Annotated in this window: 45 protein-coding genes (1 of these 45 only partly in view); 7 read left to right on the top strand and 38 right to left on the bottom strand. The window is 72.9% G+C overall.

Annotation, left to right across the window (positions count from 1 at the left end):
- The 25 genes from ACZDYF_RS18135 to ACZDYF_RS18015 form a co-directional block, all read right to left on the bottom strand.
- Positions 1 to 1,032: the 5' portion of a serine/threonine-protein kinase gene (locus tag ACZDYF_RS18135; protein WP_475060807.1), read on the bottom strand. It extends 741 nt beyond the left edge of the window; the window shows 1,032 of its 1,773 coding nt (coding positions 1-1,032); its start codon is at positions 1,030 to 1,032; its stop codon lies off the left edge, out of view.
- Positions 1,029 to 2,987, bottom strand: a complete 1,959-nt coding sequence (locus ACZDYF_RS18130; RefSeq protein WP_475060804.1) for an FHA domain-containing protein — start codon at positions 2,985 to 2,987, stop codon at positions 1,029 to 1,031. The genes ACZDYF_RS18135 and ACZDYF_RS18130 overlap by 4 nt, the downstream gene beginning before the upstream one ends.
- Positions 2,984 to 3,826: a PP2C family protein-serine/threonine phosphatase gene (locus ACZDYF_RS18125; protein WP_191791749.1), complete on the bottom strand. Its 843-nt coding sequence runs from the start codon at positions 3,824 to 3,826 to the stop codon at positions 2,984 to 2,986. Before ACZDYF_RS18125 ends, ACZDYF_RS18130 begins: the two co-directional genes overlap by 4 nt.
- Positions 3,823 to 5,313 (bottom strand): RDD family protein, encoded by a 1,491-nt coding sequence (locus tag ACZDYF_RS18120; RefSeq protein WP_475060799.1) that lies wholly within the window; start codon positions 5,311 to 5,313, stop codon positions 3,823 to 3,825. Before ACZDYF_RS18120 ends, ACZDYF_RS18125 begins: the two co-directional genes overlap by 4 nt.
- Positions 5,313 to 7,817 carry a transglutaminase-like domain-containing protein gene (locus ACZDYF_RS18115; RefSeq protein WP_191791747.1) on the bottom strand — a complete coding sequence of 835 codons (2,505 nt, stop codon included), beginning with the start codon at positions 7,815 to 7,817 and terminating at the stop codon, positions 5,313 to 5,315. The genes ACZDYF_RS18120 and ACZDYF_RS18115 overlap by 1 nt, the downstream gene beginning before the upstream one ends.
- Positions 7,817 to 9,313, bottom strand: a complete 1,497-nt coding sequence (locus tag ACZDYF_RS18110) for a DUF58 domain-containing protein (protein WP_475060795.1) — start codon at positions 9,311 to 9,313, stop codon at positions 7,817 to 7,819. The genes ACZDYF_RS18115 and ACZDYF_RS18110 overlap by 1 nt, the downstream gene beginning before the upstream one ends.
- 4 nt (positions 9,314 to 9,317) lie before the next feature.
- A complete protein-coding gene (locus ACZDYF_RS18105; protein WP_475060792.1) occupies positions 9,318 to 10,292 on the bottom strand; it encodes an AAA family ATPase in 975 nt (324 codons plus the stop codon).
- 58 nt (positions 10,293 to 10,350) lie between these two features.
- Positions 10,351 to 16,413 carry an Ig-like domain-containing protein gene (locus ACZDYF_RS18100; RefSeq protein ID WP_475060789.1) on the bottom strand — a complete coding sequence of 2,021 codons (6,063 nt, stop codon included), beginning with the start codon at positions 16,411 to 16,413 and terminating at the stop codon, positions 10,351 to 10,353.
- A gap of 395 nt (positions 16,414 to 16,808) precedes the next feature.
- A complete protein-coding gene (locus tag ACZDYF_RS18095; protein ID WP_307823980.1) occupies positions 16,809 to 17,831 on the bottom strand; it encodes a polyprenyl synthetase family protein in 1,023 nt (340 codons plus the stop codon).
- A complete protein-coding gene (gene nuoN / locus ACZDYF_RS18090) occupies positions 17,828 to 19,657 on the bottom strand; it encodes an NADH-quinone oxidoreductase subunit NuoN (RefSeq protein ID WP_475060784.1) in 1,830 nt (609 codons plus the stop codon). Before nuoN ends, ACZDYF_RS18095 begins: the two co-directional genes overlap by 4 nt.
- Entirely contained in the window at positions 19,654 to 21,219 is a 1,566-nt protein-coding gene (locus ACZDYF_RS18085; protein WP_475060780.1) for an NADH-quinone oxidoreductase subunit M, read from the bottom strand. Before ACZDYF_RS18085 ends, nuoN begins: the two co-directional genes overlap by 4 nt.
- A gap of 7 nt (positions 21,220 to 21,226) precedes the next feature.
- Positions 21,227 to 23,266, bottom strand: a complete 2,040-nt coding sequence (gene nuoL / locus ACZDYF_RS18080; RefSeq protein ID WP_400274474.1) for an NADH-quinone oxidoreductase subunit L — start codon at positions 23,264 to 23,266, stop codon at positions 21,227 to 21,229.
- A gap of 10 nt (positions 23,267 to 23,276) precedes the next feature.
- Positions 23,277 to 23,576: an NADH-quinone oxidoreductase subunit NuoK gene (gene nuoK, locus ACZDYF_RS18075; RefSeq protein ID WP_138825647.1), complete on the bottom strand. Its 300-nt coding sequence runs from the start codon at positions 23,574 to 23,576 to the stop codon at positions 23,277 to 23,279.
- A gap of 1 nt (position 23,577) precedes the next feature.
- A complete protein-coding gene (locus tag ACZDYF_RS18070; RefSeq protein ID WP_475060876.1) occupies positions 23,578 to 24,450 on the bottom strand; it encodes an NADH-quinone oxidoreductase subunit J in 873 nt (290 codons plus the stop codon).
- A 47-nt stretch (positions 24,451 to 24,497) separates the two neighbouring features.
- Positions 24,498 to 25,166 (bottom strand): NADH-quinone oxidoreductase subunit NuoI, encoded by a 669-nt coding sequence (nuoI, locus tag ACZDYF_RS18065; protein ID WP_051703076.1) that lies wholly within the window; start codon positions 25,164 to 25,166, stop codon positions 24,498 to 24,500.
- On the bottom strand, positions 25,159 to 26,613 hold the full coding sequence (gene nuoH / locus ACZDYF_RS18060) for an NADH-quinone oxidoreductase subunit NuoH (protein ID WP_475060772.1): 1,455 nt from the start codon (positions 26,611 to 26,613) through the stop codon (positions 25,159 to 25,161). Before nuoH ends, nuoI begins: the two co-directional genes overlap by 8 nt.
- Positions 26,610 to 29,345, bottom strand: a complete 2,736-nt coding sequence (locus ACZDYF_RS18055; RefSeq protein ID WP_475060769.1) for an NADH-quinone oxidoreductase subunit G — start codon at positions 29,343 to 29,345, stop codon at positions 26,610 to 26,612. Before ACZDYF_RS18055 ends, nuoH begins: the two co-directional genes overlap by 4 nt.
- Positions 29,345 to 30,679, bottom strand: a complete 1,335-nt coding sequence (gene nuoF, locus ACZDYF_RS18050; RefSeq protein ID WP_191791772.1) for an NADH-quinone oxidoreductase subunit NuoF — start codon at positions 30,677 to 30,679, stop codon at positions 29,345 to 29,347. Before nuoF ends, ACZDYF_RS18055 begins: the two co-directional genes overlap by 1 nt.
- A gap of 11 nt (positions 30,680 to 30,690) precedes the next feature.
- On the bottom strand, positions 30,691 to 31,530 hold the full coding sequence (gene nuoE / locus ACZDYF_RS18045) for an NADH-quinone oxidoreductase subunit NuoE (protein ID WP_475060766.1): 840 nt from the start codon (positions 31,528 to 31,530) through the stop codon (positions 30,691 to 30,693).
- Positions 31,527 to 32,885: an NADH-quinone oxidoreductase subunit D gene (locus ACZDYF_RS18040; RefSeq protein WP_475060762.1), complete on the bottom strand. Its 1,359-nt coding sequence runs from the start codon at positions 32,883 to 32,885 to the stop codon at positions 31,527 to 31,529. The genes nuoE and ACZDYF_RS18040 overlap by 4 nt, the downstream gene beginning before the upstream one ends.
- Positions 32,882 to 33,586, bottom strand: a complete 705-nt coding sequence (locus ACZDYF_RS18035; protein WP_318243805.1) for an NADH-quinone oxidoreductase subunit C — start codon at positions 33,584 to 33,586, stop codon at positions 32,882 to 32,884. The genes ACZDYF_RS18040 and ACZDYF_RS18035 overlap by 4 nt, the downstream gene beginning before the upstream one ends.
- A gap of 89 nt (positions 33,587 to 33,675) precedes the next feature.
- Positions 33,676 to 34,227 (bottom strand): NuoB/complex I 20 kDa subunit family protein, encoded by a 552-nt coding sequence (locus ACZDYF_RS18030; RefSeq protein WP_191791733.1) that lies wholly within the window; start codon positions 34,225 to 34,227, stop codon positions 33,676 to 33,678.
- A 25-nt stretch (positions 34,228 to 34,252) separates the two neighbouring features.
- A complete protein-coding gene (locus ACZDYF_RS18025) occupies positions 34,253 to 34,615 on the bottom strand; it encodes an NADH-quinone oxidoreductase subunit A (RefSeq protein ID WP_030152013.1) in 363 nt (120 codons plus the stop codon).
- 148 nt (positions 34,616 to 34,763) lie between these two features.
- A complete protein-coding gene (locus tag ACZDYF_RS18020) occupies positions 34,764 to 36,065 on the bottom strand; it encodes a geranylgeranyl reductase family protein (RefSeq protein ID WP_475060757.1) in 1,302 nt (433 codons plus the stop codon).
- A gap of 211 nt (positions 36,066 to 36,276) precedes the next feature.
- Positions 36,277 to 36,972: a demethylmenaquinone methyltransferase gene (locus tag ACZDYF_RS18015; RefSeq protein ID WP_191791731.1), complete on the bottom strand. Its 696-nt coding sequence runs from the start codon at positions 36,970 to 36,972 to the stop codon at positions 36,277 to 36,279.
- A 33-nt stretch (positions 36,973 to 37,005) separates the two neighbouring features.
- Here ACZDYF_RS18015 and ACZDYF_RS18010 point away from each other — a divergent pair, with 33 nt between their 5' ends.
- Positions 37,006 to 38,418, top strand: coding sequence for an isochorismate synthase (locus ACZDYF_RS18010; RefSeq protein WP_204807875.1), 1,413 nt, complete (start codon positions 37,006 to 37,008; stop codon positions 38,416 to 38,418).
- Between the two features lie 149 nt (positions 38,419 to 38,567).
- A complete protein-coding gene (locus ACZDYF_RS18005) occupies positions 38,568 to 39,128 on the top strand; it encodes a GNAT family N-acetyltransferase (RefSeq protein ID WP_191791729.1) in 561 nt (186 codons plus the stop codon).
- A gap of 240 nt (positions 39,129 to 39,368) precedes the next feature.
- Here the strand turns inward: ACZDYF_RS18005 and ACZDYF_RS18000 are convergent, their stop codons facing one another.
- From ACZDYF_RS18000 to ACZDYF_RS17985, 4 genes are all read right to left on the bottom strand, one after another.
- Positions 39,369 to 40,988, bottom strand: coding sequence for a S1C family serine protease (locus tag ACZDYF_RS18000; protein ID WP_475060752.1), 1,620 nt, complete (start codon positions 40,986 to 40,988; stop codon positions 39,369 to 39,371).
- A 113-nt stretch (positions 40,989 to 41,101) separates the two neighbouring features.
- Positions 41,102 to 42,940, bottom strand: a complete 1,839-nt coding sequence (menD, locus tag ACZDYF_RS17995; protein WP_475060748.1) for a 2-succinyl-5-enolpyruvyl-6-hydroxy-3-cyclohexene-1-carboxylic-acid synthase — start codon at positions 42,938 to 42,940, stop codon at positions 41,102 to 41,104.
- Positions 42,937 to 43,947 (bottom strand): o-succinylbenzoate synthase, encoded by a 1,011-nt coding sequence (locus ACZDYF_RS17990; protein WP_475060745.1) that lies wholly within the window; start codon positions 43,945 to 43,947, stop codon positions 42,937 to 42,939. Before ACZDYF_RS17990 ends, menD begins: the two co-directional genes overlap by 4 nt.
- Positions 43,948 to 43,989: 42 nt before the next feature.
- Positions 43,990 to 44,598, bottom strand: a complete 609-nt coding sequence (locus tag ACZDYF_RS17985) for a TetR/AcrR family transcriptional regulator (protein WP_191791725.1) — start codon at positions 44,596 to 44,598, stop codon at positions 43,990 to 43,992.
- 266 nt (positions 44,599 to 44,864) lie between these two features.
- On the opposite strand from ACZDYF_RS17985, the gene ACZDYF_RS17980 reads away from it, so the two are divergent.
- Positions 44,865 to 45,830: a 1,4-dihydroxy-2-naphthoyl-CoA synthase gene (locus ACZDYF_RS17980; RefSeq protein WP_475060742.1), complete on the top strand. Its 966-nt coding sequence runs from the start codon at positions 44,865 to 44,867 to the stop codon at positions 45,828 to 45,830.
- A 36-nt stretch (positions 45,831 to 45,866) separates the two neighbouring features.
- Here the strand turns inward: ACZDYF_RS17980 and ACZDYF_RS17975 are convergent, their stop codons facing one another.
- Entirely contained in the window at positions 45,867 to 46,121 is a 255-nt protein-coding gene (locus tag ACZDYF_RS17975; protein WP_475060739.1) for a hypothetical protein, read from the bottom strand.
- A gap of 196 nt (positions 46,122 to 46,317) precedes the next feature.
- Here ACZDYF_RS17975 and ACZDYF_RS17970 point away from each other — a divergent pair, with 196 nt between their 5' ends.
- On the top strand, positions 46,318 to 46,980 hold the full coding sequence (locus ACZDYF_RS17970; protein WP_475060736.1) for an RBBP9/YdeN family alpha/beta hydrolase: 663 nt from the start codon (positions 46,318 to 46,320) through the stop codon (positions 46,978 to 46,980).
- Here the strand turns inward: ACZDYF_RS17970 and ACZDYF_RS17965 are convergent.
- The gene (locus ACZDYF_RS17965) at positions 46,973 to 48,022 is read right to left on the bottom strand and encodes a DUF3048 domain-containing protein (protein WP_475060733.1); all 1,050 of its coding nucleotides are present in this window, start codon (positions 48,020 to 48,022) and stop codon (positions 46,973 to 46,975) included. The genes ACZDYF_RS17970 and ACZDYF_RS17965 overlap by 8 nt on opposite strands.
- Before the next feature lie 82 nt (positions 48,023 to 48,104).
- Here ACZDYF_RS17965 and ACZDYF_RS17960 point away from each other — a divergent pair, with 82 nt between their 5' ends.
- Positions 48,105 to 49,322: an AMP-binding protein gene (locus ACZDYF_RS17960; protein WP_475060730.1), complete on the top strand. Its 1,218-nt coding sequence runs from the start codon at positions 48,105 to 48,107 to the stop codon at positions 49,320 to 49,322.
- A 10-nt stretch (positions 49,323 to 49,332) separates the two neighbouring features.
- Positions 49,333 to 50,202: a 1,4-dihydroxy-2-naphthoate polyprenyltransferase gene (locus ACZDYF_RS17955; RefSeq protein ID WP_475060727.1), complete on the top strand. Its 870-nt coding sequence runs from the start codon at positions 49,333 to 49,335 to the stop codon at positions 50,200 to 50,202.
- Here ACZDYF_RS17955 and ACZDYF_RS17950 read toward each other — a convergent pair.
- A complete protein-coding gene (locus ACZDYF_RS17950) occupies positions 50,199 to 50,549 on the bottom strand; it encodes a DUF4229 domain-containing protein (RefSeq protein ID WP_475060868.1) in 351 nt (116 codons plus the stop codon). The genes ACZDYF_RS17955 and ACZDYF_RS17950 overlap by 4 nt on opposite strands.
- A gap of 90 nt (positions 50,550 to 50,639) precedes the next feature.
- Between ACZDYF_RS17950 and ACZDYF_RS17945 the strand changes: the two genes are divergently transcribed.
- Entirely contained in the window at positions 50,640 to 51,125 is a 486-nt protein-coding gene (locus ACZDYF_RS17945; RefSeq protein ID WP_475060725.1) for a PLD nuclease N-terminal domain-containing protein, read from the top strand.
- A gap of 67 nt (positions 51,126 to 51,192) precedes the next feature.
- On the opposite strand, the gene ACZDYF_RS17940 is transcribed toward ACZDYF_RS17945, so the two are convergent.
- From ACZDYF_RS17940 to ACZDYF_RS17915, 6 genes are all read right to left on the bottom strand, one after another.
- A complete protein-coding gene (locus tag ACZDYF_RS17940) occupies positions 51,193 to 52,506 on the bottom strand; it encodes an LCP family protein (RefSeq protein WP_475060721.1) in 1,314 nt (437 codons plus the stop codon).
- A 106-nt stretch (positions 52,507 to 52,612) separates the two neighbouring features.
- Positions 52,613 to 53,572, bottom strand: coding sequence for a c-type cytochrome biogenesis protein CcsB (gene ccsB, locus ACZDYF_RS17935; RefSeq protein WP_475060716.1), 960 nt, complete (start codon positions 53,570 to 53,572; stop codon positions 52,613 to 52,615).
- On the bottom strand, positions 53,569 to 55,446 hold the full coding sequence (resB, locus tag ACZDYF_RS17930; RefSeq protein WP_475060713.1) for a cytochrome c biogenesis protein ResB: 1,878 nt from the start codon (positions 55,444 to 55,446) through the stop codon (positions 53,569 to 53,571). Before resB ends, ccsB begins: the two co-directional genes overlap by 4 nt.
- On the bottom strand, positions 55,446 to 56,270 hold the full coding sequence (locus ACZDYF_RS17925) for a cytochrome c biogenesis CcdA family protein (protein ID WP_475060708.1): 825 nt from the start codon (positions 56,268 to 56,270) through the stop codon (positions 55,446 to 55,448). The genes resB and ACZDYF_RS17925 overlap by 1 nt, the downstream gene beginning before the upstream one ends.
- 3 nt (positions 56,271 to 56,273) lie before the next feature.
- The gene (locus ACZDYF_RS17920) at positions 56,274 to 56,891 is read right to left on the bottom strand and encodes a TlpA family protein disulfide reductase (protein WP_475060703.1); all 618 of its coding nucleotides are present in this window, start codon (positions 56,889 to 56,891) and stop codon (positions 56,274 to 56,276) included.
- Positions 56,892 to 56,943: 52 nt separating this feature from the next.
- Positions 56,944 to 57,633, bottom strand: coding sequence for a histidine phosphatase family protein (locus tag ACZDYF_RS17915; protein ID WP_138825696.1), 690 nt, complete (start codon positions 57,631 to 57,633; stop codon positions 56,944 to 56,946).
- Positions 57,634 to 57,671: the final 38 nt, after the last annotated feature.

The raw sequence follows: 57,671 nt of genomic DNA, 5'->3' as shown, positions 1-57,671 counted from the left end.
GACGGGCACGTGCCGCTGGACCGGCGCGGTACCGCTCGTCGTCGACGCCGCGCCGGTCGGGTAGGTGCCGCCGGCACCTCCTCCGCGGGGGTCGATCGAGACGACCGCGCGCAGCCGCGTACCGCCGTCGTCGTCGGCTTCCTCCTCCTGCGTGATCCCCGTGTCGGCGAGCACGTCGATGGGGGTGACGGCGAGCGAGAGCTCGTTCTGGACCTGCTGGAGGGCTCGCGCGAAAGCGAGCATCGTCGGGTACCGCGAGGCCGGGTTCTTGGCCATGGCGGTCCCGAGCACGCGCTCGAGCGACGGCGGCACGTCGGTGCGTCCGGTCGGGGCCAGCGGCGTCGACTCGATGCGCGTGATGAGGCTCGCGCTCGAGTTGGACCCTCCTGGCAGCTCGAACGGCGCCCGCCCGGCCAGCAGGGTGTACGTCGTGGCGGCGAGCGCCCAGACGTCCGTCTCCTTGCCTGCCCACGGGTCCTCGGCGAAGGACTCCGGGGGCGACCACGGGATCGACATGCCCTCGGCCCGGGAGGCGTCGTCCATGGTCGAGGAGATGCCGAAGTCCGTGAGCGCGGGGTGGCCGTACTCGGTCACGAGGATGTTCGCCGGCTTGATGTCCCGGTGCAGGATCCCCGCCCGGTGCGCGGTCTCGACCGCTCCCGCGATCTGCACGGCGATGCGCAGCGCCTCGGCGACGCTCAGCCGCTCGGACCGGTAGCGGGCCCCCAGGTTGGGCCGCGAGCAGTACTCCATGGCGAGGTAGGGGCGCCCGTCGGACGTCACGTTCGCCTCGTACATGGTCACGATCGACGGGTGGGTCGAGAGCGTCGCCATGAGGTCGGCCTCGACGTCGAACGCGGCGCGCTGCGACTCGCTCGACCACTCGTGCAGCAGGACCTTGATCGCCACCCGGCGACGGGGGCGCTGCTGCTGGTAGAGGAAGACGTCGGAGAACCCGCCCGAACCGACGACCGACACGTACTCGTACCCGTCGATCAGCGGGGGCGGCGACGGGGCACGCTTGCTGCTCATAGCAACCCTTCGAAGGTGAACGTCACGCCGTCACCCACGTCGACGACGTCGTGCGACCCGACCATCGCGGGCTCCCCCGGGTGCAGGCGCCGAGGCGGCTGACCAGGGCGCAGGAGCGTGGTGCCGTTGGTCGTGTTGAGGTCGCACACCAGCACGTGCCACCCCTCGAGCTGGATCTCGACGTGAGAGCGCGAGATGTCCTGCTCCGGGCTCGGCACCGCGACCAGGCGCGGCAGGTCGTTGCTCTGCGCTCGCGTCGTGCGGGGGCGGCGTCCGAGCACCACCGGGCGGTCGAGCTCCACGACCTGCCCGTTGGAGAGCGTGAACCGGCCCAGCGAGGGCCGGGTCACGAGGTGGGCGTCCCCCACCAGGACGTGTGCGCAGCTCCCGCAGGTGTCCCGCGACGGAGGGTTCGCGTGACCGTCCACGCACACGCGGGCCAGGATCTGCTGGGAGCCCGGAGGCGCGGGCGGCGCGAAGGTCGGGCCTGCGGCCGAGGCCCGGCCGTCGACCGGTGCGGGACCTGGCGCCGGGACGCCGGTCGGGAGCGGCACACCGCCGAGCGGCACGGCCGCTCCGGGCTGCACGGGAGGTGCGGGCGGCACGGGAGGTGCGGGCGGCGCAGGGACGGCGATGCCCGCACCGGCTCCGGACACCTGGGCGCGGAGGTCGGCGATGACCGAGGAGAAGACGGTGTGCCCGTCGTGGTCGTCCCCCGCCAGGTCTTCTCCGACCGCCACCTCGTGCCCGGTCGTCGAGTGGCCGCCGGCGGGCGCGAGGTCCACCGGGGGGCCCGGTCGCCGGGCCTGGTCGCCCGTGACCGTGGCGGCGCGCACCGACGCGGCGGGCGTCGACCCGGTCCACTCCCGAGGGATGCCGTCGATCATGCTCGCAACGGGCTCGGGCGTCGCAGCGGGCGGCACGGGGGTCGCGTTCTCGACCGACGCCACGGAGACGGGGGTGGGGACGGGAAGCACGTCGTCCTGCTCGTCCTCCTCGTCGATGCGGATCGCGGCGTCCTCGACGGTCCGCAGGACGGTGGACTCCCACAGGTGCCCGTAGCCGTCGTCGACGGCCGCCACCGCGTCGTCGAGGTCGTCGAGGTCGTCGACCGGAGGGACGACCGTGAGCTCGGGCGCGATCGTCTCCATCGAGACGATCGTCTCGGCCGACCGTTCGTCGACCGGCGAGCGGGTCGGCACGACCTCGTCGTCCGGCGCGGCGTCGAGGCCCGGTACTGCTGCGACCAGGGCGACCGGGGCGGCGTCGTCGTCGGGCCCGACGGCGACGGCGGCCAGGCTCGGTACCGAGACGAGGGGTGGTTCCAGGTCGTCGTCCTCGGCCAGCGCCGCGCTCCCCACCAGGACCGGCTCGAACGCGGACGCCGGGCGCGCAGCAGGGGCGACGGGCGGCTCGGCGGGCGCCTGCCCGGTGTGCTCCGCACGAGGGGTGGCCGCGGGCACGGCGGACGTCCCGACGAGGTGCCGGACGATCCGCGACGCCAGCACCACGCCCTCGTGGAGCGGCAGGCCCACGAGCGCCACCTGTCCAGGACCCGCCTCCAGGGCCGGGGCGTCCTCGACCCCGAGCTGGACGGAGACCTCCTCGACGTCGTCCACGAGACGCTCGGACCAGGTGGTCACGTCGTCGCCGTCCACGTGGACCCGGGACGAGGACGTGCTGAGCGTGACGGAGACCGCGCCACGGACGGCGACCTGGGCGCGTCGCCCCGACACGACCGCGACGGCGAACGGCGGCATGGTCCGCAAGGTCGCCCCGAGGACCACGGTCAGGAGCTGGATGACCTCGATGACCTCGACGTCGGCGTCTCCTGCCGCGTCGAGGCCGTCCCACAGGCGTCCGACCAGCTCGCTCGTCGCTCCCTCCGGGAGGACGACGATCGCACCACCCCGGACGAACCCGAACGCGCTCCCGGTGTCGTAGCGCAGTCTCACGACCTCTCCCCCATCTGCAGGCGAATCTCTCGCGGCAAGGTGTCCTCGTCGGCATACCCGAGGTTCTCGCGGGGGGCCGTGGAGCCGTCGTCGGTGTCCCCCCACGCCCCGGTCGCGTCGACGACGACGACAGTGATGTTATCCCGCCCTCCGGCGACGATGGCCTCGTTGACCAGACGGTCGGCTGCGGCCTGGGGGTCCGGCTGCGCGAGCAGGATCTCCGTGATCCGTTCGTCCGAGAGCTCGCCCGTCAGGCCGTCGGAGCACACGAGCATCCGGTCCCGCGCGGCGATGGGCACCCAGCAGAAGTCCGGCTCGGGCGGGAGCGAGGCCCCGACGGCGCGCGTGACGACGTGGCGTCGCGGGTGGGTCAGCGCCTCGGTCGCCGTGAGCATCCCCGCGTCCACCATCTCCTGGACCTCCGAGTGGTCCACGCTCAGCTGCTCGAGCACCCCGTGCGACATCTGGTAGGTCCGCGAGTCGCCGATGTTGACCACGAGCCAGTAGGGCATGCCCTCCATCTGGGCCACGACGACGCCGGTCACGGTCGTCCCGGCGCCGCGGCCGGGCTCGGTGCTGATGGCGCGGACGTCGTCCTGCGCCACGACGAGCCGGTCACGCACGTCCTCGGGTGAGACCGTGGCCAGCGCGCCGAGCGGGCGGAGAGCGTCGATGGTCGCGGAGCTCGCGACCTCGCCGGCGTCGTGCCCGCCCATGCCGTCGGCGACGAAGAAGACCGAACGGTCGGCGAGGAACCTGTCCTCGTTGAGGAGCCGTCGCGCCCCCCGGTGCGAGCTCGCGCCCCAGACGAGGCTCACCCCGGCGGGCCATCCGCTCATGCGACAGGTCCCGGGTGGACGACGATGCGCCGGTCCCCGACGGTGATCACCGAGCCGACGGGCACGGGCACGCGCACGCCCGGGTCGAGCGCCACCGGCGCCCCGCCGGGCGGCAGGAGGACGGTCCCGTTCGTCGACCCACGGTCCTGCACCCACAGGCCGCCGGCGTCGAAGCCCAGCTCGGCGTGCGTCTTGGAGACGGACCGCGTCGGGTCCTCGACCCGGACGAGAGTCGTGGCCTCGGCCCCCGTCGCCTGGGGGTTGCGTCCGACGAGCGCGGGTCCGGAGAGGGGGACCCGCTGTCCGGACTCGAGCTCGAGCACCGCCCCGGGCGTGGGGGCCGCCTCGTGCGCCTCGCGCCGGATCTCCCGGGCGCTCAGACGCGTCGAGTCCCAGTCGGGTTCCTCGTAGGCAGGTGCCGGTGTCGCCGTGGTCGCAAGGCCCCCGAGGGGAACGGGGCCCGGCTGCGGCGCGACCGGTGCGGGGCCCGGCTGCGGGACGGCGCCTGGCACCCCCGTGATCAGCCCGTCCGCGGGCACGAGCGAGGGCTGCTGCGGCTGCTGCGGGAAGGCCCACGGGTCGCCGACGGGAGCGAGCCCGGCCCCCGGGGCCGGGCTCGCTGGCTGCGCGGCGAACGCCCCGGTGACGGGCACGTGTCCCGACGCCGAGGAGCCGCCGTACCCGCTCGGGTTCGCCGCGACCGGCTGGGTGCTCGGCTTCCCGACGACGCCGACCGTGGCGCTCCCGTCCTGGAGTCCGCGGACGTCGAGCACGAGCGCCTTGGCGACCTTGTCCTGCCATCCCTGGTTCCGTCCCGAGCTGTCGAAGGCCGGGGAGAGGACGACGAGCAGCTCGCCGATCCCCAGGGCGAGGGCCCCGAGGAAGGTGATGATCCAGCGCAGCGCCGCCCGTCCGAAGCCCAGGGGCGACCGGTCCTCGGCCCGGACCGACCGGACACCGGTCGCGAGGTTGCCGAGCGTCCGGCCCGTGCTCCCCTCCCAGACCCAGATGCCGACCCAGGACGCGAGGGACACCGCTCCGGCTACCGCGTACACGAACAGCAGTCGGCCGAGCAGCTCCTGGGCGTCGGCCTGGGTCGTGACCGAGGCCAGCGCGGTCGCAGACACCCCGGCCACCGCGCCGCCGCCGAGCAGGACGGCCGCGAAGACCACGGAGACCGCGGCGGCGTCGACCAGGAACGCGAGGAACCTGCGTCCTGTGCCGGCCACCGGCGCCCCGTCGAGCCCTGCCCGGGGCGCGGCGGCGTCCGTCCGTCGCAGGAACGGCACCGCGCGCTGGGTCGCCGCAGCGACGTCGCGCTCGGTCGTGACCGCGATCGACGGCTCGCGGCCCGACGACGGCGCGTCGCCGACGGGTGCGCCGTACGGCACCGCGGTGCTGGGCATCTTCGTCCCGCAGACCGCGCAGAACGACGAACCCGCCGGCTGCGCCGTCCCGCAGGCGCTGCAGCTCAGCTGTTCGGACATCAGGACTCCCCTGGCTTCGGGCCGGAACCGGTCGGTGGTCTCTTCACGGTCCGGACGGACGGTCGGGCCGACCGGCGCAGCGCCGGGACCCAGGAGGGGACCCATGCCGGTCGAGCACCCCGCAGGGATCGTAGCGACACCGCTGCACGCAGGCGTTGTCCGCGCGGCCTCGTGGAGCGCATGCCCACCAGGACCGAGTCCACCTCGCTCCAGAAGGCGTCGACCTCCTGGGGGCTCGGGTCCCCGGTGCCGAACACCGTCGCGTCGGCCGAGCGTGCGAGGGTCACGGTGGGCGCCGCCGCCACGGGGAACGCCTCGGCGAGCGTGCCTGCGCCCTCGCGGCGGGTCGCGCCCGCGGGGACGGGAGCACCCAGGTCCGTGGCGGCGTCGAGCACCTCGCGCCAGCCACCGCTGATGCGGTCGACGGGCCTGTCGGCCGACCTGCGCCTCTTGCGGCGCTGCGACTTGAGCAGCAGGACCAGGAGCAGGGGCAGCGCGAGGACGAGCAGCGGGACGGCCACCGTGACGGCGACCAGGGCTGCCCGTCCCCAGTCGAAGGCGTCCGACTCGGCGTCGTCCTTCTTCTCCTCGTCGTCGATCGTGCCTGCCTCCGCGTCCGCAGGCTCCTCGGGCGGCTCCGGGTCCTCGAGGACCGGCGGCTTGGGCACCTGGTCGCTCTTGGGCTCGGGCTCGATCTTGTTGTCCTCCTCGGGGATGGCGTCGATCGGCACCCAGCCGTAGCCCGCGAACGGGACCTCGACCCACGCGTGCACGTCTGCCCCCGTCGCGACGAACGGCGTGCCCTCCTCCCAGACCTCCTGGTCCGGGTAGAAGCCCATGACGACGCGCGCGGGGATGCCCGCCGACTGCGCCATGAGGGCGAGGGCCACCGCGAACTGCTCGTCGTCGCCGACCATCTCGTCGGCCGCGAGCAGCGTGTCGATGCGCTCGGCCGAGTGGCCGGGACGCGAGGGGAGCTGGGTCTCGAGACCGCTCGAGAAGATCCCGCTCGCCTCGAGCCCCGTCTCGAGGTTCTTGAGCTGGACGACCGGGTCGGTCTCCTCGGCCATGAACTGCGCGGCCTTGCCCCCGACCGAGTCCGGGACGTTGAGGGACCTCGGGAGCTTCGCGTCCAGGATGTGCGACGACTCCAGGTCCTCGGGAGAGGGCGTCGGCGCGACGATCGCGTCGAGCCGGAACGTGTCGCCGGGGCGCAGGCCCGCGGTCACGACCCCGGTGCCCGTCTCCGAGTTGTAGAAGGTGGTCCCCCGCAGCGCCTCGCTGCGGTCTCCCGTGTACTCGATGCCCGCGAGGGCGCCGACGTCGGGCAGCCAGACGCCCCGGTAGTCGCCGACGGTGATCGTCAGATCGGTGGGCGTGCCCTTCGCGACGGTCGCGATCTGGTCGCCGGCGCGCGTGAAGACTCCCGAGCCCGCACCGCTCGAGACGTCGTAGACCACCCCGTTGTACGTGTCGAGGGTCGCGAGTCGTACACGGGCCCCGGCAGGGAGCCCGTCGACCGTGAACAGCTCGTCGTCCGTCATCTCCTTGGCGTACTTGCGGAAGGACGCGAGCGGGCTCACGTACTCGTGCAGGTCGAGCGGCGGGACGATCTGCTCTCGCAGGACCATCCGCTCGGTGTCCGGGGTCACGAGCGGGACGAGCAGGACCGCGGCCACCGCCCCGAGCGCGAGCATCGCCGCGCCGCCGCGCGCACGGTGCCAGCGCAGGCGCCGGGTCGCGACGACGCTCGCAGCCGTCAGGACCTGCCGCTCGCCGAGGCGCGCCTCGGTCGCGCGCCACGCGCCCCACAGGAGCCCGACGACGACCAGCACGAGTCCCTGGACCACGGGGAGCGCCGGGACGACGGTCCCCAGCAGGATCACGGCGACGAAGACGACCACGACCGGGACGAGCGCCCACTGCCCGGCACGGACGCGCCAGGCGATCGTGCCGGCGACCAGCGACGCCAGGAAGAGCAGCAGGAAGGGCACGACGCCCAGCTCCGGGAAGGACTGGAGCGGCGGGACCGAGGTCACGCTCTCCTTCCAGCCGGTGACCGAGCCCAGCAGCAGGCCCCGGACGGTCTCGAGAGTCGGCAGGACCCCGGCGACCGTCGTGCCCGGCAGCGCGAACGGCCCACCGAGGACCACGTACGCGACCATGGCCACGGCGGTGACCGTGACGGTGCCCCAGCGTCGCCAGGCACCGAGCCACGCGACGCCCAGCCCCAGGCCCAGGCCACCGAGCGCGGGCAGGAGGTAGCCCGCCGAACCCCACGCCGGGCCGAAGCCGACCACGGCGGCCCCCAGCATCACGACGAGGGCGAGCGCGTCGACGGCCCCCGTCGCCCGCACCGCACGCGGCGCGTCGGCCCCGCGCAGGCGGGTCGAGGAGCGTGCGGTCGTCACGTTCGACCGCGTGCCGGTGCCGCCCGTGTGCCCGGGTTCCGTACCGGGACCGGTCGGCGGGGCCTGTCGGCCCCGCGTGTCGTTCTCGGTCATCAGTCGTTCAGCCTCCGCAGCGCGAGGGGGAGGTCGCCGAGCTCCCCGATGGTGAGCACGACGAGCTCGGCGATCCGGTGACGGCTGACCTTCGCCCCCGGGACGCACTGGATCGCCATGACCCGCACGTCCTGGGGAAGCCGGGCCGAGGCGGCGCGCAGCTCGGTGGGCGAGACCGAGCTCCCCACGACGAGCGCGACGACCGACGCGTCCGTGACGGCCGCGCCCGCCACGCGCGCCAGGTCCACGAGGCTCGTGCGCAAGGACCTCGTCTCGACCCGAGCCAGGTCGTCGAGGAGCCGCACGCGGTTGTCCCCGCGCAGGCTGCCGTCGTTGACGAGGACGGTCAGACCGCGGTCCTCCTTGATGGCCTGGAGGCCGAGCGAGCCGCACGAGCTCACCGCGAGCTCGAACTCGTCCGGGTGGGCGTAGTCCTCGGCGCGGGTCGAGAGCACGACCGCGAGGTGCGACCGCCGCGTCTCCTCGAACTGCCGGACCATGAGCTGCCCCGTGCGAGCGGTGGTCTTCCAGTGGATGTGGCGACGGTCGTCGCCGGGGACGTAGTCGCGCAGCGCGTGGAACGACACGTCGGAGTTGGAGATGTCCTGGGTGACCCGGCCTTCGAGGTCGCGCAGGAAGCCCGTCGAGGAACCCGACAGGTTCTTGGTCCGCGGGTGCACGAACAGCTCCTCGGGGTCCGTCCAGACCACCTCGCGGCGCAGCAGGCCCAGGGGGTCGGCGCGCACCGACCGCACCGGGCCCACAGGGATGACCGAGCGCCGGTGGGTCGGGATCGTGAAGATCTCCTCGTGGCTCGCCCCCGGCCGCAGCCGCGGTACGGGGAACGACGCGACCCCCGCCCCGACGGGCAGCTCCATCACGGCGGGCAGCAGCGGTCGCTGAGACTCGTTGCTCACCTCGAGCGTGCCGACGGCCCGGTCCCCCACCGTGACGCGGCGCTGCCCCAGGTCGAGGTTCACGGTGTAGCGGAACGTCCCGCGGACGAACGCGATCGCACCGAGCATCGCCACGGTCGCCACGACCGCGACGGCGAGCAGCTCGACCCACGAGAAGGCCAGTCCGCTCCACCAGGCCGCGACGAGCCCCACGAGGACCGCCCAGCCGAAGGGGCTCACGACCGAGGCCACCACGGACAGGCCCTTCGTCGCCGACTCCGTCACGGGTGCGAGGAGCGAGCGCAGGCGTGCGCCCGGGCCGTCGTCCCCGCTCGTGCCCGACGGCGTCGCGAACCTCGGGCGCGCGGGTGCCGCCGAGCCGAGGGGCGAGGCGGCCGACGCCGGAGAAGCCGTCGCCGTGCGCCGGCGTCCGAGGAGCCGTGACCGCAGCGGGAGTCCGGAAGGGGTGCCCGGCGCCTGGGCCGAGCCCTGGCCGGGGCGCGACGCCGTCCGGGACGCGTCGTCCTGGGGCGCGCCGCCCTGGCCGTTCGCGCCGGTCGGTCCGCCGTGCGCCGCGACGGGAGATTCGGTCGTGGTCATCGGGTCAGGCCGACCGGCGTTCCTGCGGTGCGGCGACGTCACCGAGGATGCGCGCGAGCACGCCGTCGTTGGTCGCGCCGGCGAACTCGGCCTCGGGGTCGAGGACCAGGCGGTGCGCCCAGGCGGGCAGCGCGAGCTGCTTGACGTCGTCGGGCAGGACGTAGTTGCGTCCGTGCGCGGCGGCCCACACCTTGGCGCAGCGCACCAGGGCGAGTGCCCCTCGCACCGAGACGCCCACCCGGCACTCGGCCGCGTTGCGCGTCTCCTCGGCCAGGCGTGAGACGTACTCGAGCACCGCGCCGTCGACGTGGACGCCCGCGGCGAGGTCGGCCATCTCCGCGACGGCCTGCGTCGTGATGAGCGCCTGCAGGGTCGCGCTGCGGTCCCGCACCGAGGCGCCCTGGAGGATCTCGACCGTGGCGGCGTGGTCCGGGTAGCCGAGCGAGGTCTTCATGAGGAAGCGGTCGAGCTGTGCCTCCGGCAGGCGGTACGTGCCCGCCTGCTCGATCGGGTTCTGCGTCGCGATGACCATGAACGGGCGGCCGACCGAGTGCGTCACGCCGTCGACCGTGATCTGCCCCTCCTCCATGACCTCCAGGAGCGCGGACTGCGTCTTGGGCGACGCGCGGTTGATCTCGTCCGCGAGCACGATCGACGCGAAGATCGGGCCCTGGTGGAACTCGAACTTCGCCGTCTTCTGGTCGTAGATCGTCACACCAGTGACGTCGGACGGCAGCAGGTCCGGCGTGAACTGGATGCGGTTCTGGGTGCCCTGGACGCTCGCCGCGAGGGCGCGCGCGAGCGAGGTCTTGCCCGTGCCCGGGGCGTCCTCGAGGAGGATGTGCCCCTCCGACAGCATGCAGGTCAGGACCAGGCGCACGACGTGCGCCTTGCCCAGGACGGCCTGGCCGACGTTGCCGACCAGGCGGTCGAAGGTCTGAGCGAACCAGGTGGCCTGCTCGGGGGTCATGGTGGTCATCAGGGGGTTCCTCGTCGTGTCGATCGTTCTGTCGGTAGGGCGTGGGCCGTGCTGCGGGTCACCAGATCGCCGCTCTCGAGTCGCCCCACACGTTCGTCTTGACCCAGATCGTTGTCCCGGCGTTCCCGTGGAAGCACCACATGGTCCCGGACCAGTTGCCGGCCCCGTCGGTCCGCTGCGAGGCGCCGTTCAGCGCGGTGCTCGAGAACCCGCCGGAGGTCGGGCTGAACGCGTGGTTGCCGCCGTAGCTCGACCAGCACTGGGTGCTGAAGGAGGTGTTCGGTTCCGCGTTGCGGATGTTCAGCACGAGGTAGGCGCACGCCGGGTCGCCGCACTGGGAGTTGTTGACCGAGCTGCCTCGTGAGGTCCAGATGTCGCGTGCGGGCTTGGCGTCCGAGGTCGCGGCCGCGCACCTCTGGGCCGTCTGCCCCTCGGTGTCCTTGACGGTGACGCAGATCTCCTTGGTGTCGGAGTAGCCCGCCGGGACGTTGACGTTCCCGCTCGCCGCCCCGCTCGAGACCGCTCCCGTGACCGTGGTCGTGTAGTCGCGACCGTTGCCCGAGGTGCTCCACGCGAAGCCGACGGCCTGGTTCCCACCGGAGGCGCTCACGTTCGGGGTGGGGATCGGGCCGTACGGGTTGGCGCTGGCCTTGTTCGAGGCGGCTCCGTCCCCCCGACCGCCGTCGGCCTTCACCACGGCGCGGACGAAGAAGTCGTAGCCGATCCCGTTCTTGAGGCCGCTGACGACCTTGTTCGCTCCCAGGGCGGCCCAGCCGGAGCCGTTGTGGCTCCACTCGTAGCTGATCTCCCCGTCCCTGGCGCCGGCCGCCGAGACGTTGCCGAACGCGAGCTGCACCGTGCCGTTGGCGCCCGTGGCCTTGGCCGTGAGCCCCGCGACGGCTCCGGGCGCGGCGAACGCGCGCTGCGGGTTCGACTCGGGGCTGAACTCCGCCTCGCCGAACTTCACCGTGGCCTTGTTGTGGGCCTTGACCCGGAACGTGTAGTCGGTGCTGTCGGCCGGCACGCCGATCGTGGCGGTCGTCGCCGTGGCAGAGGCCGTCGAGACGACCGCTCCCCCGCGCAGCGCCTCCACCGTGTACCCGCTGATCGGTCCACCGTTGGCGTCGGGCGCCGTCCAGGTGATCTTCATCTGCGACGTCGCACCCAGCGAGGTCCTCGCCGCGGAAGGCTTCGCGGGGGCGGCAGGCTTGCCCGCCGGGATCTCCGGACGCGAGGCTCCCGACCACTCCGACGGGTCGGGGGCCGCGTTGACCGCCTGGATCTCGAAGGTGTACGACCCACCGTTCTGCAGCCCGGTCCACTCGTAGGTGGTCCCGGCGACGCAGGTCTTGTCGGCGCTCCCGCCCGGCCCGGAGATCCGGATGTTGACGCACGTGATCGGGGAGCGGTCCGTGTAGGTCTGGTTGACCCACGCGAGCTTGATGGACTTGTCACCGAACTCGAGCGTGGGAGGTGCGGGCCGGTTCGGCTTCTCGTCCGGACGCGCCTCCGCGGAGGCCGGCGAGGCGTTCGAGTCGTTGACCTCGTTCGTGGCGACGACCGTGAACGTGTAGGTCACGTTGTTGGTCAGGCCGTCGATGGTGCACGTGGTCGTCCCGCACGTGCGCTCGTCCCCCGCCGACGAGCGCACGGTGTACGAGGTGATCTCCGCACCGTTGTTCGCGGGCGGGTCCCACGTGAGGACGACCGTCTTGGAACGCACCTCGACGACCCGTGGAGTCGACGGCGCGTCGGGACGCCCCTGGACGGTGACCTGGATCCTTCCCTCGACCTCGCGGTCGGGGTCACCGGTCGCGTCCTGGATGCGGTAGCGCACGACCATGACTCCGAAGAACGTGTCGCTAGGTGTCACGACGACCTTGTCGCCCGAGATCTGGGCGGTGCCCGACCCCGTGTCGACCACCGGCACGCCGACGACCTTGAGCGGGGTCTCGGGGAACGGGTTCGAGTCGTTGGACAGGACGTCCACCGGGACGTCCTTGCCCTGGTGGGCCTTGTCGACCGTGTCCGCGTTGGCCTTGGCCAGCGGACGGGTCGACGCCACGACCTTGACCACGAGCTGCCCCTCGACCGGGGGGTGCTCGCCGTCGGTCACGCTGATCGGGACGTTGAGCACGGTGCCCTTGGGAATCGCCGGGGTGGCCTGGACGGTCGCGGTCGTGCCGCTGAACGAGAGCGAGAGACCGTCCGGCACGGCGCCGGCCTTGAAGGTGACCGGGTCGTCGTCCGGGTCGTCGACGAAGCGGGCGAGGTCGACGGTCGCCTCCTCCCCGGCGGCGACGTCCACGTTGGAGGCCGAGAGCACGGGCGGGAGGTTCTTCGGCGCGAGGACCACGACCGGCAGCGTGAGCAGGGCCTTGTGCCCGTCCGGGTCGTCGGGGCCGCTGCCGTCCGTGACCTCGAACGACACCGCGGCGTCGCCCGCGTAGTCCACCCGCGGGGTGTACGTCAGGTTCGTGGGGTCCGTGACCGCGACGGTGCCTTCGAGCGCCGACACCTTGGACTCCTCGGTCAGTCGCGGGGTGCGTCCTTCCAGGACGAGGACGTAGTCGGTGATGTCGATCGGGAGGGTCTCACCGGCATGCACCTCGAGCGGCGCGATGCCGGGCCGCAGCTGCGGGATCTGCTCGGTCAGGCCGGGCACCTTGACGAAGGCCTTCGACGTCAGCCCGTCGACGTCGGTCACGGTGTACGTGACGACCTGGCGCTCCTGCGTGAGGGGCACCGTCAGCACGCCGTCCTTGTCGACGCTCACACCGACGGCGTCGGTAGACACGGTGAGCTCGTCCCCGGACCCGTCGGGGTCGTCGTCGTTCTCCAGGACGGGCACGCTCACGCTGGTCTTGCCGAGGATCGAGTCGACCGGCACGGCGTCGTCGCGGGCGATGGGCGCCAGCAGCGGAGCCGCCTGGTCCACGTTCACCGTGACCGAGGCCGCGGCGCGGGCGCCGTAGGCGTCCTCGATGCCGTAGTAGAAGGAGGTCGAGCCTGCCTCGGCAGGGCTGGTGATCACGATGCGGTCGCCCGCGACCTCCGCGTCGAGCTCCTCGGGCGCCTCGAGCCCGGCGGAACGCAGGGCGATCTGGTCGCCGTCGGGGTCGGTGTCGTTGGCCAGCGCGGCGACGGAGACGGTCCGGCTCGGCCGGACGGTGACCTCGTCGTCGATCGCGACGGGCGGCTGGTTCGCCGAAGGCGGTCGGGAGATCCCGACCTGCGCCGTCCCGGTCGCGACCGCACCGCGCGCGTCCTGCACCGAGTAGGTGAACGAGTCGGAACCGGTCGCCTGGTCGGAGGCGTCGTAGACGAGGTACCCGTCCTCGACGTAGGCCCTGCCCTGGCTCGCCTGGGAGGCGATCCCGGTGAGCTGGACCGAGTCGCCGTCGGGGTCGATCCCGTCGAGCGGCACGACCGTGCGCACGCTCGCACCGGTCAGGACGCGCATCTGGACCGGCAGGGGCTGCGGCGGGGAGTTCTCCTCGCCGTCGCGGATGTGGATCGTGACCTGGGCCGAGTCCTCCTGGCCGTTCTTGTCCCGGACCCGGTAGATCGCGTACGCGGTGCCGGCCTCGGCCCCCGCCTTGAACCGCAGGTTCCCCTCGGACGCGAAGATCTCGCCCTGCTCGGGCGCGACCCCCTGCTCGAGCTCGTCCTGGAGGAACAGCTCGAGGCCGTCGGGGTGGGTGTCGTTCTTCAGGACCGGGATCGTGACCACGTCACCGACACGCACCGTGGCCTCGTCGGCCGCGGCGTTCGGCGGCTGGAGCTTGACGGGCGCCGGGACCGGGACGATCCGCACCTGACCGGTCGTGGACTGGTTTCCGTTGGACACCGTGTACTCGACCGTGACGGGCGCCTCGAGGCGACGGATCTCGGTGATCCGCAGCATCTGGTGGGCCAGGACGGCGACCGAGACGCCCGCGTCGTCGGGCACCCTGACCGACTGCACCACCAGGACCCCGCCTGCGGGGTCCGAGTCGTTGGCGAGCACGTCCACGAGGGTGCTCCCGCCCGAGGGCAGCAGAGCCGTGTCGGAGACCACGATGGGCGGGCCCTCGGCCGCGGAGGCCGGCAGGACGTCGACGCGGACCAGGCCCGTCGTCGCGTTCGGGCCGTCGGAGACCTGGTACGTCAGGTCGTAGGACCGAGGCTCGTTCGAGAGGAACTGGAACGTGCCAGCGTCGTAGTTCGGCGTGATCTGTGCGGGGGCGGACTCGGCGACCGTGGTCAGGCGCAGATCGTCCCCGTTGGCGTCGTAGTCGTTGCGCAGGGGTTCGACGGTCACGGGCTGACCGGCCGGGACGACCACGTGGTCGGCGACCGCCACCGGCGCGAGCTGGCCGGCGCCGGACACGTCGACGTGCAGGATGCCCTCGAAGACCTCGCCCTGCCCGTCGGCGACCATGATCTTGACGGTCTTGCGCCCCGTCGACGTGCCGCCGTCGCGGAACTCGACCGACCCGTCCGGCCGCGAGCGCACCTCGTCGCCGGCCGAGGTCGCCGACGCGGCCGCGAGGTAGAGGTCGTCACCGTCCGGGTCCCGGAAGAACGGGAGCACCTTGATCTGGGCCGACTTGCCCTGCTCGACGACCAGCACCGGCTCCCCCGTCTGCACGGGCGCCGCGTTCTCGCCCCACGGCGAGACCTGGAGCTGCACGCCGGCCTCTGCGACCCCGCCACGACCGTCGCTCACCGAGTACCGGAACGTCGAGTGCCCCTTCTGCGCGTCCGCGCCCACGACGGCCTGGAGGGCCGCACCCCCTAGCACCGACTGGATCTCGGCGCTGCCGGGCCCCTCGCCCACGAGCGTCGCCGTCATGACGTCACCGTCGGGGTCGACGTCGTTGCCCAGCACGGGCAGGAGCGTGGTACGTCCGGGGCGGACGCCGAACACGTCGTCCTGGGGCTGCGGCGGCTGGTTGGGCTGGCTGCGGTCGAGGACGAACTGGTCGACCTGCTCCGGGGTCGTGAGCTCGGCGTCGGACTCCTCGCCCTCGGCCTGCTCCGGCAGGACCAGCTCCCAGTCCTCGACCTTCTCGTACTGGTCGGCGGCCATCCACAGCGTGCCGGCGGCCAGGTCGTTCAGCACGATCGCCTTGCGGTTGACCCGGTACTCGAGCCGCCCCTGGGGGTCCACGCCCTCCAGGCGCCGGTCGACGTCGTCGTCCGTCCCCTCGCAGTCACGGAGCACCTGACCGGTCTGCGACCATGCACCGTAGGTGCACCCGCCGAGCTGCACGGGTGCCGACGGCACCCCCGACGCGGCCCGCGTCACGGCCTTCCCGCCGCCGAGCGGCTGCAGCACGAGCCCGGACGCGGTCGCGACCGCGACGTCGGGCGTCTTCGCGCCCGGCTGCTGGAGCCGCGCGTCCGCGCCGTCCGCGAGGTCGACGGTCTCGCCCCCGGGCAGCACGAGCCGCGAGGACGTCCGGTCGAGCACCACTGCCTCGGCGCCGACGGTCGTGACCTCGACGTCGTCCCCGTCCTTGACCGGCACGCTCGTCGTCGTGACCTCCTGCGCCTGCCCGGCAGGCGACGTCACGACCTTGGTGAGCTTGCCCGTCGCCGGGACCACGACGTAGGCCGTGCCGTCCTGGGAGACCTGGACCTCACCGTCGCCACCGACCTCCGCGGTCGGCTCGGTCGACTCGGCGTCGAATCCTGGCGCGGCCGAGAACGGCATGACCCACAGCAGGCCCTCCTTGCCGTCCAGGACCGCGACCGTGGAGCCCCCCATCGCGACCTGCGCACCGGTCGGAGGACGGACGGACCCGTCGAGCTTGAGCCGCGCCACGTCGACGGGGCTCACCGATCCCGCGCCGTCGTCGACCAGGAGCACCCTGCCGGCGTCCTGGAGCACGTCGAACGACGCCGAGCCCGCGAGCAGGGAGCCGTCGAGCGCCTGGGACTCGAAGTTGAACCGCCCCAGCGCACCTCCCGACGTCCGGGTGACCCACACGCCGGAGTCGTTCAGCTCGACGTCCGCGGTCGCCTGACCCTCGTAGGTCACCGCGAACGCGACCAGGAGCGTCGAGAAGATCGACACGGTGCCGACCGAGGCGACGGTGCGCCGCTTGTCGTAGAGCCGGGAAAGGAAGGTCACAGAATCTCCGTGGGTGCGAGTGGTGCCACCGGTGTCCAGGGCCGTTCCTGCCAGGTGCCCCTACCCGTCGCGGGTTCGAGGATAGCGGCACGAGCGCGGTGCTCTGACATCCACTGGATGGGGAGAACTGCCCAGTTCTCAACTGGCAGTAGATTTCCCTGGGCATCTCCGCAGGCGGCAGCGCCCGACGTCGCGCCGCCGGACGTCGCGCCGGGGCCCCGGGAGGTCCGGCCCACGTCCACGAGCCGAGACGGTGCCGACGGCCTTGCACCCCACTCGGCCACCGGCCGCCCGCCCACCGCCCGCGCACCACGACCGAGGGCGGTGCGCAGGACCCGTGGGTCGTGCGCACCGCCCCCAGTCAGGGGTTCGTGCTGCTGCGGTGGCGAGAGGTCTCAGGCCGCGCGGTCCGCCAGTGCCTGGGCGAACGCGACGAGCGCCTCCTTGACCGGTCCGGCCGGCAGGGGCTCGAGCTCGTCGATCGCCGCGCGGGCCCACCCGACGGCCAGCGCCCGGGTCTCCCCGAGGACCTCGTGGGCCCGCAGCGCGGCGACCGCGGCAGCGAGCTCCTCGTCCCCCGAGAGATCCGAGTCCAGGAGGTCGACGAGAGCGGCGTCGGCCGCGGTCCCCGTCCCTGCCGCGACGCGTGCGCGCAGCAGCAGCGCCGGCATGGTCGGCACCTTCTCCCGCAGGTCCGTGCCCGGGGTCTTGCCGGACTCGGCGCCCGAGGAGGCGAGGTCGAGCACGTCGTCGGCGAGCTGGAAGGCGACACCGAGCTTCTCGCCGTACTCGGCGACGACCTCGACGACGGCCTGGTCGCAACCGCCGAACATCGCGCCGAGCCGGGCCGAGGTCGCGAGCAGCGAAGCGGTCTTGTCCGCGAGGACGCCCAGGTAGTGCTCGACCGGGTCGTCGGACTCCGAGGGGCCTGTCGTCTCGTGGAGCTGGCCGAGGCACAGCCGCTCGAAGGTACGCGCCTGGATGAGGACGGCCTCGGGCCCCAGCGCCGCGACCGTCGACGCCGCACGGGCGAAGAGCAGGTCTCCGATGAGGATCGCGACCGAGTTGCCCCACACGGCGTGCGCCGACGGAGCACCGCGGCGCACGGGCGCGGAGTCCATGACGTCGTCGTGGTAGAGCGAGGCCAGGTGGGTGAGCTCGACGACGACGGCCGCCTCCACCACCTCCGGCCTGGCGCCGTCGCCCAGCTCCGCGCACAGCAGCGCGAGGAGCGGGCGCAGGCGCTTGCCGCCGGCGTTGACGAGGTGGCGGGACGCGGAGTCCGCGAGCCCGTCGGAGTGCGCGACGGCGTCGCTCAGCCTCGCCTCGACGGTCGTGAGGCGTGCGGTGAGCGTCGCGGCGAGCTCCGGATCGGTCAGGGGGATCGCCGTCGTGGAGACGGGTGGCACAGTGGTCACGGTCTGAACTTAGCCGCCTCGAAGGCCAGATCGAGAACCGAAGACGGCAAAACGCCGAGAAGGATGACGCCGATCACACAGATCGTGATGGCGATCGTGGTGAATCCCTCCGACCGGACGACCGTGACACGGCTCGCGAACGCGGCCACGGAGCGGGCCTGTCCGCCTGTGGCCCCTGTCGCCTCGACGACCTGCTCGCCGTCCTGGTCCGCGCGCGGTGCGGCTGCACCGGGCTCCGTGACGGCGTCCGACGCAGCCCGCGGCGAGGGCGTGAAGAACATCAGCACGATGACCCGCACGTAGAAGAAGACCGCGACGGCCGAGGCGATCACACCGATCAGGGCGAGCGGCCAGGCGCCCACCGCGACGGCCGACTGGAACGCCGTGAACTTGGCGATGAACCCCGCCGTGAGCGGGATCCCGGCCATCGACAGCAGGAAGAGCGCGAACGCGCCCGCGAGCCACGGGCTCCGCCTGCCCAGCCCGGCCCACTCCGTGAGGTGCGTGGCCTCGCCCAGGACCGCTCCGCCGTCGGGCGAGGTGGTGGACGTCCCCGCGGACCCGGCTGCCGCGGCGCCCGGCACCGCGCCGACCGTCGCGAGCTCCGCCTCGGCGGGGACCACGACGGGCTGCGGGGCGCGCTCTCGCACGAGCGTCACGACCGCGAACGCTCCCACGGTCGCCAGGCCGTACGCCAGCAGGTAGAACAGCAGCGCGCGCACGCCGAACCCGCTCAGCTCGCCGAACCCGACGAGCGCCACGACCAGGAAGCCCGCGTGCGCGATCGACGAGTACGCGAGCAGGCGCTTCATGTCGGTCTGGATGACACCGATCACGGTCCCGACGATCATCGTGAGGATCGCGACGACCCACAGCGCGACCACGAGCTTCTCCTGGAGGTCGGGCGGCAGCGCCGAGCCGACGACGTACAGCACGCGCAGGAGCGCCCCGAAGGCCGCGGCCTTGGTGCAGGCCGCCATGAAGCCCGTGACAGGCGTGGGGGCGCCCTGGTAGACGTCAGGGGTCCACGAGTGGAACGGCGCGGCCCCCACCTTGAACAGCAGCCCGGCGAGCACCATGACGAGGCCGAGCAGCACGAGGCTCGTCATGCCGTCGAGACCGCCGCCCTCCAGGAGGGCGCCACGCACGTCCGCGAGCCGCACCGAACCGGCGAAGCCGTAGACCAGCGCGACCCCGAAGATGAAGATCGCCGACGCGAAGGCCCCCAGCAGGAAGTACTTGAACGACGCCTCCTGCGACAGGAGCCGACGGCGCCGCGCGAGCGCCGTGAGCACGTACAGCGGGAGCGAGAGCACCTCGAGCGCGACGAACATCGTCAGCAGGTCGCCCGTGGCGGGGAAGATCATCATGCCGCCGACCGCGAAGAGCACGAGCGGGAACACCTCGGTCTGCTCCAGACCGCGCCGCCGCGCGAGGTCCTCGTACGCCGAGCCCGGCACGGCCGCGGCCGTGGGAGCGAACGCGTCCTGCTTGGTCGAGGTGCGATCGGCGATCACGAGCGTCGCCAGGAGCGCGAGGACCACGACGATCCCCTGCACGGCCAGCCCGAACGGGTCCACCACGAGCGAGCCGCCGAGCACCCTCACACCGCTCTGCTCGAGCACGTCGGGCCAGAGCAGGACGATCGACGTGAGCGCCCCGGCGAGCGCGGCGAGCGCGAGCACGACCTGCACCACCCGGCGGGCGCGGTCGGGCACGAAGGCCTCGACGAGCACCCCGACGACGCCCGCACCCAGCACGACGATGACCGGGACGAGGTAGGCCCACTCGATCACGGGGGCCACGAAGGCGGCTGCGGTGGTCACGAGTCGCTCCCTTCAACGCTGAGGAGATCAGGGGTTGTGGGCGGGTTCTCGACGCCCACGGCCGTCATGGTCGCGTCCGCGGGCTCGCGCACGAGGTCGAGCGCCGGGGCCGGGTAGAAGCCGAGGACGAGCAGGGCAACGACCAGGGGTGCGACGACCCACTTCTCGCGCGCCCCGAGGTCCGGGGTACCCAGGAGGTCCTGCGGGGTCTTGCCCGTGAAGACCTTCTGGTAGGTCAGCAGGACGTACAGGGCCGCGAGCACCACGCCCAGGACCGCCACGAGAGCTGCCGGGTGGCTGCGGGAGAACGTCCCCACGAGCACCATGATCTCCGAGACGAACGTCGAGAGACCGGGCAGGGACAGGGCCGAGAGACCCGCCACGAGGAACGTGCCCGCGAGGACCGGCGTGACCCGCTGGAGCCCGCCGTAGTCGGCCAGGCGCTGCGAGCGTGCGGGGTGCCGCGCGACCAGGAACCCGGCGAGCAGGAACAGCGCCCCGGTCGAGATCCCGTGGTTGAACATGTAGAACGAGGCACCGGAGACGCTCAGCGACGTGAACGAGAAGATCCCGAGGACGATGAAGCCGAAGTGCGACACCGAGGTGTAGGCGATGAGCCGCATGATGTCGCTCTGACCGATCGCCATGAGCGCGCCGTACAGGATCGAGACGACCGCGAGCACCACGACCACGGGCGCCGCCCACTGGCTCGCGTTCGGGAAGAGCGGCAGGCACAGCGTCAGCATGCCGAACGTGCCCACCTTGTCCAGGACGCCCACGAGCAGCGTCGAGGTGCCCGCGGGGGCGTGCTCGGCGGCGTCGGGCAGCCAGGTGTGGACCGGGAACAGCGGCGCCTTGATCGCGAAGGCCAGGAAGAACCCCAGGAAGAGCAGCCTCTCGGTGCTCACCGCCAGCGGGTTCGCGGCGAGGTGGTCGACCAGGTTCTGCGTCAGGAAGCCCTGCTCACCGCCCGGCCCGTTGAGGTACAGGGCGATGACCGCGACGAGCATGACGAGCCCGCCCGCGAGCGAGAACAGCAGGAACTTCACGGCCGCGTAGCGCCGCTGCGCCCCGCCCCCGAACCCGCCGATCATGAAGTAGACCGGGATCAGCATGGCCTCGAACAGCACGTAGAAGAAGAACACGTCGCGGGCCACGAAGACTGCGACCATGAACGCCTCGAGCAGCAGCACGAGTCCCAGGTAGTGGCGGAGCTTCGCGAGGTCGCCGTCCTGCTCGCGCCACGCCGCCAGGATCACGAGCGGGACGAGAAGGACCGCCAGCCCGACCAGCAGGAGCGCGACACCGTCGGCCCCCACCGCGTAGCTCACGCCGAGCTGCGGGATCCACGCGTGCGTCTCGGTGAGCTGGTACGTGCCCGCGTCGGCGGTGTCGAACGCGCTGATCGCGAGGCCCAGGAGCACGAGCTCGGCGAGGCCGAACACGACCGCCACGGTCCGCAGGTGCTTGCGCGCCGACGTGGCGCCCAGCCCCCAGACGGCGGCCGCGCCGACGAGCGGCAGGACGATCAGGAGAGTCAGCCAGGGAATCTCGGTGGTCATCGGTCCCTCAGCTCCCTGTTCCGGTGGTCACGGCGAGGACCACCGCGACGATCACGATCAGGCCGGCGAGCATCGTCGCCGCGTACGACCTGACGAATCCGTTCTGCATGCCGCGCAACTTCTCCCCTGTCGCGCCGACGAGGCCGGCAAGACCCATCCAGCCGCCGTCGACCATCTGCCGGTCCCCGTAGACGAGGGACCGCGTGAGGTACTGCCCGGGCCGCATGAACACGGCCTCGTTGACCTGGTCCTGATAGAGGTCCTTGCGGGCCGCGCGGGTCAGGACCGAACCGTGCGGCGGGACGATCGGGACACGGGACACCGCGAACTGACGCCAGGCCAGGAGCACGCCCAGCAGGACGAGGACCAGCGTCAGCGTGATGAGCGACCACACCGGCAGCACCGGTTCGGCGTGCTCGGCATGGCCCGTGACGGGCGAGAGCCAGTCGACGAACACGTCGCCGATCGCGAGCAGCCCGCCCAGTGCCACCGAACCGACCGCGAGGACGATCATGGGCGCCGTCATGAGCGCGGGCGACTCGTGCGGGTGCTGCACGGGGCCGTCGGTCGAGAGAGGCCCCGTGGGGTTGCCCGACCCGTCGTTCCAGCGCTTGTGCCCGTGGAAGGTCATGAAGAACAGGCGCGACATGTAGAACGCCGTGATGCCCGCTCCCAGCAGCGCGACGCCGCCGAAGACCCACGCGCGCCACTCCTGGCCGTCGATCGGCACGAACGCCGCCTCGATGATCTTGTCCTTGGACCAGAACCCGGAGAACGGCGGGATCCCGAGGATCGCGAGCCAGCCCAGGCCGAACGTGACCCAGGTGACCTTCATGTACCTCGACAGTGCGCCGAAGCGGCGCATGTCGACCCCGTCGTCCATGCCGTGCATGACCGAGCCCGCCCCGAGGAACATGCCTGCCTTGAAGAAGCCGTGCGTCACGAGGTGGAAGATCGCGAACGCGTACCCGATCGGTCCCAGCCCGGCCGCGAGCATCATGTAGCCGATCTGCGACATCGTCGAGGCCGCCAGGACCTTCTTGATGTCGTCCTTGGCGCAGCCGACGATCGCCCCGAACAGGAGCGTGACCGCGCCGACGAGGACCACGACGAGCTGCGCCGTCGGGGCTCCGTCGAAGATCGGCGCCGAGCGCACGACCAGGTAGACGCCCGCGGTGACCATGGTGGCCGCGTGGATGAGCGCCGAGACGGGCGTGGGGCCCGCCATGGCGTCACCGAGCCACGCCTGGAGCGGGAACTGCGCCGACTTGCCGCACGCGGCGACCAGGAGCGCGAGGGCGATCGCGGTCAGCAGCGCCGTGCCCGCCTCCGGGGCGTCGGCGAAGACCGTCGCGAAGTCCACCGCGCCGAAGCCCGCGAACATGAGCATGAGCGCGACGATCAGGCCGAGGTCGCCCACGCGGTTCATGATGAACGCCTTCTTGGCGGCCACCGCGTTGGCCCGCTCGTGGTTCCAGAACCCGATCAGCAGGTACGAGGCCAGGCCCACGCCCTCCCAGCCGACGAACAGCACGAGGTAGGAGTCCGCGAGGACCAGGACCAGCATGGCCGCGACGAACAGGTTGAGGTACGCGAAGAACCGGCGCTTGTCCTTGTCGTGCTCCATGTACGCGACCGCGTAGACGTGGATGAGCGTGCCGACGAACGTCACGAGCAGCACGAACGTCATGGACAGCGGGTCGAGCCGCAGGCCCACGCCCACGTCGAGCCCGCCTGCAGCGATCCAGTCGAAGAGCCGGTGGTCGACCACCCGCTCGTCGGCGGGCAGGCCCAGCATCGAGAAGAACACCACCAGCGCGACGACGAACGCGCCGCCCGACATGAGCACCCCGAACCACGCGCCCCACCGGTCGCTGCGCCGTCCCGCGAGCAGCAGGACCGCGGCCCCCAGGAGCGGCAGCAGGATCAGCAGCGGGGCCAGCAGGAACGGCCCGGGCACGACGGTCGAGGCCGGGACGATCTCCTGGGTCGGCAGCGCGGCCGGCACGACGTGCGCGAGGGCTGGAAGCAGAGTCACCGTTGGCATGCCTGCCCTCTCAGTTCTTCAGCAGGTTGACGTCGTCGACCGAGGCCGAGCGGCGGGTACGGAAGATGGCCACGATGATCGCGAGCCCCACGACGACCTCGGCCGCGGCCACCACCATCACGAAGAAGGCGATGACCTGACCGTGGAGGTCACCGTGCATGCGGGCGAACGTCACGAACGTCAGGTTGGTGGCGTTGAGCATGAGCTCGATGCCCATGAAGACGATGATCGCGTTGCGTCGCAGCAGCACGGTCGTCGCGCCGATCGCGAAGAGGATCGCGGCGAGCACCAGGTAGTTGGTCAGCTCCATGTCAGCTCTCCTTCCCGTGCTCGGTGGTCGGCCCGGACGTGGTGTCGGTCGGGAAGGCCCCCGGCTCGGCCGCAGGCACCGGCGCCTCGCCCGACAGGTCCGCGGCGGCCTCCTCGTCGGTGGCGGCCGTGAGCTCGGGGAAGCGCCGGGCCGTCAGCTCGGGCTCGTGCTCGGCGAGCACGGCCCGCTCCTTGGCGAGGATCCGTCCCGCGGAGCGCTCCTGCCCGCGGATGCGCAGGATGCGCGAGACCGAGTGCTCGATGGGGCGACCCTGCGGGTCGAGCGCGGGGGTGTCCATCGCGTTGTTCTGCGCGTAGACGCCCGGCGCCGGCAGCGGGGTCAGGAGCCCGCCCTCGGCGAGCGCGGCGACCTTGGCGTCGGAGATCTGCCGCTGCCCGACGCGCGGCACGAGCCGGCGCCGGTGCGTCAGGACGAGGGCCGCGATCGCCGCGGTCACGAGCAGGATGCCGACGACCTCGAGCGCGAACACGTAGTCGGCGAACAGGATGCGGGCGAGCGCGACGGGGTTGGACTCGGCGTTGGCCGCCGTGAGCCCGACCGAGGGCGGGAACGTCGCCTGTGCGATGACCCCGACCAGCACCGAGCCGAGCCCCAGCCCGAGCAGCACCCCGATGAGGCGCTGGCCGCGGATGGTCTCGACGAGCGAGTCCGACGCGTCGACGCCCACGAGCATGAGCACGAACAGGAAGAGCATCATGACGGCGCCCGTGTAGACCACGATCTGCACGACGCCCAGGAACGCCGCCTCCTGCGCGATGTAGAGGATCGCGAGGCTGATCATGACGAACACGACGCAGATCGCGGCGTGCACGGCCTTGCGGGCGAACAGCAGGCCGAGCGCGGCCAGCACCATGAGCGGGGCGAGGACCCAGAACAGGACGACCTCTCCCCCGCTGACGGTCACCGGACCACCTTCCGGACCTCGGGGCGCCGTGCGGCGGCGGGGTCCTCGACGGGCGGCAGGGTCGGGTCGTCGGGCCTGTGCTCGCGCACCCAGTCGATCTGCTCGGGCACGGGCCCGGTCACCTCTCCCCGGTAGTAGTCGGTGTCGGTCGTCCCGGGCACCATGGGGTGCGGGGCGGCGAGCATGCCCTCGCGCAGCGGCGCGAGCAGGTCTTCCTTCTCCCAGATCAGCCCTTCACGGGTCGGTCCGGTGAGCTCGTACTCGTTGGTCATCGTCAGGGCCCGCGTGGGGCACGCCTCGATGCACAGCCCGCAGAAGATGCAGCGCAGGTAGTTGATCTGGTAGACGCTGCCGTAGCGCTCGCCGGGCGAGCGGTGCGCACCGTCGGGCAGCGCGGAGTTGTCCGCTCCCTCGACGTAGATCGCGTCCGCGGGGCAGGCCCAGGCGCACAGCTCGCACCCGATGCACTTCTCGAGGCCGTCCTCGTACCGGTTGAGCTGGTGGCGACCGTGGTAGCGGGGCTTGGTCGGCACCTTCTCGAACGGGTACTGCTCAGTCACGGTCGGCTTGAACATCGAGGAGAACGTGACCCCGAATCCGGCGACGGGCGCGAGCAGCCCGCCGAGCCCCTTCCTCTGGGGGATCAACGACTCGTAGTCAGCCACGGGGGACCTCCTCGTCCTGGGCGGGAGCTGCGGGGCCCCCGCCGGATGGCGGGCTGCCCTCGGGGACCAGGCGCCGGGCTCGGCGCGAGGCGCTGGGCAGGGACTGGCCGGGCAGCGGCGGGACGGGGAAGCCGCCCGCGAAGGCGTCGAAGGGCTCGGGCGAGGCGGTGGCCGCCTTGCGGTAGGGCGAGGTGCCCGACGGCGTCGCTCCCCCGGCGTCGCCGGCTCCTCCTCCGGGTTCCTCACGGGCGGGCCACAGGAAGATCGCGAGCAGCGCGACGGCGAACAGCGCACCGGCAGCGACGAGGATCGTGCGGTTGTCGACGTCGCCGAAGCGGATCATGCCCTGGACGACCGCGAGCACGACGATCCAGGCGAGCGCGGCCGGGATGAGGATCTTCCAGCCGAACTTCATGAACTGGTCGTACCGCAGGCGCAGGAGCGTCCCGCGGACCCACACGAACACGAACATGAAGGCCCAGACCTTGACGAGGAACCAGAGGATGGGCCACCAGCCCTCGTTGAACATGCCGTCGTTGATCGCGGACAGCGGCCAGGGGGCGCGCCACCCGCCCAGGAAGAGCGTGGTCGCCACGGCCGAGACGTTGATCATGTTGATGTACTCGGCGAGGAAGAACCAGGCGAACTTCATGGACGAGTACTCGGTCATGTAGCCCGAGACGAGCTCGCCCTCGGCCTCCGGGAGGTCGAACGGCAGGCGGTTCGTCTCGCCGATCATCGCGATGATGTAGATGACGAAGCTCGGGATGAGGATGAGCGCCCACCAGACGCGCGTCTGGGAGTCGACGATCTCCGAGGTCGACATCGAGCCGGCCATGATGAACACGCTCACCAGGGCCAGGCCCATCGCGAGCTCGTAACTGATGACCTGGGCCGTCGAGCGGACCGCGCCCAGCAGCGGGTAGGTGGAGCCCGAGGACCAGCCGCCGAGCACGATCCCGTACACGCCCACCGAGGCGCACGCCAGGATGTAGAGCACCGCGACGGGGAAGTCGGTGAGCTGTGCGGGCGTCGAGTAGTCCGTGAACGGGATCGTGACGTTCGGCCCGAAGGGGATGACCGCGAACGTCAGCAACGAGCAGAACACCGCGATCATGGGCGCCAGGATGTACACGAACTTGTCCGCTGCGGAGACCGTGAGGTCCTCCTTGAGCAGCAGCTTCATGGCGTCCGCGAGCGACTGGAGCAGCCCGAAGGGCCCGTGCACGTTGGGTCCGGGACGGACCTGCATGCGGGCCACGACCTTGCGCTCGAACCAGATGGCGATGAGCACGCTCGTGAGCAGGAACACGATGATGAGGACGGCCTTGACCAGGTAGGTCCAGCCGTTGTCCTGCGAGAAGTCGGCCGCGATCCCCGGTACTCCCGGAGTCTGTGTGACCAGGGCCGCCTCGGAGGCCAGGGCCAGGTTCAGCAGACCGGTCATGATGCTCCCCCGTCGGTGGGCTGGGTGGACCGTGCGGTCACGGTGGACCGCGCGGCGGGCTCGATCCGCACGAGCGTCCCCGGCGCGACGCCGAGGTCGCGGTGGACCCGCGACCCCTGCGAGCCGAGCGGGAGCCACACGACGTGCTCGACCATGTCGGTCACCACGACGGGCAGCTCGATCGACCCGCGGTCGGTCGAGACCCGCACGACGTCGCCCTCGAAGAGGTCGGCCGCAGCGGCGGTCGTCGCGGACAGGCGGGCGACGGGGCGCTTGGCGGTGCCGGCGAGGAACCGCTCGCCGTCCTGGCCGCGGCCTGCGTCGAGGAGCAGCCGCCACCCGGCGAGCACCGCGGTGCCCGGCGCGACTGCGGGCGGCTCGGCGGCCGCGGCGGCGGGTGCCGCCGAGCGTTCGCCGTCCCAGGTGCCGAGCTGGTCGATCTCGGACCGGACCTCGTCGAGCGTCCGGGTCCCGAGCGTGACTCCCGCGGCGTCGGCGAGCGCGTCCAGGACGCGGTGGTCGGGCATCGCGGTCGTGGCGAGCGCCGCGGGGAAGGTCCGCACGCGGCCCTCCCAGCTCACGAACGCCCCGGCCTTCTCGACCGGCGGGGCCACGGGCAGGACCACGTCCGCGAGCGCCGTGACGTCCGAGGCACGGACCTCGAGGGACACGACGAAGCCTGCGGCGCCCAGCGCGCGGCGCGCGTGGTCGGGGTCGGGCAGGTCGTCGGTGTGCAGGCCGCCGACGAGCACCCCGCCGAGCTGCCCCACGGACAGCGCGTCGAGGATCTCCCCCGTGTCGCGTCCGGTCGCCTCCGGGAGGTGCTCGACGCCCCAGGTGACGGCCACGTCGACGCGTGCTGCGGCGTCGGGCACGGGGCGTCCGCCCGGGAGGAGGCCCGGCAGCGTGCCTGCCTCGACCGCGCCGCGCTCCCCCGCCCGGCGCGGGACCCACGCGAGCCGTGCTCCCGTGCTCTCGACCAGGCGCAGCAGCGCCGAGTACCCCCCGGGGACGCCGGCGAGACGCTCGCCCACGAGGACCACGGCTCCGGGCCGTGCGAGCGCTTCGCGCAGGGCCGAGACCTCGGTGGGCTCGTCGACCGACTCGGGCGCGTCGGGGCCCACGGCGCCCTCATGGCCGAACAGGGTCTGCGTGCCCGAGGCGAGCGCGTCGAGCCACTCGGGCTCGGTGCCGGGCGCTGCCCGCAGGAGCGTGCCGTCGAGGCGCTGCACGCCCCGGCTCGCGAAGGGGGCGATCGAGAAGACCCGCAGGCCACGCTTCTGCACGCCCTTGCGCAGGCGCAGGAACGTGACGCCCGCCTCCTCCTCCGCCTCGAGGGCCACGAGGAGCACGGCGGGAGCCTTCTCGAGCTCGTCGAACGTCACGCCCAGCCCCGTGCCCGCGACGCGGTGGGCCAGGAAGTCGGCCTCCTCGGCCGAGTGCACGCGGGCGCGGTGGTCGACGTCGTTGGTGCCCAGGACCACGCGGGCGAACTTGCCGTACGCGTAGGCGTCCTCGACGGTCAGGCGACCGCCGGGGAGCACCCCGACGCCGCCCGCCGCGCTGGCCCGAGACAGTCCGTCGGCCGCGACCTCGAGGGCCTCGGCCCAGCTCGCGGGGCGCAGCTCGCCGCGCGTGACACGGCCCTCGGTGTCGACCTCGCGGTCGCGCACGAGCGGGTGGGTCAGGCGGTCCGGTGCGTCCTGCCAGTGGAACGCGAAGCGGTCCTTGTCGGTGATCCACTCCTCGTTGACCAGCGGGTCCTCGCCCGCCAGGCGCCGCAGCACGACGCCGCGGCGGTGGTCGACGCGGATCGCGGAGCCGCACGCGTCGTGCTCGCCGACGCCCGGGGTGGAGACCAGGTCGAAGGGCCGCGAGCGGAAACGGTACGCCGCGCCCGTGAGGGCCCCGACCGGGCAGATCTGCACGGTGTTGCCGCTGAAGTAGGACGCGAACGGGCGACCGGACTCGTCCTCGAGGGCCGCCCCGACGGGGGCCTCGAACCCGGCCTGCGCGCCGTAGGGCATCGCCGCCGCGGGAGCGCTCGGCTCCGCGTCACCGTCCGCGAACCCCAGGACGCGCGCGTCGTAGCGGCCGATCTGCTGCTGCGCGCCGCGCTTCTGCAGGTCGATGAACGCGTCGCCCGCGATCTCTGCGGAGAACCGGGTGCAGCGCTGGCACAGGACGCAGCGCTCGCGGTCGAGCAGGATCTCGGTCGAGATCGCGATGGGCTTGGGGAACGTGCGCTTGACGTCGACGAAGCGGCTCGTCGCGCGCCCGTTGCTCATGGCCTGGTTCTGCAGGGGGCACTCGCCGCCCTTGTCGCACACCGGGCAGTCGAGCGGGTGGTTGATGAGCAGGAGCTCCATGACGCCGTGCTGCGCCTTGTCGGCGACCGCGGAGGTGTGCTGGGTCTTGACGACCATGCCCGGCGTGGCCTCGAGCGTGCACGAGGCCTGCGGCTTGGGCATGGGGCGGACGTTGCCCTCGCGGTCGGGGGTGGCGACCTCGACGAGGCACTGGCGGCACGCGCCCGCGGGGGCGAGCAGCGGGTGGTCGCAGAACCGCGGGATCTGGATGCCGACCTGCTCGGCGGCACGGATGACCAGGGTGCCCTTGGGCACGGCCATCTCGATGCCGTCGATCGTGAACGACACGTCGTCGGGGCGGGCGGGGGGCTTCGCGCCTCCCGCCGCGACCGCGCTCGACGGGCCGGGCGTCGTGGTCGTCATCAGTGCGCTCCTGCCGTCAGGGCCTGCGGGGCACGCCGGGGCGTGTAGTCGAACAGCGCGGCGGCCGAGGGGTCGAACGGGCAGCCGCGCCCGGTGATGTGCGCCTCGTACTCCTCGCGGAACAGCGCGATGCTGCTCGTGACGGGCGAGGTGGCACCGTCGCCGAGCGCGCAGAACGCGCGGCCGAGGATGTTGTCGCACGTGTCGAGCAGGACGTCGAGGTCTCCCTCGGTGCCCGTGCCGGTCTCGATGCGGCGCAGGATCTGCTTGAGCCAGTACGTGCCCTCGCGGCACGGGGTGCACTTGCCGCACGACTCGTGCGCGTAGAAGTCCATCCACCGGCTCACGGCCCGCACCACGCACGTGGTCTCGTCGAAGATCTGCAGCGCGCGCGTGCCGAGCATCGAGCCCGCCGCCGCGACCGACTCGTAGTCGAGCGGGGTGTCGAGGTGCGCGTCGGTGAACAGGGGCGTCGAGGACCCGCCCGGCGTCCAGAACTTCAGGCGGTTGCCGCCGCGGACCCCGCCGGCCATGTCGAGGAGCTCGCGCAGCGTGATGCCGAGCGGCGCCTCGTACTGTCCCGGACGGACCACGTGCCCCGAGAGCGAGAACAGCCCGTGCCCTGCCGAGCGCTCGGTGCCCATGGACTTGAACCAGTCGGCGCCCTCGTTGACGATCGCCGGGACGCTCGCGACCGACTCGACGTTGTTGACCACGGTGGGCCGCGCGTACAGGCCCGCGACCGCGGGGAACGGGGGCTTGAGTCGCGGCTGGCCGCGCAGGCCCTCGAGCGAGTCGAGCAGCGCGGTCTCCTCGCCGCAGATGTACGCCCCCGCGCCCGCGTGGACCGTGACGTCGAGGTCGAAGCCCGAGCCCTGGATGTCCTTGCCCAGGTACCCGGCCGCGTAGGCCTCCTCGACGGCCCGCAGCAGGCGGCGGTACACGTGCAGGACCTCGCCGCGCACGTAGATGAACGCGTGGTCGCACCCGATCGCGTACGACGTGATGGCCACGCCCTCGATCAGGAGCTGGGGGCTCGCGAGCATGAGCGGGATGTCCTTGCAGGTCCCCGGCTCGGACTCGTCGGCGTTGACGACGAGGTAGCGGGGGCCGCCGTCGGGCGCGGGCAGGAAGCCCCACTTCATGCCCGTGGGGAACCCGGCGCCGCCTCGGCCGCGCAGGCCCGAGTCCTTGACGACCTGCACGACGTCCGCGGGCGGCTGCGCGAGGGCCTTCGCGAGGCCCGTCCAGCCGCCGCCGGCGACGTAGGCGTCGAGGGTCCAGGAGCGGTCCGCGTCCCAGGTCTCGCTGAGGATCGGGGTCAGCGGGTCGATCGTCTTCTCGCTCACGGCTGCTTCCCCTTCGAGGCGTCGGGCTTCTCGCCCGTGGCGTCGGCGGGCGTGGTGGGCGTGCGCTCGGCGCTGGACTGCTCACGCCCGACGGCGGAGGCGCCCGCCGCGGCCGCCGCACCCGTGTCCGTGGCAGGCTCGTCGGCCTGCTCCGGTGCCGCACCGCCGGGGGCGGTCCAGTCGTGCTCGCGGGCCAGGCGCAGACCGGCGAGCGTGGGGCCGCCGGCCCCGACGCCCTCGTCCGCGCGGCCGTCCGAGAACCCGGCGAGCACGCGGCTCATCTGCTTGAACGTGCAGACCGAGGCCGCGCCGCGCGTGGGGGCGACGTCCTCTCCAGCCCGGAGGCGGTCGGCGAGCTGCGTGGCACCCGCGGGGGTCTGGTTGTCGAAGAACTCCCAGTTGACCATCACGACGGGCGCGTAGTCGCACGCCGCGTTGCACTCGACGCGCTCGAGGGTGATCGCCCCGTCGCCCGTCGTCTCGTCGTGCCCGACGCCCAGGTGCTCCGAGAGCTCGTCGAAGATCTCGTCGCCGCCCATGATCGCGCACAGCGTGTTGGTGCACACGCCCACGGTGTAGGTGCCGTTGGGGTGGCGCTTGTACTGCGTGTAGAACGTCGCGACGGCCGACACCTCGGCGGCCGTGATGCCGAGCTGCTCGGCGCAGAACGCGATGCCGTCGCGCGAGACGTAGCCGTCCTCCGACTGCACCAGGTGCAGCATGGGCAGCAGCGCGGACCTCTTCTCCGGGTACCGGGCGATGATCGCCGCGGTGTCCGTGGCGAGACGCGCGTACGTCGCCTCGTCGTATCCGGACCTCCTGGCCTCGAGCGTCATCGGTCCACCCCTCCCAGCACCGGGTCGAGCGAGGCGACCGCGACGACGACGTCGGCGACCTGGCCGCCCTCGCACATCACGGCGACCGCCTGCAGGTTGTTGAACGAAGGATCACGGAAGTGGGCCCGGTAGGGGCGCGTGCCGCCGTCGGACACCAGGTGCACGCCCAGCTCGCCGCGAGGGTGCTCGACCGACTGGAACACCTGGCCGACCGGGACCCGGAAGCCCTCGGTGACCAGCTTGAAGTGGTGGATCAGCGCCTCCATCGAGGTGCCCATGATCTCGCGGATGTGGTCGAGCGAGTTGCCCTGACCGTCCGCGCCGACCGCGAGCTGAGCGGGCCACGCGATCTTCTTGTCGGCGACCATGACGGGCTGGCCCGCCGTGGCCTCGAGGCGTTCGAGGCACTGCTCGACGATCCGCAACGACTGGTAGCACTCCTCGAGGCGCAGCACGACGCGCGAGTAGCAGTCGGCCTCGTCCGAGGTGGGGACGTCGAAGTCGTACGTCTCGTAGCCGCAGTACGGGGCGGCCTTGCGCACGTCGTACGGCAGGCCGGTCGAGCGCAGCACCGGGCCCGTGATCGCGAGCGCCATGCAGCCCGAGAGGTTGAGGTGCCCGACGCCCTGGAGGCGTCCCTTGAAGATGGGGTTGGCCAGCATGAGGTCGCCGAGCTGGCCGAGGTAGCCGCGGATCAGCGGGTCGGCCTTGCGGATCTGGGCGACGACGTCCGGCGGGACGTCCTGCGCCACGCCGCCGGGGCGCACGTACGCGTGGTTCATGCGCAGGCCCGTGACGGCCTCGAAGACGCGCAGGATCTCCTCGCGCGCCGTGAAGGAGATGGTCATGACGGTCGTCGCGCCCATCTCGTTGCCGCCCGTGCCCAGGCAGACCAGGTGCGACGCGATCCGGTTGAGCTCCATCATGAGGACGCGGATGATGCTCGCACGCTCGGGCACGTCGTCCGTGATCCCGAGGAGCTTCTCGACCGCGAGGCAGTACGCGGTCTCCTGGAAGAGGGGGGCGAGGTAGTCCATGCGGGTGCAGAACGTGACCCCCTGGGTCCACGTCCGGTACTCCATGTTCTTCTCGATGCCCGTGTGGAGGTAGCCGACGCCGCAGCGGGCCTCGGTCACCGTCTCGCCGTCGATCTCGAGCATGAGCCGCAGCACGCCGTGCGTGGACGGGTGCTGGGGGCCCATGTTGACGACGATGCGCTCCTCGCCCAGGGAGGCGGCCTCCACCGCGTTCTTGGCGATGTCCGCCCAGTCGCCGCCCGAGGCCTCGAAGCTGGGGATGCTCGGGTCGAAGTCCCCGTACGGCGCCTTCGTGGCGTGGGGGGTGGTGGTGCTCACGAGTACGACCTCCTCTGGTCCGGCGGGGGCACCGTGGCGCCCTTGTACTCGACCGGGATGCCGCCGAGCGGGTAGTCCTTGCGCTGCGGGTGGCCGGGCCAGTCGTCGGGCATCTCGATGCGGGCGAGGGCCGGGTGGCCGTCGAACACGATCCCGAAGAAGTCCCACGTCTCGCGCTCGTGCCAGTCGTTGGACGGGTAGACCGACGTGCTCGACGGGATGTGCGGGTCCGCGTCGGGGACGGAGACCTCGAGGCGCAGGCTGCGCCCGTGGGTCACCGACGTCAGGTGGTAGACGGCGTGCAGCTCACGGCCCACGTCGTGCGGGTAGTGCACGCCGCTCACGCCCATGCTCAGCTCGAAGCGCAGGTCCTGCTCGTCGCGCAGCGCGCGGGCGACCGTCACGACGTGGTCGCGGCGCACGTGCAGCGTGAGCTCGGCGTGGCGCCCCGGAGGGTCCACGACGACCTGCTCGACCGCGTCCTCGAACCGCACGCCGCCCTCGGCGAGGACCTCGGCCAGGACGTCGACGGCCTCGTCGAACCAGCCGCCGTACGGGCGAGCGCTCGGCCCCGGCAGCACCACGGGCCGCACGAGCCCGCCGTACCCCGAGGTGTCGCCCGAGCCCTTGGCCCCGAACATGCCCGTGCGGACCTCGACGACCTCGAGCGGCTCGCGGCCGCCCGTGGCCGGCCCGGTCACGAGCTCCTCGCCGGGGACGTCGCCCTTCGCGACCTTCTCGCGCTGGACGTCGTCCGCGGGCCGGCCCGTCGAGCCGTCGTTGGTGCTCGTCACCGCAGCAGTCCCTTCATCTGGAACGTGGGGGTCGCCTCGAGGGCCGCGGCCTCCGCGGCCTTCGCCGCCTCGCGCCGGTTCACGCCCAGCGGCTCGGCCTGGATCTGCTCGTGCAGCGCGAGGATCGCGTTGATGAGCATCTCGGGGCGCGGCGGGCAGCCGGGCAGGTAGATGTCGACCGGCACGATGTGGTCGACGCCCTGCACGATCGCGTAGTTGTTGAACATGCCGCCGCTCGACGCGCACACGCCCATCGACAGCACCCACTTGGGCTCGGACATCTGGTCGTAGACCTGGCGCACCACGGGCGCCATCTTCTGGCTCACGCGACCCGCGACGATCATCAGGTCGGCCTGCCGCGGCGAGGCCCGGAAGACCTCCATGCCGAAGCGGGACAGGTCGTAGCGCGACGCGCCGGCCGCCATCATCTCGATGGCGCAGCACGCCAGGCCGAACGTCACCGGCCACAGCGACGCCTTGCGGAAGTACCCCGCGAGGTTCTCCACGCTCGTGAGCAAGAAGCCCGAGGGAGCCTCTTCGATCCCCATCTGCGTTCTCCCTAACTGGTTCCGGCTAGTCCCACTCGAACCCGCCACGGCGCCATTCGTAGACGAACGGCACGGTGATCAGGGCGAGGAAGCTCAGCATGGCGACGAGCCCGAAGGTGGCCAGGACCGTGAAGTCCACCGCCCACGGGTAGAGGAAGACCACCTCGATGTCGAAGATGATGAAGGTCATCGCGACGAGGTAGTACTTGATCGGGAAGCGCCCTCCGCCGACCGCGTGCGGCGTGGGCTCGATGCCGCACTCGTACGCGTCGAGCTTGGCGCGGTTGTACCTCTTGGGGCCGATCACGGCGCTCGCGGCGACCCCGCCGAGAGCCAGGACGGCTCCGATCCCCATCAGGACGAGGACGGGCACGTACGGGTTGGTCATCGGTCTGCTCTCCGGGGGGTGCGCTGGGGCAAGTCGGGAGTGCTGCCGCCGGGCGTCCGCGCATCGTTGCGTCGGCCCGGGTCCGAGGGGCTGGGTGGTGACTGCGTGAACAGCGATGACGGCTTCCTTGCCGTCGCACCAGGATCGGTCATGCCGATGGCACCACCCTCGTCAGGCCCGCGATGACGCGGTCGACGACGTCGCCCCCGCGGGGTTCGTAACAGTCGGACAGCAGCTTGAGGACGAAGCGCATGACGAGCGGTCGAGGCAGGCCGTACCTGGTGCACAGCCGCATGATCTCGGGGTGCTCGATGAGCCGCACGAAGTACCGGCCGAGCGTGTAGTACCCGCCCAGGTCGCGGCGCATGATGTCGGGGTAGGTCGCGAGCGTGCGCTCGCGGGCGGCGTCGGTGCTGCGGGCCCGGGACTGGGCCACGACGTCGGCCGCCACGCGCGCGGCCTGCATGGCGTAGGCGATGCCCTCGCCGTTGAACGGGCTGACCATGCCGCCCGAGTCGCCCACGAGCACGACCCCGCGCGAGTAGAGCGGCTTGCGGTTGAAGCCCATGGGGAGCGCGGCGCCGCGCACGGGGCCGAGCTGGTTCTCCGGGGTGAACTCCCACTCCGCGGGAGCGTTCGCCATCCACCTGGCGAACAGGTCCTTGTAGTCCACGTTCGCCGCGGACTGGCGGGCCGGGGTCGAGTTGACCGAGCCGAGCCCGACGTTCGCGGTGCCGTCGCCGAGCGCGAAGATCCACCCGTAGCCGGGCAGCAGGTTCGACCTCCCGGCCGGGCCGTCCCACAGCTCGAGGTGGGACTCCATCCACTCGTCGTCGTGACGGGGGGTCGTGAAGTAGGTGCGGACCGCGACGCCCATGGGCCGGTCCTGGCGCTTCTCGAGGCCGAGCGCGAGCGCGAAGCGGGACGAGACGCCGTCGGCCGCGATGACGACCGGGGCGCGCAGCTCGTACTCGTCGCCGGCGCGGCGACCGTTCTCGTCGAGGGGGCGGGCCGTGACGCCCACGACCCGGCCGGTGCGCTCGTCGAGGAGCGGCCCGGTCACGCTGGTGCGTTCGAGGAGCTTGGCCCCCGTGCGCTGGGCGTGCTCGGCGAGCGTCTGGTCGAGGTTCATGCGGGAGCGGGCGAGGCCGTAGGAGGGGTACGCCTTGAGCTCGGGCCAGGGCAGCTCCCACTGGCGACCGCTCGCGACGACGCGCAGTCCCTTGTTGCGGATCCAGCCGTCCTCGGCGCGCGTGGGCACGCCCATGCGCACGAGCTCACCCACGGCGCGCGGCGTGAGGCCGTCGCCGCAGATCTTGTCGCGGGGGAAGGAGGCCTTCTCGAGGAGGAGGACGCTCAGGCCGGCGGCCGCGCAGTAGTGGGCCGCGGTGGCACCGGCGGGGCCTGCGCCCACGACGATGACGTCCGCGTCGTCGGTCCGATCACGCACGTTCTCACCTCGTTCCGCCCTGGGGCACACCTCGGAAAGACCCTTGTGAAGTCGCTCACAATGGACATCGCCACTCTAGCCACACATGCTCGCGATTGTGTAGCAAGGCAACCCTTCCTTGAGCGACGAACACCCTGGTCGCAGGGGCAGGAGGGCACGACGGAGCGAGGCGGGTCCGTGCGTCGGGCCCGCCTCGCTCCGTGCTGGTGCGTCAGGCGGGGCGGATCCCGCGGTGCAGCGCGACGAGGCCACCGCTGAGGTTGCGGTACGCGACGCCCTCCCAGCCGGCGTCGAGCATGAGGTGCGCGAGCTCGGGCTGCGTGGGCCAGGACTTGATGGACTCGACGAGGTACTCGTACGAGCCCTTCTCCTTGGTCACGGCCCCGGCCACGACCGGCAGCATCCGCATGAAGACGTCGGTGTACAGCACGCGGAACGGCTTCCACGTCGGCTCGGAGAACTCGCAGACGACCAGGCGCCCGCCCGGGCGTGTCACGCGCAGCATCTCACGCAGCGCCGCGCTCGTGTCCACGACGTTGCGCAGCCCGAACGAGATGGTGACGGCGTCGAACGACGCGTCGGCAAAGGGCAGCGCCGTGGCGTCCCCCGCGACGAACGGCATGTCGGGGCGACGGCGCTTGCCGACCTGGAGCATGCCGACCGAGAAGTCGCACGGGACGACCTCGACGCCCTCGTCCGCGAACGGTTCGCTCGACGTGCCCGTCCCGGCCGCGAGGTCCAGGACGCGCTCGCCCGGCAGGGCCGCGACGGCGTCGACCGTGTGCTTGCGCCACCGCCGGTCCTGCCCGAGGGAGATGAGGTCGTTCGTGAGGTCGTAACGACGGGCGATCCCGTCGAACATGGAGGCGACCTCGGTGGGCTTCTTGTCCAGGCTGGCTCGCGACATGCCGCCCATCGTTTCACGCCTACGCTGGAGACGATGACTGAGCACTCCCACCTCCCGGCGGGCTCCGACGACCTCGGCGCTCCCCCGGCAGGCTCTCCCCGCACCGGCTCCCCCGGGTCCCCTGCCGTCCCTCGCCTCGTCGTGCGCACGACGCGGCTGCCCGGCGGGCTGCCCGACGACCTCACGGCGCTGACCGACCTCCTGCCCGACGCCCGACCGCTCGCCTGGGTGCGGCGTGGCGACGGCCTCGTCGGGTGGGGCGAGACCCTGCGGCTCGAGGCGTGGGGGCCGGGCCGCTTCGCGGACGCCGAGGCCGCGTGGCAGGAGGTGCTGGGCGCGGCCGTCGTGCACGACGACGTCTCGCTGCCCGGCAGCGGCCTCGTCGCGTTCGGGTCGTTCGCGTTCGACGACGCGTCCGGGACCTCGGGCGACGCCCGACCGGGCGGGACGATCGTGGTGCCGCGCGTCGTCGTCGGGCGTCGGGGCGGGCCGGGCGGCACGGCGTGGGTGACCAGCATCGCGGAGGGCGACTCCCTGCCCGACGACGTCGCGTCGGTCCTCGACCCGGCGCACCGCACGCCCGTGGTCGGGCCGGGCCGCGTGACCACGGTCGACGGCTCGCTCAGCGCGGGCGACTGGACCGCGGTCGTCGCCGAGGGCGTCGAACGGATCCGCCGGGGCGAGCTCGAGAAGGTCGTGCTCGCACGCGACGTGGTCGCGACCGCCGAGCACGCCGTGGACCCCCGCTGGATGCTCGGGCGCCTCGCGGTGGCCTACGACGCGTGCTGGACGTTCTCGGTCGACGGCATGGTCGGCGCGACCCCGGAGCTGCTCGTGCGCAGCGAGAAGGGGCTCGTGACCTCGCGCGTGCTGGCCGGGACGATCCGTCGCTCGGGCGGCGCCGAGGCCGACGACGACTCGCTGCTGCGGGCAGCGCACCTGGCCCGCTCATCCAAGGACCTCGAGGAGCACGAGTACGCGGTCGCGTCGGTCGCCGACGCGCTCGCGCCCTTCTGCTCGTCCATGAACGTCCCCGACGCGCCGTTCGTGCTGCACCTGCCCAACGTGCTGCACCTGGCGTCCGACGTCACGGGCGTCCTCGCGTCGGGGACCGACGGCGGCCCCGCGCCCACGAGCCTGGCGCTCGCCGCCGCGCTGCACCCCTCGGCCGCGGTGTGCGGGACGCCGACCCTCGCGGCACGCGACCTCATCCGGGAGATCGAGGGCATGGATCGGGCCCGCTATGCGGCTCCCGTCGGCTGGTTCGGCGCGGACGGCGACGGAGAGTGGGGCATCGCGCTGCGCTCGGCCGAGCTGTCCTCCGGCGACCCGCACCACGTGCGCCTCTTCGCGGGCTGCGGGATCGTCGCGGCCTCCGACCCGGCGGCCGAGCTCGCGGAGTCCGAGGCCAAGCTCGAACCCATGCGGTACGCGCTCGGGGAGTGAGACGGGCGTCCGCACGGTGGACGCGTGACCACCCTGGGAATGGCGTCAGGACGCCGAACTCCACCGATAGTTTCGTGAAGTACGCGACGAATGGGCCGTTCGACGGACACCTTCCGGAAGTGTGCGGTTCCGCCTGTTAAGTTCACCCGGTGACCGACGCGACGACGATGACTCTGGCCCCCACGCACGACGACGTCACCGTACGTCGCGCCACCACCGCCGACCGCGAGGACCTCTGGCTCCTCGTCGTCCGTCTCCAGCCGGACGCGCCGGACCGCGCGACCCACGACCGCGTCGTCGGCCCCCTGCTCCGGGCCCTCGACACGCTGCTGCTGGTCGCCGAGGACGCGACGGGGGTCGTCGGCTACCTCCTGGCCAGCCAGCGCCTGACGTTCACGGCCAACGGAGCCGTCGTCGAGATCGACGAGATCGCGGTCGACCCCGCCGCCGACCGGACGACCGTCGCCAGCCAGCTCGTCGCCGCGGTCGAGGCCTGGGGCCAGGAGTTCCGCGCGACGCGCGTCACGCTCGCCGACGTCCTGCCCCGCGAGGTCGCCGACGGGCTCGGGTACACGACGACCGAGGTCCGCTCGACCAAGGCCCTCGTGCTGCTCGACGCCGACCCCGTCCTCACCTCTCCGTGGGACGGACCCGCCGTGCCCGCCCGGCCGACCCCGGACGACGAGGCGCTGCCGGTCCGCGACCAGTAGGCCTGGCCGCCCCGAGCACGACGACGCCCCGGCCCGTACGGCGAACCGCACGGACCGGGGCATCCGTGCCGAGGGGCAGCTGCAGGGGAACAGGGCCGCACCTCGGCGGTCCCGCCGGTCGACAGGGGGGAACGCGGACCGGGGGACGGTCGAAGGACCGCGGTGGCGTCGGCCCACGGCGGGCACAGGGGGAGGTTCCCACCGTCACCGCCGACGCCACCGGGTCCGGCTCGTGCTGCCTCAGCCCTGACCGTTGAACCAGTCGAAGGGGTTGGGCAGGTTGTTCGGGTTGGTCTGGTCGGACTGACCCTGGCCGGAGCCGTCCTGGCTCGAACCGTCCTGGCCGGAGCCCGGGAGCCGCTGGCCGGAACCGCCCTGGTCGGACCCCGAGCCCTGCTGGCCCGAGCCGCTCTGGCCGTCCGTGCCCGTCTCGGTCGGCTTCGCGGCGAGCGTCACGTCGACGTCGACCGTCTTGCCGTCCCGGACCAGCGTGACCTTCGCGACGTCTCCGGTCGCACGCTCGCGCACGAACCCGGTCAACGACTCCGCGCCGCTCACGGGGTTGCCGTCGATCGCGACGATCACGTCACCGGTCTTGATGCCGGCCTCGGCGGCCGGGGAGCCGTCCGAGACGGACTTGACCTCGGCGCCGCGGCGCGTGACGCCGTCGGCCGTGGCCGTCGCGTCCGTCATGCTCACGCCCAGGAACGCGTGCTCGGCCGTGCCGTTCTCGATGAGCTGCGCGCTGATGTTCTTCGCGAGGTTCACCGGGATGGCGAAGCCCAGGCCGATCGAGCCGGACTGGTTCGAGGTCGTCGCGATCGACGAGGTGATGCCGATGACCTCGCCCTGCGCGTTGAACAGCGGCCCGCCGGAGTTGCCGGGGTTGATCGCGGCGTCGATCTGGATCGCGTTCGTGACCACGGTGCTGCCGCCGTCGGAGCCCGACGCGGCGACCGGGCGGTCGAGCGCGGACACGATGCCGGTCGTGGCCGTGTTGGCCAGGCCGAGCGGGTTGCCGACCGCCAGGACCGACTCGCCCACGGTGACGTCGTCGGAGTCGCCGAACGAGGCCGGCGTGAGGTTGCTCGGCGGGTCGGCGAGCTCGACCACCGCGAGGTCGGTCGTCGGGTCGAGACCCACGATCTTCGCCTCGTACAGGCGGCCGTCGCTGAGCGTGACCTGGACGGTGTCGTCCTGCGCACCCTCGACGACGTGGTTGTTCGTCAGGACGTGACCCTCGGTGTCGATCACGACGCCAGAACCCTCGGCTCCACCCGCGGCCGTGGTGACCTGGATCGAGACGACCGACGGCGCGACGGCGCTCGTCACGGCCTGCCAGTTCGGGTTCTCCGACGTCGAGTCGGCGACGGGGACCGTCGAGTTCTCCTTGGTCTCCCCGACCGAGGCCAGCGAGCTGGGTGACGAGCCGTTGCCGTCGAGCGCGCCGAGCAGACCGGCGGTGCCGGCGCTCGCGAGGACGGCGGCCGCGGCGGCCGCGCCGACCATGGGGATCCAGGTCTTGCCCTTCCTGGTCGCGACCTGGGGCTGCTCGGGCGCCACCGGCGCGGGTGGCATGCCGGCCGCGGAGTACGGGGTGCTCGTCGGGGCGCCGTGCTGGGCCTGCGCCCCGTAGGGAGCCTGCGCGCCGTAGGGGGCGTGCTGCGGCTGCTGCGGTGCGTGCTGCGCGGGCGGCGCGGGCACGGGCGCCGGGTGCGGGGCCGCGAAGTGCTGCCGCGCGGGGGCGGCAGGGGCCGTCGGGGTGACGGGAAGCTGCTGCGTGGGCTGCGCCTCGATGCGCTGGGTGTCGCCGTCGCGCGGAGCCTGGTGCTCGGGTGCCTGCGGGGTGTTCTCGGTCATGGGGTGTTCCCTCCTCGTTCGTTCTGAGGACTACTTCACACCCCGGCGCTGGAACGTCGCTTGAACGATCCTGTGAGTTCGCTGCGAGTTCCGGAAGACTCCTGGGAGGGTTCTCAGGCGTCCCGACCTGCGGCGTCCTGGCCCTCGCGCCCCCGCGGGAGGCTCCGCGCGACCGCGGCGCCCACGGCGACCGCGAGGGATGCGCCCTCCGCGCGGCGCCCCGCACGTTCGACCCGCACCTCGACGACCTCGACACCGTGGGGCGCGTGCGCGAGCTCCGCCCGCAGGGCTGCGGTGTCCGTGACGAGCCGGTGCCGGACGCCGTAACCCGCGCACAGTGCGGCGAGATCCGCCCCGTGCGGGGTCGAGAACACGCGCTCGAACGCGGTCGCCGTCTCGGGGGCGTCCTCGGCGAGCGCCCCGTACTCGAGGGTCGCGAAGATCGACCCGCCGTCGTCGTTGACCACGACGACCTGGAGGTCGGCGGCCGGCTCGTGCGGTCCGCGCAGGAGCCCGCCCACGTCGTGCAGGAACGTGAGGTCGCCCACGAGGGCGCGCGTGCGCCGTCCGGCACGCGCCGCGGCGAGCGCCACGCCCGTCGCGGTCGAGAGCATCCCGTCGATGCCCGCGAGCCCGCGGTTGGCGAGCACGAGCGGCGACACGTCCCAGTCGACCACGAGGTCGAGGTCGCGCACCGGGTTGCTCGACCCGACCACGAGCACGTCGTCGGGGCCCGAGGCCTCGGCGACCGCCGCGGCGACGGCGAGCGGCGTCGTCGAGCCGGGGGCGGACACCCGGTCGGCGACGACCTTCCGGGCCGCCTGCCCCGCCCCGCGCCACGCGTCGAGCCACGTCCGGTCGCCCGTCGGCCCCGACCACCACTCGTCCGGGACGCCGGGCAGGATCGCGCTCGCCGAGCGTGCCGCGTCGGGCCAGGGCCCTCCTCCGGGCGCGACGACGAGCACCTCGACGTCCTCGCGCGCGAGGAGCTGCTGGACCGGGCGCGAGAGCGTGGGGCGTCCCAGGACGACGACGCGCTCGACCCCGTGACCGAGGCTCCCCAGCACGAGCCGGTGCGCGGCGACCGCGTGGCTGCCCGCGGCCGCCCCGGACGACGCCTCGGCGAGCAGGGGCCAGCCCCGCGCCTCGGCGAGCCGCCGGGCGTCCGCGCCGGCACCGTCGCCCGCGACGAGCACGGTCGCCGGGGCGGGGTCGAGCGGCCACGGCCCGACGTCGTCGCGCGCGCCCGCCACGAGGGTCCGGTCGGCCGAGACCCCGGCCTCGTGGGCGGCGGACGGCAGCGCTCCCAGCGGTGCGGGCGGCACGAGGGGCTCGCGGAACGCCACGTTGACGTGCACCGGCCCGGGGTACCGGGACCGGGTCCCGCGGGCCGCGACGAGCGCCCGCACCAGGAGCGCACGCAGGTCGCGCAGCTCGCCCGGGCGCCCGTCGGGGGCCGGGACGTCGGCCGACTGGCGCACGGCGGTCCCGTACAGGCCGACCTGGTCGGTCGTCTGGTTCGCCCCCGTGCCGCGCAGCTCGTGCGGCCGGTCGGCCGTGAGCAGCACGAGCGGGACCCCCGCGTGATGGGCCTCGAGCACCGCGGGGTGCAGGTTGGCGGCAGCGGTGCCGGACGTCGTGACCACGGCGACGGGGCGCAGGCCGCCCGGTCCCTCGGCCTGCGACCCGCGCGAGAGCCCCAGGGCCAGGAACGCCGCGGCCCGCTCGTCGATCCGCACGTGCAGCGTCAGCAGGCCTGCCGCGTCGGCCGCGGCGAGCGCGTAGGCGAGCGCCGCGCTGCGGGACCCCGGCGACACGACGACGTCGCGCACCCCGTCCGCGACCAGGCCCGCGACGATCTCGCGCGCCGCGGCGACGGCCGGCGGCAACACCGGGGAACCGGCCGGCACGGCGGGCACCGCGGGCACGGGGGGCACCGCGGCGGCGCTCATGCCGCTGCTCCGTCGAGGAGGGCACCCACGCGCCGGAACCGCTCGGCCCAGCGCTCGGCCGTGGCCGGCTCCGCGCGCGCGAGCGCCAGTGCGGCGGCCGACGGCTCGGGACGCCGCACCGCGATCTCGCCGCCCACGGGGAGCAACGGCTCGTCGACCACGTCGTGGGCCAGGAGCTGGGACGTCGCGAGGCCGCACGCGAAGGGCAGCTCGGGCAGCGCGGCAGCGAGCGCCAGCCCCGCCGCGAGCCCGACCGAGGACTCGAGCGCCGACGAGACCACCACGGGCAGCCCGACCCGCTCGGCCAGGTCGAGGCACGCCCGGACCCCGCCGAGCGGCTGGACCTTGAGCACCACGACGTCCGCGGCCTCGGCCCGCAGCACCTCGAACGGGTCCTCGGCGCGGCGGATCGACTCGTCGGCCGCCACCAGGACCGACGTCGCACGTCGCACCGTCGCGAGGTCCGCGACGCTCGCGCACGGCTGCTCGACGTACTCGAGGCCGCCGGCCGCGCGGTCCAGCAGCGGCAGTCTCCGCAGGGCCTCGTCGAGCTCCCAGCCACCGTTCGCGTCGACCCGGATCCGGCCCCCCGGCCCCAGGGCGTCCCGCACCGCCTCGAGGCGCGCGATCTCCCGATCGACGGACTCGACGACGCCGGCCGCGTCGCGCTGGGCGACCTTGACCTTGGCGGTCCGGCACCCGTCCGACGACGTCACGATGTCGTGCGCGCGCCGTGGGTCCGTCGCGGGGACCGTGACGTTGACCGGCACGCTCGCCCGGACGGGCGCCGGCCAGCCGAGGTCCGCCGCCTCCCGCGCGGCACGCAGCCACGCCCCCGACTCGGCGTCGTCGTACTCCCAGAAGGGCGAGAACTCGGCCCAGCCCGCCTCGCCCCGCACCAGCAGACCGTCCCGGACGTCGAGCCCGCGAAAGCGGGTGCGCAGGGGCGTGGACCAGGCGACGAGACGAGGGGTCCGGGTCGAGGGGGACGTGGGAGGCACGGTCACAGGCTATCGCCGCGACCGCGCCGAGGCCGCGCAGCCACCGCGTCAGGAGGTGCCGAGGAGCTCCGTGACGCAGTCGACCGCGAGGTCGCGGACGTTGCGCCCCTCGCACAGCGCGGTGACCGCGGCGCCGTCGACGACCGCGATCAGCAGGACCGCGGAGAAGCGCAGACCGAGCTGGGCGAGCAGTGCGTCGACCACGACGTCGAGCTCTCCCCTGCCCTGCGCGAACGCCGAGGCGAGGACCGGGCTGCGCCCCGCGCTGACCACGTGCTCGTAGAAGCCCAGGAGCTCCCCGTGGTCCCCGGGCGGGAGCACGGCGTCGACGAGCAGGAGGGCCCGTGACCGCGTGCTGAGCGCGTCGACCCCGCCGTCGGTGACGGCGTCCGCGACCGCATGGCCGATCGCCTGCGCGCGCTCCGCCCAGTCCCGGACGATGCGCTGCCCCGCCGCCGCGAGGAGGTCGTCGAGACCCGAGAAGTAGTAGGTCGTCGCGGCGAGCGGGACGTCGGCCTGCGCGGCCACGGACCGGTGCGTCACGCTCGAGGGGCCGTCACGCAGGATCAGCTCGGCCGCGGCCGACACGATGAGGTCGCGGCGCTGCGTTCCTCGGGCCTGCCTGCGGGGGACGTGCTTCTCGGACTCTGGCGCCATCAGTGACTTCCTCCGGGACGGTACGAGGCCGTCGATCCCGCCACGACGAGGACCAGCGACATGATCTTGAACACAGAAAGGGCTTCACCGAATTACACGACCGCACGCACTGCCGTCAAGACCTCCAAGGTCCCCACCCCCACACCGTAGGGCACGAGGACGGGCCACGGCGCCCGGGTCCGGGCCCGTGCGGGCCCCGCCACGCGGTCCGGCGCCCGGTACGGCGCGCCGCTCACCCGCCGCCACGGGCGGCTAGGGTGACGGTCGTGAGCAGCATCCCCGCACAGGTGTCCGAGACGTTCGACCCCCAGGCATGGCGCACCGTCGCCGGCTTCGAGGGGCTCACCGACATCACCTACCACCGTGGTGTCGAACGCGGCACGCGCGACGGCGTGGCGCACGAGCGCGACCTGCCCGTCGTCCGTGTCGCCTTCCACCGGCCCGAGGTCCGCAACGCGTTCCGTCCCCACACCGTGGACGAGCTCTACCGGGTGCTCGACCACGCGCGCATGACGTCCGACGTCGGCACCGTCCTCCTCACGGGCAACGGCCCCTCGGCCAAGGACGGCGGCTGGGCGTTCTGCTCGGGCGGCGACCAACGCATCCGTGGCCGTGACGGGTACCGGTACACGACGAGCGAGGACGCCCAGACGGCCGACGCGATCGACCCGGCCAAGGCGGGGCGGTTGCACATCCTCGAGGTGCAACGCCTCATCCGGACCATGCCCAAGGTCGTGATCGCGGTCGTCAACGGCTGGGCCGCGGGCGGCGGGCACTCGCTGCACGTGGTCGCGGACCTGTCGATCGCGAGCCGCGAGCACGCCCGCTTCAAGCAGACCGACGCCAACGTGGGCTCGTTCGACGCGGGCTACGGATCGGCGCTCTTCGCCCGGCAGGTGGGCCAGAAGCGCGCACGCGAGGTGTTCTTCCTCGCCCGCGAGTACTCGGCCCAGGACGCGTACGAGTGGGGCGCGGTCAACGAGGTCGCGGACCACGCGGACCTCGAACCGCTCGCGCTCGAGTACGCGCGGATCATCGCGACCAAGTCACCGCAGGCGATCCGCATGCTCAAGTTCGCGTTCAACCTCGCGGACGACGGTCTCGCGGGTCAGCAGGTCTTCGCCGGCGAGGCCACCCGACTGGCGTACATGACCGACGAGGCGGTCGAGGGGCGTGACGCGTTCCTCGAGCGCAGGGACCCGCAGTGGGAGGACTTCCCGTACTACTTCTGACGGGCCAGGTCCCGACGGGTCGGCCGGCGGGCCCGGTCAGGAACCGGCGGCGAAGCCGCTGAGCATCTCGACGATCCCCCGCCCCGCGAAGGCCACCGCGACGGCCAGGCCGAACAGCAGGACGATCGAGACGACGACCGGCCCGATCGATGCGGCCGGGCGGGCGCCGGTCTCGTCGTCGTCCGGCTCCTCGGCGCGCAGGACAGGGCGGGTGGGGGCGATCGAGGGCGGGAACGGGGTGACCGTGTGCGTGGGCTCGAACGGGCTCTGGGTGGGGTTCATCGTTGCCATGCCTCTACGTTCCCGCGGACCCCACGCTCGCCACATCGGCCCAGCGTCTCGACCTCACCGGTGCGCCGTCAGCCTCAGGGGTGAGCGCGTCCTCCCCCGTGAGGATGAGGGGTGGGCGGGGGCTTCGGGCGCGCCTCACGGCGCGACCCGTGACGACCGCCCGCACGCTCCTCGCGCGGGGCGATACGGTTCCGGCATGACCGTTCTCGACGACACCGCGGCGTCCGACCGCTCCGCCGCGCAGCCCCCCGACACGCTCCCACCCGTGACCAGGGTCGTGGTGGTGCACGGTCTGGGCGCCACGGCCGACAACCACTGGTTCGGGGCGGTCCGCGACCGCTACGCGGCCCAGGGCCTCGAGGTCGTCGTCCCCGACCTGCCGCACTCGCAGGCGCCCGACCTCGACGCGTGGCTCGTGACCCTCGCCGGAGTGATCGGCCCCCTCGACGAGGGGACCGTGCTCGTGGGGCACAGCCTGGGCTGCGTCACCATCCTCCAGCACCTCGGAGCCCGGCAGGACGACTGGCGGCTCGGTGGGCTCGCCCTGGTCGCCGGGTTCGTCGACGAGGTCCCGGGGATCCCCGAGGTCGACCGTTTCGTCGAGCGTCCGCTCGACCCAGTCGGCATCGCGGCCCGCACCGCACGGCGGCACGTCGTGGTCGCCGACGACGACCCGGTCGTCCCCCGGGGCCACACCGAGGCCCTCGCGCGGGTCCTCGACGCCGAGCTCACGGTAGTCGAGGGCGGCGGGCACTTCGTCGCAGGGGGAGGGTTCGACCGGCTGCCGGCCCTCGAGGACGTCCTGGACGCCTGGGTGTCTCGCCCCGGCCGGGACGAGCGCCTGACGACGGTCAGCTGACCGCGTAGCTCCCGGACCCGCGCGGGACGAGCTCGACCCAGGTCGTGCCCTGCTCCAGGAGGACGGGGGCGCCGTCGGGCCCCGTGAGGACCAGTGGCGCCTCGACCGCGTCCTTGGACCACGTCACCGCGACCTGCTTGCCGCCGCTCGCCACGAGCCCCTCCCCCGTGCCGACGAGCTTGGTCTCCGGCACGGGAGTTCCCGCCGGGTCCACGAACGCGGTGTTGACCATCTCGACGCTGAGCACGACCACGTTCGCCGCAGCGAGGCGCGCCCCCTCGGGCGAGACCGCGGGGGTCGTGCCCTCGCTCCGCAGGAAGGCGTTCTCCGCGGTCCCCCACTGCCACTGCGCCCGGCTCGAGTGGGTCAGCTTGACGTCGAGGAGCGCGAAGGGCGCCCCGGCCACCGTGGCCGTGCCCTGCCCCGGGGTCCGCGTGTGCCGGAACTGCTCGGGCGGGGCCGTGCGGTCTCCCTCCGCCTGCGAGAAGAAGTCGGCCATGGTGCCGTACAGGTTGTGCGGGGCTCTCTTGCCCTTCTTGAGGAAGAAGCCGCCGTCGCCCTCGTCGTGGACGATCGACTGCAGGCCCGCCTCACCGACCGCCGCGACGAAGGGCGGCTGCCCACCGCTGTAGACGAGGACGCCCGCGGTCGGGCCGAAGATCGACGGGTCCATGGGTCGCACGGACCGGATGGGACCGACGGTCTCCGGGACCTGGGAGTGGAAGACCGCGACGAACCGGGTGATCCCGCCCTCGACCACCTCCTCCCAGACCATGTCGGCCTGGTCCAGCCCGGTCTGGGGGCGGGCCGCAGGGAGGTTCTCGATCTTCACCGCCACCGCCGGGCGTCCGTCCACGGTCTCCGTGGCGACTCCCGTGAGCGGCCACACGACGGGCACGACGGGCGCGGGCGGAGAGGCCTTGGCCGCGTCGACAGCGGACGGGACGACCTTCGTCGCGGCGTCCGTCGGCGCGCCCCCGCCACAGGCGGAGAGCACCAGCAGACCTGCCACCACCGTCGTGGCCCATCCGACCCGCGACATCCTCACCTTGTCCATCCGTGCCCTCACGCTCGTCGATCCCGCTGGTTCCCCGTCACCCTACGGCTCGATCTACGCTGGAGGGATGCCACGCGCCGAGGGAACCGCACCTGCTGACGTCGCCGACCTGCGGGCCACGGTGGCCGACGCCCTCGCCGGGCGCGGACCGGTCGTCGCACCCTCCCCGCTCGCGTTCTCGGGCCCCCTCCCGGCGGGGACGGCGCTCGTGCTGCAGACCTCTGGCTCGACCGGGCTGCCCCGCGAGGTCGCGCTCGGCGCGGACGCGCTGGTCGCCTCCGCGCGCTCGACGCACCAGCGCCTCGGTGGGGACGGGCAGTGGCTCCTGACCCTGCCCCCCACGCACGTGGCCGGGCTCCAGGTCGTCCTGCGGTCGGTCGTCGCCGGGACGCGGCTCGTCGTCGCCGACCTCGACGCCCCGTTCACCGCCGCGGGCTTCGCCGCCGCCGCGGCCCGCATGGACGCAGGCCGTCGGTACGTGTCGCTCGTCCCGACCCAGCTCCACCGCCTCCTGCACCCGGGACCGGGGAGCGAGCCCGCGCTCGCCGCGCTGCGCTCGTTCGACGCGATCCTCCTGGGCGGAGCCGCGGCGTCGCCCGTGCTCCTGGCGCGAGCGCGCGAGGCGGGCGCCGCGGTCGTCACCACCTACGGCATGACCGAGACGAGCGGCGGCTGCGTGTACGACGGCGTCGCGCTCGAGGGCGTCCGGGTGCGGGTCGTGGACGGGGCGTCCGGGCACGCGCTCGGGCCCGACACCGCGGGCGTCGTCGAGATCTCGGGACCCGTGCTCGCCACGGGGTACCTGGGCGACGAGGCGCTCACGGCCGCGACCTTTCGCACCGACCCCGACGGGACACGGTGGCTGCGCACGAGCGACCTGGGCGCTCTCACCCCGGACGGCGCCCTGACGGTACTCGGGCGGGCCGACGACGTGATCGTCACAGGTGGGGTCAACGTGGCGCCGGCAGCGGTCGAGGCCGTGCTCGCCGCGGCGCTCGCAGGCACCGACGGGCTGGGCGAGGTCAGCGTCGTCGGCGTCCCGGACGCCGAGTGGGGGCAGCGCGTCGTCGCCGTGGTCGAGACGACGACCGGCGAGCGACGCTCCCCGTCGGCGGACGGGGAGCTGCTGGCCCGGGCGCGCCACGCGGTCGCGACTACGCTGGGACCGCCCGCCGCCCCACGCGACCTGCTCGTCGTGTCGGCCCTGCCCCGCCGGGGGCCGGGCAAGATCGACCGGACGGCCGTGACCGAGCTCGCCGTCCGCACCGCACCACGCACCCACTGAACGGAGCACCATGGCCACCTCTGCCGAATGGGTCGCAGGCGCCCGCCTGCGGACCCTCCCCGCGGCGGCCGCACCCGTCCTCGTCGGCTCGGGCGCTGCCGCCCAGGTCGACTCCTTCGCGTTCTGGCCCGCGCTCCTGGCGCTGGGCGTCGCGCTCGCGCTCCAGGTCGGCGTGAACTACGCGAACGACTACTCGGACGGGGTCCGTGGGACGGACGTCGACCGTGTCGGGCCCATGCGGCTCACGGCCTCGGGGGCGGCCCTCGCGTCCCAGGTGCGCAACGCCGCGTTCGTGTGCTTCGGGGTCGCCGCCGTGCTGGGACTGGGTCTCGTCGCCCTCACGGGGCACTGGTGGCTCCTGGCCGTCGGGGCGCTCGCGATCGTCGCGGCGTGGTTCTACACGGGCGGCAAGAACCCGTACGGGTACCGGGGCCTCGGGGAGGTCGGCGTGTTCGTGTTCTTCGGGCTCGTGGCGGTCCTCGGCACCACGTACACGCAGGCCGACCGCGTGACGTGGGTCGCGGGGGTCGGGGCCGTGGCCGTGGGCCTCCTCGCGTGCGCGCTGCTGATGATCAACAACGTGCGCGACATCCCCACGGACGTGCTCGCGGGCAAGCGCACCGTCGCGGTACGCCTGGGCGACTTCCGGGCCCGGCGCGCGTACGTCGCCATGATCTGGGTCCCGCTCCTGCTGGGCGTGGTGTGCGCGTTCGCCGCGCCGTGGTCGCTGCTCGTGCTGCTCCTGATGCTGCCCGCGGTGCTGCTGACCCTGCCCGTGGTCGCCGGGGCGCGTGGCCCGCTCCTCGTCCCCGTCCTCGCGGGCACGGGGATGTTCGAGCTCGGGTACGGGGTGCTGCTGGGCCTGGGGCTCGCGCTCTAGGCGTCCGTGGCCGGGGTGCGCCCCGGTCGGTCCGCGGGCGCCTCGGCCGGGGTGGCCGGGGTGGCCGAGGCCGTGGACCCGGCGGACTCGACGGCAGCGTCCTCGAACGCCGCGTCGTCCTCGATCTCCCGCGAGAACTTCTCGCCCGTCGCCCTGCGCCGCGCGGCGCGGTCGGCGAGGTACTGGGCGGCACGCTCGCGCGGGCCGCGCAGCGCGAGGTAGGAGACCAGGAACGCCAGGACGGCCGCGATGACCGCGCACACGACCCAGTGACCCAGGTTCAGGGCGTACAGGACGACGAAGAGGACCGCGAAGATCGCCAGGCGCAGCGCGGAGTAGATGACCATAGGCACCCGTCCAGGGTAGGTGCCTTACCTGGGTGCGCCGAACCGTGCCCTCCCGTGCCTCCGGGTTGCCAGGACGCATAGGCTGGGGTCATGTCCCGCGTCCTGCTGACCCTGCTCGCCGTAGGCCTCGCGGTCTACGCCCTCTCCGACTGTGCCACGAGCGACGAGAACGACCGGAGCGGGATCCCCAAGGGCCTGTGGATCGTGATGATCATCTTCCTGCCCTTCGTCGGGCCGCTCGCCTGGATCCTCGTCTCGCGCACGCAGCGCGCCCGGCACGCGACCGCGGGCGGCTCACCTGCGCCGGGCCGGGCCCGTCCTGGGGCACGTCGACGCCCGGCGGCCCCGGTCGCCCCGGACGACGACCCGGACTTCCTGTGGAAGCTCGAGCAGCAGCGCCGCCGCGAGGCACGCGGCGAGGGCACGGACCCCGGCCCGACGGCGGGCCCCACCCCGGGAGGCCCCTCAGGTTCCCCCCGCGGGACCTCGGAGGACGACGGCCCGCGCGACACCTCGCCCGGCGAGACGGACGGGGCCCCCGGCACGCCGTCGTCGGGCAGCGGCGACCCCGCCTAGACCACGTCTCGCAGGCCTCCTGGCAGCGGCGACCTGCGCCGCGGCTGCCGACGGGCGCCGTGCACGCTCAGCACGCGGCCTGGGCGTCGGCCGAGGTGATCGCCTCACCAGGCTTGCGGTCGGCCATCGGGTCGACCGGCGCCGCCGGCTCGGGGGTCGTCGGGGCCGGCGGGACCGGGTCGGCTCCGGTCGGCGTGCTGGGCTCCTGGGGCGTCGTGGGCGTGGGTACCACGGGTTCGGCCTCCGGCTCGGCGACGACCGGCTGGTCCGCCGCGAGTCTCGCCCACACGTCGGCGGCGGCCGGCGTCAGGATCACGCGGTTGACGTTGCTCGGCTGGGGACCCGACGGGATCGTCAGGAACGTCACGGCGTCGGGCCGCACCGACCTCAGCGAGAACGCGAGGCCCTTGAGGTCGACTCCCCCGCTCATCGACAGCGAGCTGGTCGCGGCGTCCAGGAACTGGAGCAGGTTCGGCAGGTCCGTGAGGACGTTCTGCGACAGGACGGACTTCGTCATCGCCGCGAGCAGCGCCTGCTGCCGGCCCATCCGATAAGTGTCGGACCCGTCGCTCAGGCCGTGCCGGGCGCGAGCGAGCGCGAGCGCCTGGGCTCCGGTCAGGGTCTGCGTGCCCGCGGTCAGGTGCAGGTTCGAGTCCTTGTCGTCCATGTCCTCGGGGATGCACATCGGCACCCCGTCGAGCGCGTCGACCATGGTCTGGAAGCCCGCGAAGTCGACGGCCATGAACCCGTCCGTCCGTACCCCGGACATCTTCTCGACCGTCATCTGGGTGCAGGTCGCGGCCGACGCGAGGTCCTTGCCCCCGACCCATCCCCGCGAGAACGCCTCGTTGAACGTCGCCTGGGACGATGCCTGCGTCGTCCCGCCGCCCGTGACCGTGCACGCCGGGATGGGGATCCGGAGGTCGCGCGGTATCGAGATCAGCTCGACCCTCGACCGGTCGGCCGAGACGTGAAGGAGCATGGTCGTGTCCGAGCGCATGCCGTCCTCGGCACCACCGATCGCCTCGTTCGCACCGGACCGGTCGTCCGAGCCGATCAGCACCAGGTTCACGGGCAGCCCGGCGAGCGGGTCCTCGGGGTCGGGCACCGGGGCCGGGGGACGCTCCGCCTCGGGGGCGACGAGCTCCTTGTTGTCGACCTGCTCGACGTTCCCGAGCGTCTTGACGAGGACCGCGGCCGCACCGGAGATCCCGAACGCGAGCACCGCCGTCGTGACGAGCCCGACGACCCGGAGCACACGTCGGTGCTCACGCCGTGACCGGACGTGACGCACCGCGTCGGAGCCCGGTGCCGACCTGTCGTCCTCGCTCGTACCGCCGTCGGCGGCGACCTCTCTGCGTCCCCCTCGTGCTTCTCTCACGAGGGGCCACGCTAGCGGTGCCACGGTCTCGTCCGGGGGACGTCGCACCGCGAACTTGTCGAAGTGCTGTGAAGGTCGCGCGCGGACCGCTGCCGGTCCGCGACGCTCACTCCTGCGTCGTGATGCCCGAGTACGAGTGCTTGCCGTTGAAGATCAGGTTGACGCCCGTGAAGTTGAAGAGGACGCACGCGTAGCCGACGAGCACGAAGTACGCCGCGCGACGCCCCGACCAGCCGCGCGTGGTCCGGGCGTGCAGGTAGGCCGCGTACACGACCCACACGACGAAGCTCCAGACCTCCTTGGGGTCCCAGCCCCAGTAGCGGCCCCAGGCGTGCTCGGCCCAGATCGCTCCGCCGATGATCGTGAAGGTCCACAGCACGAATGCGACCGCGTTGAGGCGGAAGCTCAGGGCCTCGAGCTGCGCGGGCCGGGGCGTCGTGTCGAGCCACCGCCAGGCCGGGTGCCCCAGGAAGCCGTTGCCGTTCTCGCGCGAGTCGCGCAGGAGCTGGATCGAGGACATGACGAACGCGACCGTGAAGATGCCCGTGGCGATGATCGCGACGCCGACGTGGATCACGAGCCAGTAGGACTGCAGGGCCGGGCTGACACCGGTCGCCGCGAGGAAGAAGGAGTTCTGCGCGACGACGAGGAAGAGCACCGCGAGCCCGGTGACGAACGCGCCGAGGAACCGGACGTCTCGGCGCAGGCTCACACCGAGGAAGACGGCCATCGCGACGAACGCGCCGACGAGCGTGAACTCGTACATGTTGGCCCACGGTGCGCGGCCTGCCGCGATGCCACGGGTCACGATCGCGGCGAGCAGCAGGACTGTCCCGAGCCAGCCCGTCGAGATGCCGATGCCCGCGGCCTTGCGCGAGGCCGGCTTGGGGGACGTGGCCACGGCCACGGCGACAGGTGCGTCACCGTCGGCGGCCGCGTCGACCTCCGCCGGGAGCGGCTCCTTGGCGCCCAGCCTGGACAGGTCGATCGCGAACGCGACGAACGCGACCGTGAGGGCGGTCGCGGCCGCCCACACCAGGTCGGAGCTCAGGTCGGCAACGGTCATCGGTCAGCCTTTCGTGGTCGGTCGGTGCGAGCCTGACCGGTCGAGCGGGGGGAGGACGGGGTGCGTGGCGCAGCGGGGCGCTCGGCGGGTGGGTCGGTCGTGGGCGGGGCGCCGGGCAGCGACTCCACCACGCGGTCGACCTCGCCCTGGAGGCCCGCGTCGTCACCGCGGGCGAGGCCCGCGACACTCACGACGGTACGCCGTGCGGGCGACGTGCCGTCGGGCGCCTCCTCGCTCCACACGCGCAGCCAGACGCGACGGCGCGGCGTGAAGAGCGAGACGGCGAGCCCTCCGAGCGCACCGAGCGCGAAGACGAGGATCCAGACGAGCGCCGGGTCGTGACGCAGGTCGAGCGCGACGTAGCGCGGGACCTCGCCCGCGGCGAGCGTGATGGTGCCCAGTCCGTCGGGCAGCTCGACGGTCTCGCCCGGGGCGACGAGCACCCTCACGCGTTCCCCCTCGGCGTCGACCGAGGGCGTGAGCGTGTCCGTGTTGAGGCGGTACACGTTCTGCGGCAGGCCTTCGTCGAGACCCAGGTCGCCCCGGTAGACCTCGAGCACCAGCAGGGGGTTGATCGGTTGCGGGAAGGTCGAGCGCGCGCCGACCTCGTCGACCTCGGCCGTGGGCAGGAAGTACCCGACCAGCCCGATCTGGTCGAGACCGGCCGAGGTGTCCGGGACCTTCACGACGCCGCGCGAGGTGTACATGGTGTCCTCGGGCAGGAAGGGCACGCGGCCGGCGAACGCGACCTGGCCCTCGGCGTCGTGGATCGTGATCTCGGGCGCGTAGCCGTTGCCCTGGAGGTAGATCTTGGCCCCGCCGGCCACGATGGGGTGGTTGACCTTGATCTGCTCCTGCTGGGACGTGCCGTCGGGGTCGCGCACCGTGACGTGGGCCGTGAAGTCGCGCGACTGCGCGAACGCCACGGCGTCCATCGCGAACTGCGCGTCGAACGAGTCGAGCGTCATGGAGAACGGGACGAGCGAGGACGGGCTGAACAGCGAGCCGTTCTCGAACGTGTCGTAGTCGACGACCGCGTTCGCGAACCCGCGCCCCTCGGTGATGATCGCCTGGCCGCGGAAGTGCAGGAGCTGGCCCGTGGCGACGGCCACGAGCAGCCCGAGGAGCGACAGGTGGAAGACGAGGTTCCCGGTCTCGCGCAGGTAGCCGCGCTCTGCGGCCACGGTCCGCCGCTCGGGCAGCCCCCGGGCCGGGTCGGCGGGCTCGGTCCCGACGTCGACGCGGAACGTCGGCAGCCAGCGCAGCCGACCACGCAGGTGATTGACCGCCGCGTCCACGACCTCGTCGGGCGTCGCGGTGCTGGTCGTCTCGGCCTTGGCCGGGAAGCGGTCGAACCTGCGGGGGGTGCGGGGTGGGCGGTTGCGCACGGCCTGGAGGTGCGCCTTGGTGCGCGGCAGGATGCAGCCCACGAGCGAGACGAACAGCAGGATGTAGATCGCGGAGAACCACACCGACGCGTAGACGTCGAAGAACCCGAGCCGGTCGAGCCACTCGCCGGTGCCGGGGTTGTCCTGGAGGTAGGTGAGGACGGCGGCCGGGTCCTGGGGGCGCTGCGGCAGCACCGAGCCGGGGACGGCGGCGACGGCGAGCAGCATGAGCAGCATGAGCGCGACGCGCATGCTGGTCACCTGGCGCCACGTCCAGCGCAGCGTGCCGCGCAGGCCGAGCGCGGGGAGCTGCGGGGCAGGTCCGCCGGCGGCGTCGGTGCCGGTGGGCGTCGCGCGCCCCTTCCGGCCCGACGGCGCCGCTCCCGTCGGCGGAGTCGTCTCGCCGTCGGTCCGGCCCGCGTCGGGCTCGGGGTGGCTGAACGCGTCGTCGATGCCCTCGGGGCGGTACAGGTCCTTGTCGCTCATCAGATCACCGTCTCGAAGCCCGTGATGAGCCCGCTGAGGCGCGCGGTCCAAGCACTCCAGACGCCCGTCACGAGGGCCAGGCCGATGAGGATGAGCATGCCGCCCCCGATGCGCATGATCGCGACGCGGTGGCGCCGGAGGAAGGCCACGGCCTTCTTGGAGCGCTCGAGCCCGATCCCGATGAGCAGGAACGGGACGCCCAGACCCAGGCTGTACGCGATCCCGAGGATCGCCCCCCGCCCCACGGTGGCCTCGTCGAGCGAGAGGGCCATGACGGCCGTGAGGGTCGGGCCGATGCAGGGCGCCCAGCCGAGGCCGAACACGATGCCGAGCAGCGGGGCACCCCAGAGTCCGGCGGTGGGGCTCAGGTGCAGGCGGCGGTCACGCTGGAGGAACGGCATGGCGCCCATGAACGCGAATCCCATGAGGATCACGACGACCCCGAGGACGCGCGTGATGACGTCCTCCCACTCCTTGACGTGGACCCCGATGGCGCCCGCGGCGACCATGAGCAGCACGAACACGAGCGTGAAGCCCGCGACGAACAGGCCCACGCCGGTCACGACGCGCCAGCGCCCGGTGGTCCGGGCCGTCTTCAGGGCGGTGCCTCCGCCACCCGCACGGGTGCCGACCGTGCCTGCATTGGCCGCCGCGAGCCCGCTCACGTAGCCGACGTAACCGGGCACGAGGGGAAGGACGCACGGGGACGCGAACGACACGAGTCCCGCGAGGATCGCCACGGGCACGGCCAGGAGCATCGAGCCCGAGAACGCGGTCGTGGCGAACGTGCTGCCGACGTCCGCGGCGAACGAGAGGGGCCCCATGTCTCAGGCGCTCTCTGCGAGCAGGTCGTCGACGAGGGCGCCGAGCGTCGAGCCCTCGGCGCGCCCGATGACGCGCGCGGCGACCCGGCCCTCGCGGTCGAGCACGACGGTCGTCGGGACCGCCTGGAGCGGGACGGAGCCCTCGAGCACCGCGATGGCCTCGCCGCGCGTGTCCTCGATCGAGGGGTAGGGCACCTCGAACGTACGCTCGAACGCGAGCGCGGCCCCGGCGTCGTCGGTGCTGTTGATGCCGAGCAGGTGCACGCCCTCGGGTCCACGGTCGTTCGCGAGCGCGACCAGGTCCGGCGCCTCGGCCCGGCAGGGGGCGCACGCCGCGTACCAGGTGTTGATGACGACGACGTCGCCCAACCACTGCGAGGTGTCGACCGCGCCGCCCTCGAAGTCCGTGCCGGTCAGGACCACGGGCTCGTCGCGGTCGGAGACGTCCCACGTCTTGACCGAGCCGTCGCCCGAGACGTAGCCCTGGCCCACGACGTCGTCGGGGCTCGTGGCCCCCGACTCCTGGGAGCAGGCGGACAGGACCAGGCCGAGCGAGACGAGGGCGACGATCCCGGAGGTCGCGCGGGCGCGACCGTGCCGGGCACGGGAGGGGCGGATCATGGCAGTACTGTCTCCCACCTGCCTGGGCACAACCTGAGAAGCGGCTGGTGCCTCACGCGCCCGAGACCTTCGCAGCCCCGGGCAGCAGGTCCGCGACCGGCTCGGTGTAGTGGATTCCGACGAGACGGTCGCCGTCGAAGCGCAGCGACGTGAGCGACGCGAGCGAGCACTGGCGGTTGCGCGGGTCGTGCCACAGGCGCTTGCCCTCGAAGGCCAGGCGGGAGATCCAGATGGGGAGCTGGTGGCTCACGAGCACGACCTCGCGCCCCTCGGCCTGGGCGCGGGCGTCGTGGATCGCGGCGTGCATGCGCGCGACCTGCTGCTTGTACGGCTCGCCCCACGACGGACGCATCGGGTTCCACAGATAGGGCCAGTGGCCGGGGTGGCGCAGCGAGCCGTCGCCGACGCCGAACTTCATCCCCTCGAAGTGGTTGCCTGCCTCGATGAGGCGCTCGTCCGTCCCGAGCGGCAGCCCGAAGGCCTCGGCGACGGGCGTCGCGGTCTCCTGCGCCCGCTGGAGCGGGGAGGCGATGACCAGGGCGACGTCGAAGGGCTCGGGCGTGACGTCGTCGGGCAGCGCGGGCGCACCCTCGGCGGGCTTGCCCGACAGGTGCCCCGCGACGCGACGCGCCATGGTGTGCCCGAGCTCCGAGAGGTGGTACCCGGGGATTCGACCGTAGAGGATGCCGTCCGGGTTGAAGACTTCACCGTGACGCATGAGGTGGACCGTGGTTGCGACCATGGGGACCAGTGTCCCAAAGTTCTGCCCGCACGGTGCAC

This window comes from Oerskovia sp. PE-21s (assembly GCF_056158145.1).
This window is presented reverse-complemented; position numbering and strand designations above follow the sequence as displayed.

Coding starts and splice junctions, on each gene's coding strand:
- ACZDYF_RS18125 (WP_191791749.1), bottom strand. CDS start 3,826: ATGAGCGGATGGCCCGCCGGGGTGAGCCTCGTCTGGGGCGCGAGCTCG.
- ACZDYF_RS18120 (WP_475060799.1), bottom strand. CDS start 5,313: ATGTCCGAACAGCTGAGCTGCAGCGCCTGCGGGACGGCGCAGCCGGCG.
- ACZDYF_RS18115 (WP_191791747.1), bottom strand. CDS start 7,817: ATGACCGAGAACGACACGCGGGGCCGACAGGCCCCGCCGACCGGTCCC.
- ACZDYF_RS18110 (WP_475060795.1), bottom strand. CDS start 9,313: ATGACCACGACCGAATCTCCCGTCGCGGCGCACGGCGGACCGACCGGC.
- ACZDYF_RS18105 (WP_475060792.1), bottom strand. CDS start 10,292: ATGACCACCATGACCCCCGAGCAGGCCACCTGGTTCGCTCAGACCTTC.
- ACZDYF_RS18085 (WP_475060780.1), bottom strand. CDS start 21,219: ATGACCACCGAGATTCCCTGGCTGACTCTCCTGATCGTCCTGCCGCTC.
- nuoL (WP_400274474.1), bottom strand. CDS start 23,266: ATGCCAACGGTGACTCTGCTTCCAGCCCTCGCGCACGTCGTGCCGGCC.
- nuoK (WP_138825647.1), bottom strand. CDS start 23,576: ATGGAGCTGACCAACTACCTGGTGCTCGCCGCGATCCTCTTCGCGATC.
- ACZDYF_RS18070 (WP_475060876.1), bottom strand. CDS start 24,450: ATGGTGCTGGCCGCGCTCGGCCTGCTGTTCGCCCGCAAGGCCGTGCAC.
- nuoH (WP_475060772.1), bottom strand. CDS start 26,613: ATGACCGGTCTGCTGAACCTGGCCCTGGCCTCCGAGGCGGCCCTGGTC.
- ACZDYF_RS18055 (WP_475060769.1), bottom strand. CDS start 29,345: ATGACGACCACGACGCCCGGCCCGTCGAGCGCGGTCGCGGCGGGAGGC.
- nuoE (WP_475060766.1), bottom strand. CDS start 31,530: ATGACGCTCGAGGCCAGGAGGTCCGGATACGACGAGGCGACGTACGCG.
- ACZDYF_RS18030 (WP_191791733.1), bottom strand. CDS start 34,227: ATGGGGATCGAAGAGGCTCCCTCGGGCTTCTTGCTCACGAGCGTGGAG.
- ACZDYF_RS18025 (WP_030152013.1), bottom strand. CDS start 34,615: ATGACCAACCCGTACGTGCCCGTCCTCGTCCTGATGGGGATCGGAGCC.
- ACZDYF_RS18015 (WP_191791731.1), bottom strand. CDS start 36,972: ATGTCGCGAGCCAGCCTGGACAAGAAGCCCACCGAGGTCGCCTCCATG.
- ACZDYF_RS18010 (WP_204807875.1), top strand. CDS start 37,006: ATGACTGAGCACTCCCACCTCCCGGCGGGCTCCGACGACCTCGGCGCT.
- ACZDYF_RS18000 (WP_475060752.1), bottom strand. CDS start 40,988: ATGACCGAGAACACCCCGCAGGCACCCGAGCACCAGGCTCCGCGCGAC.
- menD (WP_475060748.1), bottom strand. CDS start 42,940: ATGAGCGCCGCCGCGGTGCCCCCCGTGCCCGCGGTGCCCGCCGTGCCG.
- ACZDYF_RS17985 (WP_191791725.1), bottom strand. CDS start 44,598: ATGGCGCCAGAGTCCGAGAAGCACGTCCCCCGCAGGCAGGCCCGAGGA.
- ACZDYF_RS17975 (WP_475060739.1), bottom strand. CDS start 46,121: ATGGCAACGATGAACCCCACCCAGAGCCCGTTCGAGCCCACGCACACG.
- ACZDYF_RS17970 (WP_475060736.1), top strand. CDS start 46,318: ATGACCGTTCTCGACGACACCGCGGCGTCCGACCGCTCCGCCGCGCAG.
- ACZDYF_RS17965 (WP_475060733.1), bottom strand. CDS start 48,022: ATGTCGCGGGTCGGATGGGCCACGACGGTGGTGGCAGGTCTGCTGGTG.
- ACZDYF_RS17960 (WP_475060730.1), top strand. CDS start 48,105: ATGCCACGCGCCGAGGGAACCGCACCTGCTGACGTCGCCGACCTGCGG.
- ACZDYF_RS17955 (WP_475060727.1), top strand. CDS start 49,333: ATGGCCACCTCTGCCGAATGGGTCGCAGGCGCCCGCCTGCGGACCCTC.
- ACZDYF_RS17950 (WP_475060868.1), bottom strand. CDS start 50,549: ATGGTCATCTACTCCGCGCTGCGCCTGGCGATCTTCGCGGTCCTCTTC.
- ACZDYF_RS17945 (WP_475060725.1), top strand. CDS start 50,640: ATGTCCCGCGTCCTGCTGACCCTGCTCGCCGTAGGCCTCGCGGTCTAC.
- ccsB (WP_475060716.1), bottom strand. CDS start 53,572: ATGACCGTTGCCGACCTGAGCTCCGACCTGGTGTGGGCGGCCGCGACC.
- resB (WP_475060713.1), bottom strand. CDS start 55,446: ATGAGCGACAAGGACCTGTACCGCCCCGAGGGCATCGACGACGCGTTC.
- ACZDYF_RS17925 (WP_475060708.1), bottom strand. CDS start 56,270: ATGGGGCCCCTCTCGTTCGCCGCGGACGTCGGCAGCACGTTCGCCACG.
- ACZDYF_RS17920 (WP_475060703.1), bottom strand. CDS start 56,891: ATGATCCGCCCCTCCCGTGCCCGGCACGGTCGCGCCCGCGCGACCTCC.
- ACZDYF_RS17915 (WP_138825696.1), bottom strand. CDS start 57,633: ATGGTCGCAACCACGGTCCACCTCATGCGTCACGGTGAAGTCTTCAAC.